Origin of the sequence: Amycolatopsis sp. NPDC051106 (genome assembly GCF_040682775.1) — a bacterium.
Lineage (GTDB): Bacteria > Actinomycetota > Actinomycetes > Mycobacteriales > Pseudonocardiaceae > Amycolatopsis.
Window position 1 is genome coordinate 1 of record NZ_JBFBBQ010000048.1, and the last position, 53,662, is coordinate 53,662.

At 71.6% G+C, this 53,662-nt stretch carries 57 protein-coding genes (1 of these 57 cut by a window edge); 28 read left to right on the forward strand and 29 right to left on the reverse strand.

The window, feature by feature from the left end; translation table 11 throughout:
- Nucleotides 1–87 precede the first annotated feature (87 nt).
- The 3 genes from AB0M83_RS30105 to AB0M83_RS30115 are packed head-to-tail and all read right to left on the reverse strand — an operon-like array spanning nucleotide 88 to nucleotide 3,173.
- Nucleotides 88–1,524, reverse strand: coding sequence for an alpha/beta hydrolase (locus tag AB0M83_RS30105; protein ID WP_364521843.1), 1,437 nt, complete (start codon nucleotides 1,522–1,524; stop codon nucleotides 88–90).
- A 30-nt stretch (nucleotides 1,525–1,554) separates the two neighbouring features.
- On the reverse strand, nucleotides 1,555–2,274 hold the full coding sequence (locus tag AB0M83_RS30110; RefSeq protein WP_364521845.1) for an ABC transporter permease: 720 nt from the start codon (nucleotides 2,272–2,274) through the stop codon (nucleotides 1,555–1,557).
- A 14-nt stretch (nucleotides 2,275–2,288) separates the two neighbouring features.
- Entirely contained in the window at nucleotides 2,289–3,173 is an 885-nt protein-coding gene (locus AB0M83_RS30115; RefSeq protein ID WP_364521847.1) for an ABC transporter ATP-binding protein, read from the reverse strand.
- A gap of 107 nt (nucleotides 3,174–3,280) precedes the next feature.
- Between AB0M83_RS30115 and AB0M83_RS30120 the strand changes: the two genes are divergently transcribed.
- Nucleotides 3,281–4,438, forward strand: coding sequence for a histidine kinase (locus AB0M83_RS30120; protein ID WP_364521849.1), 1,158 nt, complete (start codon nucleotides 3,281–3,283; stop codon nucleotides 4,436–4,438).
- On the forward strand, nucleotides 4,435–5,037 hold the full coding sequence (locus AB0M83_RS30125; RefSeq protein WP_364521851.1) for a response regulator transcription factor: 603 nt from the start codon (nucleotides 4,435–4,437) through the stop codon (nucleotides 5,035–5,037). Before AB0M83_RS30120 ends, AB0M83_RS30125 begins: the two co-directional genes overlap by 4 nt.
- Before the next feature lie 7 nt (nucleotides 5,038–5,044).
- Here the strand turns inward: AB0M83_RS30125 and AB0M83_RS30130 are convergent, their stop codons facing one another.
- The gene (locus tag AB0M83_RS30130; protein ID WP_364521852.1) at nucleotides 5,045–5,953 is read right to left on the reverse strand and encodes an SDR family NAD(P)-dependent oxidoreductase; all 909 of its coding nucleotides are present in this window, start codon (nucleotides 5,951–5,953) and stop codon (nucleotides 5,045–5,047) included.
- A 128-nt stretch (nucleotides 5,954–6,081) separates the two neighbouring features.
- Between AB0M83_RS30130 and AB0M83_RS30135 the strand changes: the two genes are divergently transcribed.
- From AB0M83_RS30135 to AB0M83_RS30150, 4 genes are read left to right on the forward strand one after another with little or no spacing between them, the layout of a single operon-like run.
- Nucleotides 6,082–6,753 (forward strand): TetR family transcriptional regulator, encoded by a 672-nt coding sequence (locus AB0M83_RS30135; protein WP_364521854.1) that lies wholly within the window; start codon nucleotides 6,082–6,084, stop codon nucleotides 6,751–6,753.
- A gap of 55 nt (nucleotides 6,754–6,808) precedes the next feature.
- Nucleotides 6,809–6,964 carry a CopG family transcriptional regulator gene (locus AB0M83_RS30140; protein ID WP_364521856.1) on the forward strand — a complete coding sequence of 52 codons (156 nt, stop codon included), beginning with the start codon at nucleotides 6,809–6,811 and terminating at the stop codon, nucleotides 6,962–6,964.
- Entirely contained in the window at nucleotides 6,964–7,305 is a 342-nt protein-coding gene (locus AB0M83_RS30145) for a VOC family protein (RefSeq protein WP_364521858.1), read from the forward strand. Before AB0M83_RS30140 ends, AB0M83_RS30145 begins: the two co-directional genes overlap by 1 nt.
- A complete protein-coding gene (locus tag AB0M83_RS30150) occupies nucleotides 7,302–8,534 on the forward strand; it encodes an MFS transporter (RefSeq protein WP_364521860.1) in 1,233 nt (410 codons plus the stop codon). The genes AB0M83_RS30145 and AB0M83_RS30150 overlap by 4 nt, the downstream gene beginning before the upstream one ends.
- Here the strand turns inward: AB0M83_RS30150 and AB0M83_RS30155 are convergent.
- Genes AB0M83_RS30155 through AB0M83_RS30165 form a run of 3 tightly spaced genes read right to left on the reverse strand, consistent with a single transcriptional unit; the run spans nucleotide 8,521 to nucleotide 10,231 of the window.
- On the reverse strand, nucleotides 8,521–9,612 hold the full coding sequence (locus AB0M83_RS30155) for a putative sulfate exporter family transporter (RefSeq protein WP_364521862.1): 1,092 nt from the start codon (nucleotides 9,610–9,612) through the stop codon (nucleotides 8,521–8,523). The genes AB0M83_RS30150 and AB0M83_RS30155 overlap by 14 nt on opposite strands.
- On the reverse strand, nucleotides 9,609–9,740 hold the full coding sequence (locus AB0M83_RS30160) for a hypothetical protein (RefSeq protein ID WP_364521864.1): 132 nt from the start codon (nucleotides 9,738–9,740) through the stop codon (nucleotides 9,609–9,611). Before AB0M83_RS30160 ends, AB0M83_RS30155 begins: the two co-directional genes overlap by 4 nt.
- A gap of 2 nt (nucleotides 9,741–9,742) precedes the next feature.
- Nucleotides 9,743–10,231: a carbonic anhydrase gene (locus AB0M83_RS30165; RefSeq protein ID WP_364521866.1), complete on the reverse strand. Its 489-nt coding sequence runs from the start codon at nucleotides 10,229–10,231 to the stop codon at nucleotides 9,743–9,745.
- On the opposite strand from AB0M83_RS30165, the gene AB0M83_RS30170 reads away from it, so the two are divergent.
- The 5 genes from AB0M83_RS30170 to AB0M83_RS30190 all read left to right on the forward strand — a co-directional run bounded on the left by AB0M83_RS30170 (nucleotide 10,221) and on the right by AB0M83_RS30190 (nucleotide 13,558).
- The gene (locus AB0M83_RS30170) at nucleotides 10,221–10,379 is read left to right on the forward strand and encodes a hypothetical protein (RefSeq protein ID WP_364521868.1); all 159 of its coding nucleotides are present in this window, start codon (nucleotides 10,221–10,223) and stop codon (nucleotides 10,377–10,379) included. The genes AB0M83_RS30165 and AB0M83_RS30170 overlap by 11 nt on opposite strands.
- 65 nt (nucleotides 10,380–10,444) lie before the next feature.
- Nucleotides 10,445–10,930, forward strand: coding sequence for a GNAT family N-acetyltransferase (locus AB0M83_RS30175; RefSeq protein WP_364521870.1), 486 nt, complete (start codon nucleotides 10,445–10,447; stop codon nucleotides 10,928–10,930).
- Nucleotides 10,927–11,850: an amino acid ABC transporter permease gene (locus AB0M83_RS30180; protein WP_364521872.1), complete on the forward strand. Its 924-nt coding sequence runs from the start codon at nucleotides 10,927–10,929 to the stop codon at nucleotides 11,848–11,850. The genes AB0M83_RS30175 and AB0M83_RS30180 overlap by 4 nt, the downstream gene beginning before the upstream one ends.
- The gene (locus AB0M83_RS30185) at nucleotides 11,847–12,614 is read left to right on the forward strand and encodes an amino acid ABC transporter ATP-binding protein (RefSeq protein ID WP_364521874.1); all 768 of its coding nucleotides are present in this window, start codon (nucleotides 11,847–11,849) and stop codon (nucleotides 12,612–12,614) included. The genes AB0M83_RS30180 and AB0M83_RS30185 overlap by 4 nt, the downstream gene beginning before the upstream one ends.
- Complete coding sequence (locus tag AB0M83_RS30190) at nucleotides 12,614–13,558, forward strand: ABC transporter substrate-binding protein (protein WP_364521875.1); 945 nt, start codon at nucleotides 12,614–12,616, stop codon at nucleotides 13,556–13,558. The genes AB0M83_RS30185 and AB0M83_RS30190 overlap by 1 nt, the downstream gene beginning before the upstream one ends.
- A gap of 13 nt (nucleotides 13,559–13,571) precedes the next feature.
- Here the strand turns inward: AB0M83_RS30190 and AB0M83_RS30195 are convergent, their stop codons facing one another.
- Nucleotides 13,572–14,507 carry a helix-turn-helix domain-containing protein gene (locus AB0M83_RS30195; protein WP_364521877.1) on the reverse strand — a complete coding sequence of 312 codons (936 nt, stop codon included), beginning with the start codon at nucleotides 14,505–14,507 and terminating at the stop codon, nucleotides 13,572–13,574.
- A 72-nt stretch (nucleotides 14,508–14,579) separates the two neighbouring features.
- On the opposite strand from AB0M83_RS30195, the gene AB0M83_RS30200 reads away from it, so the two are divergent.
- Together AB0M83_RS30200 and AB0M83_RS30205 are read left to right on the forward strand one after the other, a co-directional pair.
- Nucleotides 14,580–14,915 carry a cupin domain-containing protein gene (locus AB0M83_RS30200; RefSeq protein WP_364521879.1) on the forward strand — a complete coding sequence of 112 codons (336 nt, stop codon included), beginning with the start codon at nucleotides 14,580–14,582 and terminating at the stop codon, nucleotides 14,913–14,915.
- Nucleotides 14,916–15,024: 109 nt separating this feature from the next.
- Complete coding sequence (locus tag AB0M83_RS30205) at nucleotides 15,025–15,786, forward strand: hypothetical protein (protein ID WP_364521881.1); 762 nt, start codon at nucleotides 15,025–15,027, stop codon at nucleotides 15,784–15,786.
- A gap of 41 nt (nucleotides 15,787–15,827) precedes the next feature.
- Here AB0M83_RS30205 and AB0M83_RS30210 read toward each other — a convergent pair whose 3' ends face one another.
- Nucleotides 15,828–16,754: a LysR family transcriptional regulator gene (locus tag AB0M83_RS30210; protein WP_364521883.1), complete on the reverse strand. Its 927-nt coding sequence runs from the start codon at nucleotides 16,752–16,754 to the stop codon at nucleotides 15,828–15,830.
- A 70-nt stretch (nucleotides 16,755–16,824) separates the two neighbouring features.
- Between AB0M83_RS30210 and AB0M83_RS30215 the strand changes: the two genes are divergently transcribed.
- Complete coding sequence (locus AB0M83_RS30215; protein ID WP_364521885.1) at nucleotides 16,825–17,661, forward strand: SDR family NAD(P)-dependent oxidoreductase; 837 nt, start codon at nucleotides 16,825–16,827, stop codon at nucleotides 17,659–17,661.
- On the opposite strand, the gene AB0M83_RS30220 is transcribed toward AB0M83_RS30215, so the two are convergent.
- Entirely contained in the window at nucleotides 17,658–18,575 is a 918-nt protein-coding gene (locus AB0M83_RS30220; RefSeq protein ID WP_364521887.1) for an aldo/keto reductase, read from the reverse strand. The genes AB0M83_RS30215 and AB0M83_RS30220 overlap by 4 nt on opposite strands.
- 84 nt (nucleotides 18,576–18,659) lie before the next feature.
- On the opposite strand from AB0M83_RS30220, the gene AB0M83_RS30225 reads away from it, so the two are divergent.
- From AB0M83_RS30225 to AB0M83_RS30235, 3 genes are all read left to right on the forward strand, one after another.
- Complete coding sequence (locus tag AB0M83_RS30225) at nucleotides 18,660–19,244, forward strand: TetR family transcriptional regulator (protein WP_364521889.1); 585 nt, start codon at nucleotides 18,660–18,662, stop codon at nucleotides 19,242–19,244.
- A gap of 301 nt (nucleotides 19,245–19,545) precedes the next feature.
- Complete coding sequence (locus AB0M83_RS30230) at nucleotides 19,546–19,722, forward strand: hypothetical protein (RefSeq protein WP_364521891.1); 177 nt, start codon at nucleotides 19,546–19,548, stop codon at nucleotides 19,720–19,722.
- 26 nt (nucleotides 19,723–19,748) lie between these two features.
- Entirely contained in the window at nucleotides 19,749–21,527 is a 1,779-nt protein-coding gene (locus AB0M83_RS30235) for an HEXXH motif domain-containing protein (protein WP_364521893.1), read from the forward strand.
- Nucleotides 21,528–21,602: 75 nt separating this feature from the next.
- Here the strand turns inward: AB0M83_RS30235 and fxsT are convergent, their stop codons facing one another.
- The 6 genes from fxsT to AB0M83_RS30265 form a co-directional block, all read right to left on the reverse strand.
- Entirely contained in the window at nucleotides 21,603–25,784 is a 4,182-nt protein-coding gene (gene fxsT / locus AB0M83_RS30240) for an FxSxx-COOH system tetratricopeptide repeat protein (protein ID WP_364521895.1), read from the reverse strand.
- A gap of 3 nt (nucleotides 25,785–25,787) precedes the next feature.
- Complete coding sequence (locus AB0M83_RS30245; RefSeq protein WP_364521897.1) at nucleotides 25,788–26,804, reverse strand: MoxR family ATPase; 1,017 nt, start codon at nucleotides 26,802–26,804, stop codon at nucleotides 25,788–25,790.
- Nucleotides 26,801–28,282 (reverse strand): hypothetical protein, encoded by a 1,482-nt coding sequence (locus AB0M83_RS30250; RefSeq protein WP_364521899.1) that lies wholly within the window; start codon nucleotides 28,280–28,282, stop codon nucleotides 26,801–26,803. The genes AB0M83_RS30245 and AB0M83_RS30250 overlap by 4 nt, the downstream gene beginning before the upstream one ends.
- Nucleotides 28,283–28,424: 142 nt before the next feature.
- Nucleotides 28,425–28,676, reverse strand: coding sequence for a hypothetical protein (locus AB0M83_RS30255; RefSeq protein WP_364521901.1), 252 nt, complete (start codon nucleotides 28,674–28,676; stop codon nucleotides 28,425–28,427).
- A 10-nt stretch (nucleotides 28,677–28,686) separates the two neighbouring features.
- A complete protein-coding gene (gene katG, locus AB0M83_RS30260; protein WP_364521903.1) occupies nucleotides 28,687–30,957 on the reverse strand; it encodes a catalase/peroxidase HPI in 2,271 nt (756 codons plus the stop codon).
- A gap of 23 nt (nucleotides 30,958–30,980) precedes the next feature.
- On the reverse strand, nucleotides 30,981–31,406 hold the full coding sequence (locus AB0M83_RS30265; RefSeq protein ID WP_364521905.1) for a Fur family transcriptional regulator: 426 nt from the start codon (nucleotides 31,404–31,406) through the stop codon (nucleotides 30,981–30,983).
- A 304-nt stretch (nucleotides 31,407–31,710) separates the two neighbouring features.
- On the opposite strand from AB0M83_RS30265, the gene AB0M83_RS30270 reads away from it, so the two are divergent.
- The 3 genes from AB0M83_RS30270 (at nucleotide 31,711) to AB0M83_RS30280 (ending at nucleotide 33,902) form a co-directional block, all read left to right on the forward strand.
- Complete coding sequence (locus AB0M83_RS30270; protein WP_364521907.1) at nucleotides 31,711–32,154, forward strand: hypothetical protein; 444 nt, start codon at nucleotides 31,711–31,713, stop codon at nucleotides 32,152–32,154.
- A gap of 17 nt (nucleotides 32,155–32,171) precedes the next feature.
- Complete coding sequence (locus AB0M83_RS30275) at nucleotides 32,172–32,789, forward strand: hypothetical protein (protein WP_364521909.1); 618 nt, start codon at nucleotides 32,172–32,174, stop codon at nucleotides 32,787–32,789.
- 90 nt (nucleotides 32,790–32,879) lie between these two features.
- A complete protein-coding gene (locus AB0M83_RS30280) occupies nucleotides 32,880–33,902 on the forward strand; it encodes an LLM class flavin-dependent oxidoreductase (protein ID WP_364521911.1) in 1,023 nt (340 codons plus the stop codon).
- Between the two features lie 44 nt (nucleotides 33,903–33,946).
- On the opposite strand, the gene AB0M83_RS30285 is transcribed toward AB0M83_RS30280, so the two are convergent.
- Nucleotides 33,947–34,711: a polysaccharide lyase family 7 protein gene (locus AB0M83_RS30285; RefSeq protein WP_364521913.1), complete on the reverse strand. Its 765-nt coding sequence runs from the start codon at nucleotides 34,709–34,711 to the stop codon at nucleotides 33,947–33,949.
- Between the two features lie 250 nt (nucleotides 34,712–34,961).
- Between AB0M83_RS30285 and AB0M83_RS30290 the strand changes: the two genes are divergently transcribed.
- Nucleotides 34,962–35,753 carry a serine protease gene (locus AB0M83_RS30290; protein WP_364521915.1) on the forward strand — a complete coding sequence of 264 codons (792 nt, stop codon included), beginning with the start codon at nucleotides 34,962–34,964 and terminating at the stop codon, nucleotides 35,751–35,753.
- Nucleotides 35,754–35,775: 22 nt separating this feature from the next.
- On the opposite strand, the gene AB0M83_RS30295 is transcribed toward AB0M83_RS30290, so the two are convergent.
- Entirely contained in the window at nucleotides 35,776–37,194 is a 1,419-nt protein-coding gene (locus AB0M83_RS30295) for an alpha/beta hydrolase (RefSeq protein WP_364521917.1), read from the reverse strand.
- Between the two features lie 150 nt (nucleotides 37,195–37,344).
- Here AB0M83_RS30295 and AB0M83_RS30300 point away from each other — a divergent pair, with 150 nt between their 5' ends.
- Entirely contained in the window at nucleotides 37,345–39,636 is a 2,292-nt protein-coding gene (locus AB0M83_RS30300; RefSeq protein WP_364521919.1) for a glycoside hydrolase family 3 N-terminal domain-containing protein, read from the forward strand.
- Here AB0M83_RS30300 and AB0M83_RS30305 read toward each other — a convergent pair.
- Nucleotides 39,623–40,240 (reverse strand): methyltransferase domain-containing protein, encoded by a 618-nt coding sequence (locus tag AB0M83_RS30305; RefSeq protein ID WP_364521921.1) that lies wholly within the window; start codon nucleotides 40,238–40,240, stop codon nucleotides 39,623–39,625. The two genes, AB0M83_RS30300 and AB0M83_RS30305, sit on opposite strands and share 14 nt — an antisense overlap.
- Before the next feature lie 37 nt (nucleotides 40,241–40,277).
- On the opposite strand from AB0M83_RS30305, the gene AB0M83_RS30310 reads away from it, so the two are divergent.
- Nucleotides 40,278–40,706, forward strand: coding sequence for a MerR family transcriptional regulator (locus AB0M83_RS30310; RefSeq protein WP_364521923.1), 429 nt, complete (start codon nucleotides 40,278–40,280; stop codon nucleotides 40,704–40,706).
- 5 nt (nucleotides 40,707–40,711) lie between these two features.
- Here AB0M83_RS30310 and mftD read toward each other — a convergent pair whose 3' ends face one another.
- The 7 genes from mftD to mftA all read right to left on the reverse strand — a co-directional run bounded on the left by mftD (nucleotide 40,712) and on the right by mftA (nucleotide 46,571).
- Entirely contained in the window at nucleotides 40,712–41,905 is a 1,194-nt protein-coding gene (gene mftD / locus AB0M83_RS30315; RefSeq protein WP_364521925.1) for a pre-mycofactocin synthase MftD, read from the reverse strand.
- Nucleotides 41,902–43,320 carry a mycofactocin biosynthesis glycosyltransferase MftF gene (gene mftF / locus AB0M83_RS30320; RefSeq protein ID WP_364521927.1) on the reverse strand — a complete coding sequence of 473 codons (1,419 nt, stop codon included), beginning with the start codon at nucleotides 43,318–43,320 and terminating at the stop codon, nucleotides 41,902–41,904. The genes mftD and mftF overlap by 4 nt, the downstream gene beginning before the upstream one ends.
- A 256-nt stretch (nucleotides 43,321–43,576) precedes the next feature.
- A complete protein-coding gene (locus tag AB0M83_RS30325) occupies nucleotides 43,577–44,350 on the reverse strand; it encodes a mycofactocin-coupled SDR family oxidoreductase (protein WP_364521929.1) in 774 nt (257 codons plus the stop codon).
- Nucleotides 44,347–45,021, reverse strand: coding sequence for a mycofactocin biosynthesis peptidyl-dipeptidase MftE (gene mftE, locus AB0M83_RS30330; RefSeq protein ID WP_364521931.1), 675 nt, complete (start codon nucleotides 45,019–45,021; stop codon nucleotides 44,347–44,349). Before mftE ends, AB0M83_RS30325 begins: the two co-directional genes overlap by 4 nt.
- A 2-nt stretch (nucleotides 45,022–45,023) precedes the next feature.
- Nucleotides 45,024–46,190 carry a mycofactocin radical SAM maturase gene (mftC, locus tag AB0M83_RS30335; protein ID WP_364521933.1) on the reverse strand — a complete coding sequence of 389 codons (1,167 nt, stop codon included), beginning with the start codon at nucleotides 46,188–46,190 and terminating at the stop codon, nucleotides 45,024–45,026.
- Nucleotides 46,190–46,483 carry a mycofactocin biosynthesis chaperone MftB gene (gene mftB, locus AB0M83_RS30340; protein ID WP_364521935.1) on the reverse strand — a complete coding sequence of 98 codons (294 nt, stop codon included), beginning with the start codon at nucleotides 46,481–46,483 and terminating at the stop codon, nucleotides 46,190–46,192. Before mftB ends, mftC begins: the two co-directional genes overlap by 1 nt.
- A complete protein-coding gene (gene mftA, locus AB0M83_RS30345; protein ID WP_364521937.1) occupies nucleotides 46,473–46,571 on the reverse strand; it encodes a mycofactocin precursor MftA in 99 nt (32 codons plus the stop codon). Before mftA ends, mftB begins: the two co-directional genes overlap by 11 nt.
- 106 nt (nucleotides 46,572–46,677) lie before the next feature.
- On the opposite strand from mftA, the gene mftR reads away from it, so the two are divergent.
- Nucleotides 46,678–47,316 carry a mycofactocin system transcriptional regulator gene (gene mftR, locus AB0M83_RS30350; RefSeq protein WP_364521939.1) on the forward strand — a complete coding sequence of 213 codons (639 nt, stop codon included), beginning with the start codon at nucleotides 46,678–46,680 and terminating at the stop codon, nucleotides 47,314–47,316.
- 15 nt (nucleotides 47,317–47,331) lie between these two features.
- On the opposite strand, the gene AB0M83_RS30355 is transcribed toward mftR, so the two are convergent.
- Nucleotides 47,332–47,769 carry an SRPBCC domain-containing protein gene (locus AB0M83_RS30355; RefSeq protein ID WP_364521941.1) on the reverse strand — a complete coding sequence of 146 codons (438 nt, stop codon included), beginning with the start codon at nucleotides 47,767–47,769 and terminating at the stop codon, nucleotides 47,332–47,334.
- 57 nt (nucleotides 47,770–47,826) lie between these two features.
- Between AB0M83_RS30355 and AB0M83_RS30360 the strand changes: the two genes are divergently transcribed.
- The 4 genes from AB0M83_RS30360 (at nucleotide 47,827) to AB0M83_RS30375 (ending at nucleotide 52,181) form a co-directional block, all read left to right on the forward strand.
- Nucleotides 47,827–48,435 carry a TetR family transcriptional regulator gene (locus AB0M83_RS30360; protein ID WP_364521943.1) on the forward strand — a complete coding sequence of 203 codons (609 nt, stop codon included), beginning with the start codon at nucleotides 47,827–47,829 and terminating at the stop codon, nucleotides 48,433–48,435.
- A 134-nt stretch (nucleotides 48,436–48,569) separates the two neighbouring features.
- Complete coding sequence (locus AB0M83_RS30365) at nucleotides 48,570–48,890, forward strand: hypothetical protein (RefSeq protein ID WP_364521945.1); 321 nt, start codon at nucleotides 48,570–48,572, stop codon at nucleotides 48,888–48,890.
- A 91-nt stretch (nucleotides 48,891–48,981) separates the two neighbouring features.
- Entirely contained in the window at nucleotides 48,982–50,610 is a 1,629-nt protein-coding gene (locus AB0M83_RS30370; RefSeq protein ID WP_364521947.1) for a GMC family oxidoreductase N-terminal domain-containing protein, read from the forward strand.
- Nucleotides 50,607–52,181: a succinic semialdehyde dehydrogenase gene (locus tag AB0M83_RS30375; protein ID WP_364521949.1), complete on the forward strand. Its 1,575-nt coding sequence runs from the start codon at nucleotides 50,607–50,609 to the stop codon at nucleotides 52,179–52,181. Before AB0M83_RS30370 ends, AB0M83_RS30375 begins: the two co-directional genes overlap by 4 nt.
- Here the strand turns inward: AB0M83_RS30375 and AB0M83_RS30380 are convergent, their stop codons facing one another.
- Both AB0M83_RS30380 and AB0M83_RS30385 read right to left on the reverse strand, forming a co-directional pair.
- Entirely contained in the window at nucleotides 52,182–52,952 is a 771-nt protein-coding gene (locus tag AB0M83_RS30380; RefSeq protein WP_364521951.1) for an isocitrate lyase/phosphoenolpyruvate mutase family protein, read from the reverse strand.
- 35 nt (nucleotides 52,953–52,987) lie between these two features.
- On the reverse strand, nucleotides 52,988–53,662 hold the end of the coding sequence (locus AB0M83_RS30385; protein WP_364521953.1) for a phospholipase D family protein. It continues 780 nt past the right edge of the window; only the last 675 of its 1,455 coding nucleotides appear in the window; its start codon lies beyond the right edge, outside the window; the stop codon is at nucleotides 52,988–52,990.

The window sequence follows — 53,662 nt, forward strand, 5'->3', positions numbered from 1 at the left end:
AAACCCTCGGGTTCGCCGCGTACGGCATCGGGCTGCTGGCCAACCTGCTGTGGACGCCGCTCTTCTTCGAGGGCGGCGCGGCCGCCGTCAGTGGCTCTCGGCGGCGCAGGACAGGTCGTGCGCCGGGCGGGTACCCGTCGCCAGGAACTCCGTCACCGCGCTGTTCCCGCACTGGTTCGGCCCGAACAGGTAGGCGCCGTGCCCGCCCTGGTCGACGGTCACCATCCGGGCGCGGTCGCCGAACGCCGCGCGCAGCTTGCGGGCGTTCGCCAGCGGGGTGCCCGGGTCACGCTCGTTCTGCACCATCAGCACGTTCGCCGGGCCCCGGCCGGTGATCCGCACCTTCGGCTCGACCGGTGCCGACGGCCAGAACGCGCACGCCGCGATGTTCGCCGAGGCCGCGCCGAGCAGCGGGTACCGGATCCGGTCGACGGCGACGTCCACCTGGTAGCCCAGCACCGACCGCGGCCAGGCCGTGTCGCCGCAGAGCACGGCGAACCGGGCCGCGAAGAGGTTCTCCGCCGGTGCCGCGAGCGCGGCGGCCGGCTTCGGTGCCCGGCCCTGGTCCAGGGCCTGCCAGTTCTCGGCCAGCGGCGTCAGGTCGGTGGCGTACAGCCCCTCGAACGTGAAACCGCGGAAGAGCGACCCGGTGATTCCCCCGACCGGGGCCCGGTCCAGCCGCGCGGCCAGCTCGTGGAACTTGGCGGTCACCTGCGCCGGCGTGCGGCCGAGCCCGTACTCCGGGTGGGCCGCGGCGAACTTCGCGAAGTCCGGGAAGCGGTCCTCCATCCCGCGGCCGAAGCCGCGCATCGCGTCGATGTCGTAGCCGCCCGGCCCGAGGTTGCTGTCGAGCACGAACCGGTCGCTGCGCTCGGGGAACATCGTCGTGTACACCGCACCCAGGTACGTGCCGTACGACGCGCCCAGATAGGACACGGTGGGCTCGCCGAGCGCCTGGCGGATGCGGTCCATGTCCCGCGCGGTGTTCGCCGTCGTGACGTACGGCAGCATCGGCCCGGTCGCCGCCTCGGCGCACTGCCGGGCTTCCGTCTTCGCGTGCTCCGCCTGCTTCACGACGTCGGCCGGGCCGTTCGCGTACGGCAGGTTGCCGATCGCCATCTGCGCCGGGGTCAGGTCGCACGTCACCGGGGTGCTGTGCCCGACACCGCGCGGGTCGAAGCCGATCAGGTCGTACTCGTCGAGCACGCTCTGCGGCAGCTTCACCAGCTTGAGGATCTGCGGATAGTCCAAACCCGCGCCGCCGGGGCCACCCGGGTTCGTCAGCAGCACACCGCGCCGCTTCTCCGGGTTCTTGCTCGGGAGCCGCGAAACCGCGACGTCGATCTCGCGGCCGTCCGGGTTCCGGTAGTCCAGCGGAACCTTCAGCGTCGTGCATTCGAGGTCCGGCGTCGGGAAGGCCCCGGCCGGGCACGGGCCCCACGTCGGTTCGCTCGCGGACGCCGGTGGCGCCACGACGGTCGCGCCGAGCACGGCGACAGCCGCGGCCAGCAAGGTGGTGCGCATCGAAATTCCCCTCTCTCGTTCGCGCCGCGATCAGCGGCGCGGTTCCCAGCGGAAGAGCCGCGCGGCCAGGGCGACCGCGACGACGACCCAGGCCAGGGTCGGTCCGAAGAGGACCAGTGAGTCGGCGGCCGGCCGGCCGCCGTTCCAGGCGTCGAGCACCAGCTCGGTTGCCGAGCCGCCCGGGAGCAGGCGCTTGAGCAGCGTCAGGTCCCCGGTGCCGGTGATACCGACCCAGCCGCCCACGGCGATGACGCCGAGGCTCACCGGCAGGGTCGTCACCTGCGCGTGCTCGGGCGAGTTCGTCAGCCCGGCCGTCGCCAGCCCCAGCGCGAGCATCATGGCCACGGTCGCGACGACGGCCGCCACCAGCAGCAGCGGGTTCGCGGGCGGTCCCGCGACCGCGGCGAGCACGCCGAGGATGACGCCGATCTGGGCCACCGACAGCACGGTGATGGGCACCAGGAGCCCGCCGAGGATGCCGGCGTCGCCCGCCGCGGTCGAGCGCAGGCGCTTGAGGAACAGGTTCTGGCGGCGGGAGGCCAGCGTGGTCACCGACGTCGTGTAGAGCCCGATGCCCGCCACGAAGAACAGGGCCAGCGAAGCGATGTAGCCGAGGCTGCCCACCGCGGTGAACAGGTCGTGCCGGAAGACGAAGAACGCGCTGAGCGCGGCCGGCAGCACCAGGGCGGTGACCAGGACGAGGCGGTTCCGGAAGATCTGGATCAGCTCGCCGCGAGCGATCGTCCACATGGGAGGGTCCTCCTTCAGGAGTTGTCGATGGCGCGGAAGACGTCGTCGAGCCGCGTCGGCCCGGCACGCAGGTCCTGCAGGTCCACGGCGTGGTCCTGCGCCCACCCGAGCAGCGTGTGGAGGTCCTTCTGCAGGCCGAAGGTCTCGACGAGGAACTGGCCGTCGGCCTGGCGCGCGGCGTGCAGCGGCGGGGCGGGCGCGCGCGGGGGCAGGCCGAAGCGGATGGTGGCCGGCAGGGTCCGCGTCAGCTCGGCGACGGTCCCTTCCCGGTGGAACGCGCCCTGGTGCATCAACCCGATGCGGTCGGCGCGCTGCTGGGCCTCTTCGAGGTAGTGCGTGGTGAGCACGATGGTGGCGCCGCCCTCGCGCAGCCGGTCGACCGCGTCCCAGAGCGCGTCGCGGGACTGGATGTCCAGGCCGGTGGTGGGCTCGTCGAGGACGACCAGTTCGGGTGAGCCGTAGACGGCGGTGGCGAAGTCGAGCCGCCGCTTCTCGCCGCCCGAAAGCCGGCCGACCTTCGTCGCGGCCTTGCGGGTGAGGCCGACGACGCCGAGCACCCGCCCGACGTCGTCGGTGCGTTCGGTGAGCCGCCCGACCAGCCGCACGGTCTCCCGCACGGTCAGGTCCGGGGCGAATCCGCTTTCCTGCAGCATGATCCCCATCCGCGGCCGGACCGCGGCGCGGTCGCGGGGGTCCTTCCCGAACACCCGGACCGCTCCCGAGCCGGGCGCGCGGTGGCCTTCGATCGTTTCCAGGGTCGAGGTCTTCCCGGCGCCGTTCGTGCCGAGCAGTGCGTAGAGCTCCCCGCGGTCCACTCGGAACGACAGGTCCTTCACGGCGGCGAAGCCGTCGTAGGTGAGGTTCAGGCGGTCGACGTCGATGACGGGTGTCGTGGACATGCTCCGATTCCAGCGGGATCGGAGCCCGCGCGGCAGTGTGCTGACGTCACCCCGGCGTATGACGCAGTGTCACTGGTGGTGCCCGCGAAGCCGGATACGCTCGGTTCATGGAGGCACCGTCGATCGCGCGCAGGACGTCCTGGACCGGCGGGGCGGTCCAGGAACGGCTGCGCCGGCTCAACCTGATCACCACGGTGCCGCCGCTCGCCCTGGTCGGCGTGCTGCTGCTGGTGCTCACCGCCCGGACCTGGTGGCACGTCGTCATCCAGGTCGTGGGGCTGATCGCGGCCCTGGCCACGGCCGAACGCTGGACCGCGGGCGACTTCCTCCGCGTCGCGCGGCCCAGCCTGGTCGTCACCGCGGTGGTCTGGCTGGCCGGGGCGCTGACCGGCAACTCCTCCGCGTTCTACGGCCTGTCGCTCGTGGGGTCGTTCCTCATCCCGCCGCTGCCGCGCCACCGGATCGCGGCGATGGCCGGGCTGACCGTGCTGGTCGCCGTCCTGGGCGCGACGAACGTGCTCGTGTCCGACGATCGGATCGGTGCGCGGCTGATCCAGTTCGCCGCCGTCCCCGCGGCCTCGGTCTTCTTGTCGACCGCGTTCATGTTCGGCAGCCAGCGGTTGTACGACCTGGTCGCGGAGCTCGAGCAGTCGCGCGAACGGGAGGCGGAGCTGGCCGTGACCCGGGAGCGCGTGCGCTTCGCCGGCGACCTGCACGACATCCAGGGCCACACGCTGCACGTGGTGAAGCTGAAGGTCGCGCTCGCCGAGAAGCTGCTGGACACCGACCCGGACCGGGCGCGCGAGGAGCTGGGGGAGGTGCGCAGCCTGGTCGGCGACACCATCGTGCAGACCAAGGAGCTCGCCTACGCCCAGCGGCGGCTCAACCTCTCCGCCGAACTGGAGAACGCGAAGAACCTGTTCGAGGCGGCCGGAATCCACGTGCGCGTCGAGCGGGAGTCCGAAGTGGACGCCCGCGCGGGGGAGCTGCTCGGCCAGGTCCTGCGCGAGACGACGACCAACATCCTGCGCCACGCCCAGGCGCGGCAGGTGCGCATCACCCTTTCGAGCTCCGGGATCACCATCCTCAACGACGGCGCGGCCGAGGAGGGCCCGCCCGAGCTCAGCGGGCTCGCGGCGTTGCGGCACCGCCTGGTGGAGAACGGCGGTGAGCTGGTGGTGTCGCGGACGGACGGCCGGTTCCTGACGGCGGCGGCGTTTCGTTCGACGTCGCCGCCCTCGAAGATCCGAAAGGACGGTCGATGACCAGCGTGGTGCTCGCCGACGACGAAGCCCTGCTCCGCAAGGCGCTGGCCGCCCTGCTGCCGCTCGAGGGCGAGATCACCGTGCTCGCCGAGGCCGAAGACGGCGAAGCGGCGGTGGCCGCCACGCTGCGGCACCGCCCGGACGTGCTCGTCATCGACCTCGAGATGCCCGGGGTGGACGGCCTCGGCGCGGTCGCGCAGATCCGCCGTGCCCGGCCGGAGCAGGTGATCCTGATGCTGACCCGGCACGCCCGCCCCGGCGTGCTCCGGAAGGCGCTGAAGCTGGGCGTGCAGGGGTTCGTCAGCAAGTCGGCGGAGCCGGCGCACATCACGTCGGTGATCCGGACGCTGCACGCGGGCAAGCGCTGGATCGACCCGGACGTCTCGGCGCTCGCGGTCGTCGACGACTGCCCGCTGACCGACCGCGAGCTCGACGTCCTGCGCGCGACGCGGGAAGGCTTCTCGGTGGCCGACATCGCGGGGCAGCTGCACCTGGCGGAGGGCACGGTGCGGAACTACCTGTCCAACGCGATGCAGAAGACCCAGACCCGCACCCGCCACGAAGCGGCCCGCTACGCCCGGGAGCACGACTGGCTCTGACCGCGGGTCAGCCGACCGGGAACTTGACCGCCGTGAGCTCCTCCGAAACCGCCCACAGGCGCTGCTGGATCGCCGCGTCGTAGGACTGCGGGGTGGACGTCACCACCTGCGGGCGGCCGCGGTAGCCGCCCGGGCCGGCGGGACCGTAGTACTGGCCGCCGAGGGCCGCGGGGTCCGTCGCCGCCCGCAGGGTCGGGAGCGCGCCGCGCTCCGAGCTCTGGGTGAACAGCGGGGCCACCAGCGGGAAGAGCGCGCGGGCGATCGCCGGGGAGTTGCGCATCAGCTCCGTGCGGGCCACGCCGGGGTGGGCGGCGATCGACGTCGTCGTGCCGTGCGGGGCGAGGCGGCGCTGCAGTTCGTAGGCGAACATCAGGTTCGCGAGCTTGGCCTGCCCGTAGGCCGCCACGCGGTCGTAGGACTTCTCCCACTGCAGGTCGTCGAAGTGGATCGCGGCGCGGATGCGGTGGGCGATGCTCGCGACCGTCACCACCCGGGAGCCCTCGACCGGCAGCAGCAGGTCCAGCAGCAGGCCGGTGAACGCGAAGTGGCCGAGGTGGTTCGTGCCGAACTGCAGCTCGAACCCCTCCCGCGTGGTCTGCTTCGGCGGGTACATGACGCCCGCGTTGTTGATCAGCAGGTCGATCTTCGGCAGCGTCCCGTGCAGGTCGGCCGCGGCGGCCCGGACGGAGTCCAGCGAGCCCAGGTCCAGTTCCTGCACGGCGACGTCGGCGTTCGCGCCGAGCCGGGCGGCGGCCCGCTTGCCCTTTTCGACGTCGCGGACGGCCAGCACCACCGTCGCGCCGCGTTCGGCGAGCACCTTCGCGGTGTCGAACCCGAGGCCCGTGTTGGCCCCGGTGATGACGGCGACGCGCCCCTTCTGGCTGGGGACGTCGCGTTCGGTCCAGTTCTCGCCCATGGCGGTTCCTTCCGGTGGCGGCCCTTTCGGACCGACGGTCTGTTATGGCCGACGCTAAGGAACCGACGGTCTGTTGTCAAGAGACTGCCGGTCTTCAATTTCACGTGCCGGGCGTTACGCTGGGTGCCATGACGTTCCAGCGGGCCCGCAGCGCGGAGCAGCGGGAGGAGCGGCGCCGCACGATCCTCGACACGGCGCTGGCGATGCTCGACGAGATGCCGGTGGCCGACGTGACCCTCAACGAGCTCAGCAGGCGGGTCGGCCTCGCGAAGTCGAATGTGTTGCGCTACTTCGAATCCCGGGAGGCGGTCCTGCTCGAACTGCTCGACCGGGCACTGCGGGACTGGCTGGGCGACGTGGCGGACGAACTGGCCGCGGGCGTCGACCCGGCCGGGTCGGCGGGGGAGCGGGGCGAGCGGTTCGCGGCCGTCGTGGCCCACTCGCTGGCGCGACGCACCGTGTTGTGCGACCTCATCGGCGCGCAGGCGGGTGTCCTGGAACACAACGTGTCGGTGGACGTCGTCGTGCGGTTCAAGCGGTCCGCCCTCGCCGGGCTGGACTCGATGGCCGAGCTGGTCCGCCGTTACGTGCCGGAGGTCGGCGACGAGGCCGCGTCGGTGTGCCTGTTCGCGATGATCCTGACCGGCGGGCTGTGGACGCACTGCCGGCCGTCGCCGAGCGCGCTGGCCGCGTACGAGGTCGACCCGGCCCTGGCGGCGCTGCACCTGGACCTGGCTCCCGCGCTGCAGCACGGCTTGGCGCTGATGATCGCCGGCGCCACGGCGCGCACCAGCGGCTGACCGGCCCTCGAACGAGGTAAGGGATGCGGGCAAGCTCATTTGCTAGCATGTGGGCATGCCCTCCGTCACCAAGCGGCAGTTCAGCGTCTACCTGCCGGCCGAGCTCATCCGGCGGGTGAAGCATGCCTCCGTCGACGCCGACGAGTCCCTTTCGGCCTACGTCGAGCGCGTGCTCGAGGACCACCTGCGACGAAGCGAGGAACGCCCGTGATGCGAGTGCTGCCGATCCGCTACAGCGCGGACGTCGAAGCCATGACCCGGTTCTACGCGGTCCTCGGCCTGAGCGTCGGGCCGGTGTCGCGGCCCGGCGGGTGGGTCGAGCTGCCCGCCGGCGGTGGCACGCTGGCCGTCCACCGGGGAAACGACGTCGGCCGGTGCGAGCTGGCCTTCGAGACCGACGAACTCCTGGAAGACGTCGCCGAGCGGCTGCGCGAGGCCGGGTACGAGCCCGGGCCCGTCATCGACGAAGGCTTCGGGCGCTCGCTGCGCGTCCCGGACCCCGACGGCGTCTGGGTGCAGATCAACGCCTACGACCGCGACCTGTACACGTGAGCTTGCCGGTGCGGGAGTCGCGGCTCCTCGCCGGAGGCGTCGTCGCGCTCGAATTCTCGGCCGCCGTCACCAGTTTCGTCGCTTCCACGCTGCTGCCGGTCGTCGCCCGTGACCTCGACGCGGGGGACCGGCTCGGGCTCCTGATCGCCGGCTCGACCCTCGGGTTGTTCGTCGCGCTGCCACTGGCGAGCCGGGTCCTCGGCCGGCTGGGCACGCGGGGCACGCTCGCCGCCGGGATGCTCGCCTACGTCGGCGGGCTCGTTCTCGCGGCCACCGCCCGGAACGCGGAGGTGTTCGCCCTCGGCCAGCTCGGCACCGGGCTCGCCAGTGGCCTGCTCGCGGTCTTCGGGGTCAGTTCCGCGATCCGGCACCTCGACGAACGGCTGCGCCTGCGCGTGGTCGCGGCGTCGTCGGCGATGTGGATCCTGCCCGCCCTGGTCGGCCCGGCCGCGACGCTGGGCCTCGAACACCTCGTCGGGTGGCGCTGGACCCTGCTGGTGCCGGTGCCCTTCGTCCTCTTCGGACGGTTGCTCGTCGTGCGCGCCGTCCGCGACGACCCGCCCGCCGACGCCGCGCCGCGGCCGCTCGGCCGGACGTTGCTGGTGCCTCTGGGTGCGGCGGGAGTCGTGCTGAGCGAGGGGTGGTGGCCGCTCGCGGTCGCCGGCGCCGTGGTCGCCGCGGCCGGGATGGTCGCGATCCTGCCGGCGGGCACCGCCCGCCTCCGCCGCGGGACACCGGCCGCGCTCGCCGCGATGGTCCTGTTCGCGGTCGGCTACTTCGGTGCGGACAGCCTGATCACCGTCCTGCTGACGACGGGGTTCGGGATGAGCCTCGGCCAGGCCGCGATCGTCTTGAGCGCGGCCCCGCTGGCCTGGGCGGTGACGAGCCTGTTCGCGCGCCGCCTGCCCGCGACCGGCTTGGCCATGACGGCTCTCGGCACGGCCGTCCTGGCCGTCGGCGGCCCGTTTCCCGTGGTCCTCGCCGCCTGGACGGTGGCCGGGATCGGCGTCGGGCTCGCCTATCCCGGCCTGTACGTCCGGGCGAGCACCGTCGGCCCGACCGGGCTGACCGCGACGGAACTGGCCACGGCGGTGATCACGGCCGAGTGCGTCGGGCAGCTGCTGGGCCGCGCGATCGGCGGCACCTTGAGCTCGGCCGGCGCATTGTCCGCCTCCTACGCGGTGTTCGCGATCGCCCTGGCCGCGGCCGCCGCGGTCAGCCGAAGGTGACCCACTGGGACGTCAGCAGCACGAGCCCAAGTGAGCACGTCGCCACCACGACCAGCCCCAGCGCCGCGACCACCAGGGGCCGGAACCCGCTGCGGGCCATCTGCCGCAGGTCGAAGTTGAGGCCGACCCCGGCGAAGCACAGCAGGAACGCCCATTTCGACAGGTTGCCCAGGCTCGTCACCTCGGCCTTGGTGAACACGTGCGCGGTGGCCAGCGCGGACACGGCGAGGAAGCCGAGCACGAACTTGGGGAACGTGCGCCACACGAAGGCGGCGCGCTCCTTCGGTCCGCTCGCGACCGCTTTGCCGCCCCGGGTGGACCAGTAGGCCGCGTACCCGAGCACGACCAGCCCGATCAACGCGTTGCGGGTGCTCTTCACCGCGACGGCGACGTCCTGGGCGTGCGGGGAGTAGGCCGCGCCGGTCGCCGTCGTCTCCGCGGTGTTGTCCACCGCCAGGCCCGCCCACAGCCCGAACTGCGTGTCGGACAGGTTCAGGGCGTGCCCGATCAGCGGGAAGGTGAAGAGCGCGACCGCGCCGAGCGCGAGGATCGCGGCGATGGCGTACCCGGAGTCCTCGTCGTCGGCGTCGATGGACCCGCGGCCCGCGATGATCGCCGAGACGCCGCAGATCGACGTGCCGATCGCCAGCAGGGACGACAGCTTCCCGCCGAGCCCGAAGAGCTTGCCCACCAGGAGGATCACCGTCGTGGCCACGGCCATGTCGATCAGGATCAGGCCGAGGCTCAGGCCGCCGAGCTTGAGCAGGTCGCCCAGTACGAACCGGGCGCCGAGCAGCACGATGCCGATCTTCAGCCAGAACTCGTAGGTCGCCACGCCCGGCCGGAACAGCGCCGGGACGCCGATCGTGTTCCGGATGACCAGCCCGAGGATGATCGCCCACAGCACGTATTCGAGGTCGGGCAGCGCGGTGCCGGTCGCCTTGCCGAGGGCGCGCACCTCGTTCTGCGCCAGCGTGCCCACGATCCCGACGACGGCGAGCAGCAGCAGTCCGGGCACGTAGCGCAGGACCGGGAGCGTCGTCGGTCCACCGCTCCGGGTGGTCGTGCCGGTGCTCATTTGACGAGGAAGGTGATCGTCGGCAGCAGGCCGAACGCGGCCAGCAGCACCAGCACGGCGGCCACCGCGACCGCGGCCCAGTCCGCGCTGATCCGCGGCGCCGGCTTCGGTTCCGGCTCGGCACCCATGTTCAGAGCACCTCGTTCAGCTTGCCGGTCGCGACGTCGAAGACGAAGCCACGAATGGAGTCCTTCTTCGGCACGAACGGGCTGTTCTTGATCCGCGCGATCGACTGGCGAACGTCCTCGTCGAGGTCGCTGAACGCTTCGGCGGCCCACGCGGGCTTGACGCCGACGTCTTCCTGGATCGACTTCTTGAAGCCGTCGTCGGTGAAGGTGAGCATGCCGCAGTCGGTGTGGTGGATGAGGATGATCTCCTCGGTGCCCAGCAGCCGCTGGCTGATGGCCAGCGAGCGGATCTCGTCTTCGGTGACCACGCCGCCGGCGTTGCGGATCACGTGGGCTTCGCCTTCGTTCAGGCCGAGGACGCCGTAGACGTTGATGCGCGCGTCCATGCAGGCGAGCACGGCGACGTGCTTGGCGGGCGGCAGCGGGAGCGGCCCGGTGAACCGCGCGGCGTAGCCGGCGTTGTTGGCCAGGAGCTCGTCGGTGACCGACATGGTGATCCTTCCGGCGGAGAAGCGGGTGCGCCGAGTGGACCGCTCCCCGCACCCGAAAGCAATCGTGCCCAGGAACTGGGACGCGGGTGCGGTCCAGGATCCGGGATCCGGCCCCGGCGCGTTGACCGCGCTCGGCCCGGCTTCCTAGAGTCGACGACGTCAGCGGAAGGCGCACGCGCTTTTCTCCCTTTCTTTTCCGGAGCAGGTACTCCCATGCCCGAATCCGTCTGGGTCGCCCAGTCTGATCCGCGGGTCCGGCCATTGCTCGCCGACCTGGCCCGCGAATATTCGACGCGTTACCACCGCGTCCTCAACGACGTCCACTTCGAACTCCGCGAATACCCCGCCGAGCGGTTCGTGGCCCCGGAAGGCGGATTGCTGCTGCTCGTGCGGGACGGCCACGCCGTCGCGGGCGGGGCTTTCCAGCGCTACGACGAGGAGACCGCCGAGCTCAAGCGGATCTGGACCCACCGCGCGCACCGCGGCCGGGGGCTCGCCCGCCGGGTCGTCGCCGAACTGGAGGCCGAAGCCGTGCGCCGCGGGTACCGCCGGATCTTCCTCACCACCGGCCCGAACCAGCCCGAAGCCCGCGGTCTCTACCTGGCGACCGGCTACACGCCGCACTTCGACGTCGACGCCGTACAGACGACTCGGCTGTCGTTCTCGAAAGCGCTTCCCGCTCCGGTCGGTGCGAGATGACCAGCGACCTCGGGACACGGCCCGCCCCCGCCGCGACCCCGGAGGAGTCGCTCCGGATCGTGCCCGCGAGGCACCCCGCGACCTGGGTGGCCGCCGCCGTCGTGGCGGTACTGGTCGCGATGGCGGGCCACGCGCTGGTCACCAACAAGGCGTTCGACTGGCCGACGTTCAGCCGGTTCGTCTTCCAGAAATCGATCTTGGAAGCCGTCGCGCTGACGCTGGAACTGACGTTGTTCGGCGTCGTCGCCGGATTCCTGCTGGGTACGATCCTCGCGTTGATGCGCATTTCCCGGAATCCGCTCCTGCGTGCGGTGAGCTGGACGTACACGTGGATTTTCCGGTCGGTCCCGCTCATTCTCCAGCTGCTCTTCTGGTATAACCTCGCGATCCTGTACAACGAGATTTCCTTCGGCGTCCCGTTCGGGCCGTCATTCGTCTCGGTCGGGACGATGAGCCTGATCCCGCCGTTCCTCGCCGCCGGCCTCGGGCTCGCCCTGCACCAGGGCGCCTACGCCGCGGAGATCGTCCGAGCCGGGTTCCTTTCGGTGGACGCCGGGCAGCGCGAAGCCGCCGCGGCGCTGGGCATCCCGGCCGGCCGGCAGTTCCGCCGGATCGTGCTGCCGCAGGCGATGCGCACCATCGTGCCGACCGCGGCCAACGAGATCATCGGCCTGCTGAAGGCGACGTCCCAGGTGTACGTGATGGCGCTGCCGGAGCTCTTCTACCAGGTCCAGGTGATCTACACGCGCAGCGGCCGGGTGATCCCGCTGCTGCTGGTGGCCACGTTCTGGTATCTCGCGCTGACGACCGTGCTGTCGGTGGGGCAGTTCTACGTCGAGCGGTACTACGCCCGCGGCGCGCTCCGCACGCTGCCGCCCACCCCGTTGCAGCGCCTGCGTTCGGTCTGGAGGAGAGCATGAGCGCGGACTTCATGGTGGACGTCCGGGGCGTGCACAAGAGTTTCGGCGCGTTGACCGTTCTCGACGGCGTCGATCTCCAGGTGCGCCACGGAGAAGTGACCGTCCTGCTGGGACCGTCCGGCTCCGGGAAGTCGACATTGCTGCGCCTGATCAACCACCTCGAGCGCGCCGACCGCGGTTTCATCAGCGTCGGCGGCGAGCTCATGGGTTACCGCCGGGCCGGGGACCGCCTGCACGAGCTCAAGGAACGGGAGATCCTCGAGCAGCGCACCAGGATCGGGTTCGTCTTCCAGAGCTTCAACCTGTTCGGGCACCTGACGGTCCTGGAGAACGTCGTCGAGGCGCCGATCTCCGCGCAACGCCGTCCGCGCGCCGAAGCCGAGGTCCGCGCCCGGGAGCTCCTGACCCGGGTCGGGCTGGAAGACAAGGCGTCCGAGTACCCGCGCCGCCTTTCCGGCGGCCAGCAGCAGCGCGTCGCGATCGCGCGGGCGCTGGCCCTCGAACCGGACGTCCTGCTCTTCGACGAGCCCACGTCGGCCCTCGACCCCGAGCTCGTCGGCGAGGTCCTCGCCGTCCTCCGGGACCTCGCGAAGTCGGGGACGACGATGGTCGTCGTCACCCACGAACTGGGCTTCGCCCGGGAAGTCGCCGACACCGTCGTCTTCCTCGACGCCGGCCGCGTCGTCGAACAGGGCTCGCCCGAAGCCGTCCTCGACCACCCCCAGCACGCCCGCACGCGGGCCTTCGTGGAGAAAGTCCTTTGATGAAACCACTGAAAGTACGTGTCTTCCTGCTCGCTTCGGTCTTCGCGCTGACCGCGTGCGGCAGCCCCGAAGCGGCCACCGGAACCGCGGCCCAGCCCGGCGGCGTCAACATCACCGCGAACCAGAACCGCGTCCGGGCGCAGAAGGTCGACGCGATCGCCGCGCTCGTCCCGGCCGGGATCCGGACGCGCGGCTCGCTGGTCGTCGGGACCACCGGCAACGGCACCCCGCCGCTGTCGTTCCGCGCGGACGACGACAAGACGGTCATCGGCGTCGAGCCCGACCTGGCGCAGCTGGTCGCCGACGTGCTCGGGCTGAAGCTCGACCTGCGGGCGTCGTCGTGGGAGAACCTGTTCCTGTCGGTGGAGAACCGGCAGTTCGACGCCGGGTTCTCGAACATCACGGTGACCGAGGAACGCAAGGACAAGTACGACTTCGCGACCTACCGCAAGGACACGATCGCGTTCGAGGTCCGCGCCGAGAAGAACCTCGCCGTGCGGGAGGCGAAGGACATCGCCGGGCTCACCGTGGGCGTCGGCGCGGGGACCAACCAGGAGCAGATCCTGCTGCGCTGGGACCAGCAGAACAAGACAGCCGGCCTGGCCCCGGTGAAGTTCCAGTACTACCAGGCGACCTCCGACTACTACCTCGCGCTGCAGTCCGGCCGCATCGACGCCTACGTCGGCCCGAACCCGACGTCGGCCTACCACGTGGCGGTGGAGGGCAAGACGAAGATCGTGGGCACGGTCTCCGGCGGCGGCACGATCCCGGCCGACATCGCGGCGATGACCAAGAAGGACGACGGCCTGGTGAAGGCGCTGCAGCAGGCACTGGACACCGTGATCAAGAACGGCCGGTACGCCGAGGTGCTCAAGCGCTGGAACCTGACGTCGGAGGCGTTGCCGGCGTCGGAGGTCAACCCGCGGGGGCTGCCGCGCAAGTGAACGGGCGCCTGGGTCAGGGGGTACGGAACGCCCGGCGGTAGGCGCCCGGAGTCGTTCCCACCTGCGCGCGGAACCGGCGCCGCAGGTTGACCGCCGACGTCAGGCCGACGCGGGCGGCGATGGCCTCCACCGGCAGGTCCGTCTCCTCCAGCAGCGTGCGGGCCTCTGTCACCCGGCGCGCCAGCAGCCACGCGCCGGGGCTCGTGCCGAGCTGGCCGGCGAAGCGCCGGGCCAGCGTGCGGGGCGAAACACCGGCGTGCGCCGCCAGGTCCGCCACCGACAACGGCGTCCCGAGCCGGTCGCCCGCCCAGGCGAGGAGCCCGTCCAGGGCGTCCGGCGGCGGGGGCGGCGGGGCGAACTGCACCTGGCCGCCTTCGCGGTGGGGCGGCATCACCATGTGCCGCGCGACCAGCGCGGCGTGCGCGGCGCCGTGGTCCTTCCGGACGAGGTGCAGGCACAGGTCGATCCCCGCGCCGGCCCCGGCGCTCGTGGCGACGTCGCCGTGGTCGACGTACAGCACGTCCGGCTCCACGCGCACCCGCGGGAACTCGCGCCGCAGCTGCTCGGCGCGGCCCCAGTGGGTCGTCGCGGACCGGCCGTCCAGCAGGCCCGTGCGGGCGAGCGCGAACACCCCGGAGCAGATGGTGACGAGCCGGGCGCCCCGCGCGTGGGCCCGCAGCAGCGCGCGGCGGACGCGCGCGGGCAGCGGCGCCTCCACCGGTGCCCAGCCGGGGATGATCACGGTGTCGGCGGAGTCCAGCGCCGCCAGCCCGCGCGAGACGGACATCGCGTACCCGGCCGTCGTCGGCACCGGGCCTGGCGTCTCCGCGCAGACCTCGAACTCGTAGTGCCGCGGCACCCCGGCCCGCGGCGTGCCGAAGACCTCGGCGGCGCAGCCGAGCTCGAACGTCGACTGCACCGGCCGCACCAGGGCCACCACGCGATGCATGGCAAGAAAGTACCCCAAGGTGTCTTCCCGGACACTGGTCCGGCCTCGGCCCGAGCGGGCACCGTGGCGGTCATGCACCCCGAGATCCTCGACCAGGACGGCTACACCTGGTCCACCGTCAAGGAAGCACCCGTCCGCGAACTCTTCCCCGGCATCCGCCTGCGTCCACTGTGGACCGGACCCACCGGCGCGCACGCGAACGTCCTGGAGATGGACGCCGGCACGTCGTGGCCGCGCAAGGACGTCCACGAACCCGGCCCGGAGGAGGTCTACGTCGTCGCGGGCACGTTCAACGACGGCGCGCGCGACCACCCGGCGGGCACGTTCCTGCACGCGCCGGCCGGGACGTGGCACGTGCCCGCGAGCGCCACCGGATGCACCCTGTTCCTCTTCTACCCGGAGGGCTGAACGCCCCGGCGCCGGTCCTTCGGCCTGGCGGCTCTGGTGCGGAGCGATCCACTGCGGTACAACCGGAGGCGTGGCCGAGCGCGTACGGCGCCCCGACCAGCATGCCGCGGTGGAACGGGATGTGCTGGTGCGGTACCTCGACGCGTGGACGGCGAAGGCGCTGCGCTCCCAGCGCGGCGGCACGTACGTCGAGTGCGGCGGGTTCGCGGCCGACGCGCTCCGGGTCTTCGGCGAGTTCTCCGACCGGCTCGACGGGCACCACCTGGAGCTGGTGGTCGTCGGTTCGGCCGTGCCGGAAGGAGTGCTGGCGGGCCTCACCGTGCGGGTCGCCGACGATCCCCGTGACCTCGGGGTCACCGGGCCGGTGCTGACCCATTTGGACGGTCCCGGGGCGTGGCCGCTGGTCGCGCCGATGGCCCGCGGCAAGGGGCACGAGGTCGTGGTCACCGCGCCGGCGGGGGATCACGGCGACCACGGCTGCGCGATCGAACTGGTCGCCGAAGACGGCGAAGCGCGCGTGCTCGTGTTCGTCACGGCGGACGAGAAGCACCTCGCGACGTTCAAAAGCGAGCTGTGGGCGGTGGACGAGTTCGCGGGCATCCGCTACCGCGACCCGCGTGACGCCGAGGGGATCCTGGTCGACATCTCGCTTACGCCGCAGCTGCTGCCGTTGCGGCGGGCCCTGCTGGCGGAACTGACGCGGCGGGGGAGCCGGACGGTCGCGGAGCTGCAGCGGTTCACGCTGCTGGAGACGATCTACCGCCCGGAGGACGCGATCGGGGCACTGACGTCGGCAGTGACGGCGGGGGAGGTCACGCGGGATCCGGAGAAGGGCCGGCTGACGCCGCGGACCGTGGTCGGCCTCCCGTAGCCGGTCGTGAGGGGGAAACAGGGTTGGAACACTGTTCCCGCTCACGACGGCCGCGGCGGGGAGTCGGTCTCGAGGGCGGCTTCGCGCAGGGCCGCGGCGACCCGGGCCGCCGCGTCGGACAGGGGGCGCGGGAGGTGGGCGAGCAGGACCCGGCGTTGCTCACCGGGACCACCGCGGACGGCCAGCACGCGCACCCCGGCCGGCACGACGGCGCCGAGTGACCCGGGCACCGTCGTGATGCCGCAGCCGGCGGCGACGAGGTGCAGTTTCGCGAGCCAGTCGCGGGCGGTGTGGGCGATCTCGGGCCGTTCGTCCAGGCCGGGCCACACCCCCAGCACACGGTCGTCGCCCGAACCCGCGATCCAGCGTTGCCCGCGCAGGTCGGCCACGTCGACGTACTCCCGGCGGGCGAGCGAATGGCTCGCCGGGACGGCCACCCGCAGGCTGCGCTCGGCCAGGGTGTGCAGGACCAACGCCGGGGTTTCGGTGTCCGGTGGGCGGAACGGCGGCGCCGAGGCCACCAGCGCGAGATCGAGGGTGCCGGCGCGCAGCGCGCGGACCAGCGCGGGCGTGCCGCCTTCCCGGCTGAGCACGGTGATCGCCGGGTGCGTGCGCCGCAGGGCGGTCAGCGCCCGGGGCAGCAGGTCGGCCCCGGCGGTGGGGAACCAGCCCAGCCGGACCGTGCCCTGCTCGCCGGGCAGCCCGGCCAGCTCGCGCGCGGTGGCGTCGAGCTGGTCGAGGACACCGGCGGCGCGGCGCACCACGATCTGCCCGGCCGAGGTGAGCCGCACGCCGTCGTGGCGCCGTTCGAGCAACGGCGTTCCCGCCGCGCGCTCCAGCGACGCGATCTGCCGGGAGACCGCGGACTGCGTGTAGCCGAGCGCGGTGGCCGCGGCGGTGAGCGTGCCGCGCTCGGCCACCTCGCGGAACACCCGCAGCGCGGTCAGGGAAGCGTCGGCGATGGTCATGACGTACACGCATACCAGGTCTGCGGATCTTTCGCTTTTCGCATGGCCGAGCCGGATCTAGCTTGGAGTCGTGAACACGACCCCGAAAGTCGCTCTCGTCACCGGTGCCACCCAGGGCCTCGGCCTCGCCCTGGTCGAAGGTCTCGCGGCCCGGCTGTCCACAGCGGACACCGTCTACCTGACCGGCCGCGACGCCGGGCGCGTCACCCAGGCCGTCGAAGCCGTGCCGGCCGGCGGCGCCGAGGTCCGCGGTGAGGTCCTCGACGTCGCCGAGCCCGATGCGCCCGGCCGCCTCGCCGCGAAGCTGGCCGATCGGCACGGCGGCGTCGACATCGTGCTCGGCAACGCCGTCATGCGCGTCGGGCCCGACGACGACCCGCGCGCGATCGCACGCGACTACGCCGAGGTCAACAACTTCGGCACCACCCGGCTGCTGCGCGCTTTCGCGCCGATGCTGCGCGACGGTGGCCGGTTCCTCGTCGTGGCCAGCTCGTTCGGGACGCTGAACCACCTGGCGCCCGCGCTGCACGACCGGTTCGACGGACTGTCCTCATTGGACGAAGTGGACCAGCAGGTCGCCGCCTGGCGCGACGCGGTCGAGGACGGCAGCGCCCGCGCCGGCGACTGGCCGGGCTTCGTCAACATCCCGTCCAAGATCGGCCAGGTCGCGGCGGTGCGCACCCTCGCCGCCCGACGCCGTGAGGGCGACCTGGCGCGCGGCATCCTGCTCGCCGCCGTCTGCCCCGGGATGATGAACACGCCGACGTCCGCCCTGTGGTGGGACGTCAGTGCCGCGCCGAGCCCGGCGCAAGCGGCGGATCCCTTGCTGGACCTCGTGTTCCGGCCCGTCGATCCCGCTCAGTACGGCGAGCTGGTCCGCCACGGCGCCGTCCTGCCCTGGCGCTAGCCGAGCGTGGCGTCCAGCGAGCGCGACAGGACCGCGTCCAGGGCGGCCAGCGTCCCGCCGTCGAGCACGAGGTGGCCGGCGGCGATGTTGGCCTCCAGGTGGTCCGCACTCGCGGTGCCGGGGATGAGGTGGACGTTCGGGGCGTGGTGCAGCAGCCACGCCAGGCCGATCTGCGCCGGCGTGTGGCCGAGTTCGCGGGCGGCCGCCTGCACCGCGGGCTCGTCGGTCACCTTCGGCAGGCTCGGGAAGGCGCCGCCGAGCGGGAAGAACGGGACCCAGGCGATGTCGTGCTCGAGGCAGAGCGCGAGCATGTCCTCGTCTTCGCGGCCGACGAGGCTGTAGGCGTTCTGCACGCACGCGATGCCGGCCGGGAGCGCCCGGCGCAGGATGTCGAGGGTGACGCTGCTGAGGCCGATCGCGCCGATCTTGCCCTCGTCGCGCAGGGCGGTCATCACCGCGAGCTGGTCGTCGAGGCCGACGAGCTGGTCGCCCTCGGCCACCACGCCGGGCCGGCGGTCCGCGCGGCGCAGGTTCACCAGCGGGATGCGGTCGAGGCCGAGGGCCCGCAGGTTGTCCTCGACGCTGGCCCGCAGCTCCTCGGGCTTTTGCGCCAGGCGCAGCGGGATCGGGCCGCCGGGGTCGGGGTCGGCCCCGACCTTGCTGGCGATCAGGACGTCGTCCTCGGGCCGGACGGCCTCGCGGACGACGTCGTTGACGAAGCCGTTGCCGTAGAACTGCGCGGTGTCGACGTGGTCGACGCCGAGGTCGAAGGCCCGGCGCAGCAGCGCGACGGCCGCGGCGCGGTCGCCGTGGAGGCGTTCGAGCTGCATCGCCCCGTACCCGACGCGGGAGACGGTCCGGCCGGCGAGCGCGCCGGCGCCACCCGGTCGCGGGGCACTTTCGGTGGAAGGCATGGGTAGTCCCGTCCTCGTGCGATGATGGTGAAGCGGAGGAACCTCCGCTAAGCCGACCGTAGCACAACCGGAGGTACCTCCGCTTTGACTCCGCCCGAACCTGACCGCCCGGTCCGCTCCGACGCGCGCCGCAACCGGGAAAAGCTCGTCGCGGTCGCGCGGGCGGCCTTCGCGACCGCCGACGGCACCGTCGCGCTGGAGGCGATCGCCCGCGAGGCCGGCGTCGGGATCGGCACGCTCTACCGCCACTTCCCGACCCGCGAGGCGCTCGTCGAGGCCGTCTACGCGGCCGAGCTGGACGACGTCACCGCGAGTGCCCCGGCGCTGCTCGAACAGCTCCCGCCGGAGGCCGCGCTCCGCGCGTGGATGGACCGCTACGCGGCTTTCGTGGAGACGAAGCGCGGAATGGCCGACGTCCTGCGCGCGAGCATGGCGTCCGGCCGCATCGCAACCCCGGCAACGCGCCGCCGCATCACCGCGGCGATCGGCGCGATCCTCGACGCGGGAGCCCGCGCGGGCACGCTGCGCGCGGGCGTCGACCCGGAAGACGTGACCCTGATGCTGCTCGGCGTGTTCCTGTCCACTTCGGCCGTCCAGGACGCGGAGCGGGTCGGCCGGATGCTCGACCTGATCCTCGACGCCGTGCGCCCGGTGCCCGGCACGCCTTGACCCGGCACAGCCGCGCACCCGGCTTTCTCCGCCTTTCCGGAAACGCGCCGAAGACGGCATTCACGGTGAAGCTGACGGACGGCGGGCCATCCCGAGCCCGCCGCCCTTCCGCGGGGAAGCCCCTCGGTAGCACGTTCCGCGGAAATCGGCGGGCGATCAGTCGCCCGAACGGGGTTGCGGAAACGCACAGTATCCGGACCGGCGGGATTGATCCGCCATGCGGACCCTCACAAATCCCGTTTCGTGTTGCATGATGATTACTCCCCCGATCGTGGGGGCGTGTCGTGAGGGAGGACCTGACATGGGACAGGCTCGGGGCGAAGTCACCACGAGGATGGTCGATCTGAGCACGTTCCCCTTGGCCGAACTGCGCGGGAGTGACGACCCGGCGCTCCTCCGATCACTGCGGCAGCTCGCCGGCCGCGCCGAGTGCAGCCGGACCGGGGTGCTCCAGAACCAGGCACCGGACGCACGCTGAGCAGGGTTTAGGGAACCTGCGACCCGATGCTGGACACCCACCGGGTGTCACTGACGAACCTCGACGCGATGGCCGCGGGGCGGAGTGACGCTGCCGTCGTCGCGCAGCTCGGGCAAGCCGACCGCAGCCGGCGGCTGACGTTGCTGCGCGCGGTCCTCGACAGTGCGGCCGAGCTGAAGCCCGCGATGTCCCCGCTGCCGCCGCTCGACGAGGCGTGGGCGTTGCTGATCGAGGCGCAGCACTGTGATCCCGCCGCGACCGACCGCGTCCTCGCGCACCCCCACACCGGCCTGTGGGCGGCGAACGTCCTGCAGCGGCTGGCCGGTGGCGGGCTCGGCGACCCGCCGCTGTGGGCCGATCTCGGGGGCCTGCACCGGCTCGCCACCGCCGCGGCGATCCGCGCCGGGCACGACTTCCGCTCCCGGGTTCCGGTGTGGCGCGGCCGGCTCATGCTGCCCACCCTCGGGCTCGCCGACGTCCGCAGCCGCCGGGAATGGGATTTCGCGCAGGTGCACGCCGAACGCGGCCACGTCCTCGTGCGGGGCCCGGCCGGCAGCGTGCAGCTGCCCGACGACAGTTCCGCCGACGGCCCGGGCTGGTCCGCCCTGCGCACCGTCCGCGCCGGTGACGGCGAGTTCGTCCTCGACGACCTCGACCCGTACCGCGAGTTCGACGGGCCCGTCCCGCCGCAGCGCCTCGACGCCGGCGAAGTGACGCGATGGGCGGAAATCCTGGGCGACACCTGGCAGCTGCTGACCGAGCACCACCCCGCGATCGCGGCCGAGCTGACCGCGGGGCTCACCACCCTCGTGCCGAGAGCGGCGATCGACCGGTTCACCCCCTACAGCGCGTCCCACAACGACGTCTTCGGTTCAGTGGTGCTGTCGCGCCCACCGGACGCGACGACGTTCGCGGCCACCCTGGTGCACGAGTTCCAGCACAACAAGCTCGGCGTCCTGCTGGTCCTCGTCGATCTGCTCGATCCCGCCGGGGACAACGACTCCCCGCGCCTCTACGCACCGTGGCGCGATGATCCGCGGCCGGCCGTCGGTCTGCTCCACGGCGCGTATTCCTTCCTGGGCGTGACCGCGTTCTACCGCGGGCACTACCCCGTCGAAAAAGGATTGGCGGCGAGGGCCGCGCAGTTCGAGTTCGCCTACCGGCGCGAGCAGACGGCCCACGCCGTGCGCACCTTGCTCGCGGAATCGGTCCCGTCGGCACTGGGGCGCCGGTTCCTGACGATCGCGGGGGAGCGGCTGCGCGAGTGGGGCACCGAGCCGCTGCCGGACGACATCGGGCACGCGGCCGGGCGGGCCACGCTCGATCACCGCCTGACCTGGCGGCTGCGGCACCTGCGGGTCGCGGACCGGGTCGTGGCGGAGCTGGCCGAGGCCTGGCTGCGGAACCGGCCGTGCCCGCCCGTCCCGGCGGTGCCGCCGGCTTTGGTGCCCGCACCGGGTTCCGCCGGGCACGCCCGGCTCACGCTCACCAGGACCTGGCTGACCGACCCGGACCTGTACGACGTCTACCGCGCCGAACCGGAGCTGGCGATGGCCGAGATCAGCGGGATGTCCGCCGCGGACCTGGCCCTCGTCGACGGCGACACCGTGACCGCGGCCGACCGCTACCGGCGGCGGCTCACGACCACTCCCGGCTCGACGGCCACGTGGGCCGGGTTCGCCTTGGCGACCCGGCACCCGGTGCTGCTGAGCCGTCCGGAACTCGTGCGGGCGGTGCACCGGGAAGTCCTGCGGCAGCGCGGGGTCGCGCCGGACCCCGACCGGCTCGCCCGCTGGCTCGGCTGACCCGCGACGGAAAAAGCCCCCGGTCGAGGGAATGGATTCCCTCGACCGGAGGCCCGTGTGTCCGGTGGCCCGGTGCTAGATCTGCATCGGGTCGATGTCGCAGTTGGCGCGGTGGTTGAACTGCGCGTCCGCGGTCGCCGGGTGCTCCGAGCCGAGGACCTGGCGCAGCCGCTGGACCGCGTTCAGCTGGAGACCGTCCGCTTCTTCGCCGCGGCCGAGCCCCCGCAGGTCGAGTGCCTGGTTGACCAGCAGCGCCAACGTCGACGGGTGGTCCGCGCCGAGCACCCGCTCGGAACGTTCGAGCGTCGCCTGATCGAGTGCGTAAGCGCCTTCGTAGTCACCCGATTCGGCGAGGTCGCTCGCGTGGTTCGTCGCGCAGACCAACGTGAACGGGTGGTCCGCACCGAGCGCTTCGGTCATGTCGGCCAGTGCTCGTTCGCCCAGTTCGCGTGCCTGCTCGACGGAACCGAGCAGGCGCAGCGTGACCGCGAGGTTGGTCGCGGCGGCCACGCTGAACGGGTGCTTTTCGCCCCAGCTCGCTTCGTAGAGGCCCTTGACGTGGTCGCCGAGCCGCCGCGCCTCGGCGAGGTTGCCGTCCTGGCGGTGCTCGATCGACAGGTCCATCGTCGCCGACATCGCGTCGGGGTGGGATTCCCCGTACTTGGTGACCAGCCCGTCGGTGGCCTCCATGGCCAGGGTGAGCGCCTTCTTGTCGCGGTGCAGACCCGCTTTGCGGTAGGCGATCGCGAGGTTCTTGATGGCCGCGAGGGTCATCGGGTGCCGGCCGCCCAGCTGCGAGCGCATCCGGCGGACGGTGTCCTCCTGCTCGGTGCGCGCCCGCAGGTAGTCGCCCGTCTCGCGCAGGTCGACCGACCAGTTGTCCAGGGTCAGCAACGTGTGCCGGTGGTCCGCGCCCAGGACGGTCTGCTTGCGCTGCGCCGTCCGCTCGTCGAGGTCGCGGGCGGCGGCGAAGTCGCCGACCAGCCGCAGGCTGAGCGCGTAGTTGTTGGCCGCGGCGAGCGTGTCCGGGTCTTCGTCACCGAAGCGGTCCAAAGCACTCAGGTAGGCGAACTCGTTCATCTGGCGCGCCCGCTCGAAGTCACCTTTGGCGCGCAGATCCGAGGCGACGCCGTGCATGGTGAGCAGCGTTTCCTCGTGCGTTTCGCCCAGGGTTTCCTGCATCAGCGCCAAGGTCCGCTCCGCGACGGTGCGGCCCTCTTCGAACCGGCCGAGCGCGCGCAGCATGCGTCCCCACCACCGCGAGACGACGAGCGTGTCGGGGTGTTTTTCGCCGAGCTTCTCGTTCCAGAACTGCGCGTAGTCCTGGGCCATTTCGAGGGCACCCGCGGGGTCGCCGAACGCGAAGAGGTAGTTGACCGCGTTGATCGCCATCCGGCGCACCCAGCGGTCGGTGCAGTTGCGGGCGTCGACGGCCCGGATGTGCGGGAGCAGTTCGGCGTAGCGCGACCAGTAGTCCACCGAGTCGGGCTGCTTGGGGTCGCGGTTGGCGAGCAGCAGGTGGGCGGTGTGGCGCACCCGCTCCTGGTCGTCCGGCCCGAGTTTGTTGCGCAGCACCAGCTGGACGAGGCGGTGCAGCTGCAACGTGTCGCTGCGGTGGTCGATCTTGGCGAGGCTGTAGCGGTTGATCTCGCGGATCGCGCGGCCCAGCTGGATGGGGTCGCCCAGGGTCTGCTCGAGCGCCTCGGAAGTCGGGACGTTGCGGACCCCGCTGAACATCGCGCGCGGAATGGGCTCCGGCGAGAAGAAGGCACACACTTCGAGCAGTTCCAGCGCGCCGGGGTTCTCGTCGCGCAGCCTGTCCAGCGAAACGTTCCACGCGGCTTCGACCGCGACGTCGTAGTCCGCCGGCGGCCGGGACTGGAGGAGTTCGGTGCGCTTGTTCTCGAACAGTTCCAGGTACTCGTCGGTCGCCATGCCGGTTTCGGCGCGCCAGGCCGCGGCCTGTTCGACGGCCAGCGGCAGGTCGCCCAGCACGGTGGCCAGCCGGTCGGCGTCCTCGTCGGCGAGGTCGCGGTTGCGCCGCTGGAGCAGTTCCCGGCTTTCCGAGCGCCGGAAGACGTCCACCTCGACCGCCTGCGAAACTTCGGACCACTGCGGGTTCCGGGACGTGACGAGGATGTGGCCCTCACCGCGCCGCGGCCAGAACCGGCGGACGTCCTCGGGCCGGTCGGCGTTGTCGAACACCAGCAGCCAGCGGCGATAGGGTTCGCCGCCGCCCAGTGCCTCCAGCACGGCGGGCACCGCGGTGTCCACCGACTGCTCCACCGGAAGATCGAGCCGCTTCGCCAGTTTTACCAGCGACGCCTGGATTTCCGAAGGGTTCTCCGAGGGAATCCACCAGATCAGGTCGTATTCTTCGGCGTGCCGGTAGACGTATTCGACCGCGATCTGGGATTTGCCGATGCCGCCCATCCCGTGCAGCGCACCGGGCAGTACGGCCGTACGGGTCGATTTGGAGAGTTCACCGTGCAACGCGCGCAGGATGTCTCCGCGCCCGATGAAGTTGACGTTGCGCAGCGGAACGCCGCCCCAGACGGCGGGCTGCTGGCCGGAGTGGCGGACCTCAGTGCCCGCCTCCGAACTCGTGGTGGTCACTGAAATCCCTCGAGGCTTGATCGGTTCAGCTTGCGAATCGGATGCGGCGGACCTTACATCACCGTCAATCGCGCGCGGCGCGAGGTCGTTACGGGTGTTTCGGAACCGGTCCAAGGCTTCACCCAATCGGTTCGCCCTCCGGGTGTACGGTCCTGAGAGGGCTCTCAAAGTGTCACGCTGAACAGTCAACAAGGGTTCAGTGTGCGACGTAACCGCCGGTAGGTTTACTTCATCGGGCCTGCTCAGCACATCGCGCAGATTCGCCACCACCGGTTCTCGCGGGCCCAGGACGTCCTGGACCACCCGTTGGACCCGGGCGGTGTCCGCGCGCGACACCAGAGCCAGCAACCGCCGCCGCAGTCCCGGCGCGAAGTCGTACTCCACCGGGCTTCCGCCGTCCGGGTCCGGGGGGACCCGGTGCAGCAACCGGCTCAGCAGGATTTCCGCCAGGTGAGCGGGCCGCGCCTGGTGCATCAGGGTTCCGTGCACCGCCTGCATCACACGCAGGGTGAGCGGTGCCGCGGCCAGCAACCCGGCCAATCGGATCGCGGGCGAAGTGCCCGTGGCGAGGAACTTTTCCAGCCTTTCGGTGGGTGAAGGTGGTTCCTCAGTATGCTCCGCGTCATCCGCGATGTCTTCGTTCATAGGGGGGACCAGTACGGGGAGCCGCACGCCGGGAGTACCGGAGACCAGTTCGGCCCAGCGGCGCACGTGCCGGGGTTCCAGTTCCAGCACCGGGATCGGGTTCGCGGTGCCGGGGCGGACACCGCGCAAGGTCTGTGACACCACGCTCACGCCTGTCCAGCTCCAGCGTTCGGCAGGCAGGAGGTGGAAGAGCGTCACCGGGCAGGTTTTGGCCCACAGCGACAGGACCTCGAACATCGACCCGCTGCGCCACGCGGGGCCGACGCCGTCGCTGAGCACCACGATGACGCGCCGCCCGGTGGGGTCGGCCAATTGCGCCGGCTCGCAGCCGGTGCCCGGTGCGGTTTCCACGGACCGCACGACGGAATCGTCGGTGTCCACCGAAACCGTCTTGACGTCGGAAAACGCGCCCTGCCTTTCCAGCAGGGCGCGAAAGGCGCGGGAAGTGCGTTCCCAGAGCACCATGGAAGAACCGCGGTCGACGACCAGCACGACCTCGAACGGGTGACCGCGAGAGGGCCGGTGCACCGGTAGCCAGACCTTGGTTTCCGCCGCGGCGATCGCGGTCTCTTCCTCGTCCAGTTCGGTTCGGTGCTTCAGGCGGACGACGCGGTTCAGCGGCCGCAGCGCCTTCGCCAGTCCCTGGGGCAGGCTCGGCGGAACCACCCGGGTCGGCGGGGTCGCCAAGGGTTTCGGCCGCGCGCGCGGCCGGACCGGGACCGGTTCGAGGGGGAGCGGGGGCGGTTCCGGGTGCTCCGGCGGCCGCGCCGGGTCCGGGCGGACCGGCGGCGGGTGCTCGGCGCGGAACTCCGGTGGCGGCTCGGGTTCCGGTTCCGGCTCGGGTGGGGCTGGTGGCGGGCGTTCGGGACGCGGCCGTGGTTCCGTTTCCGCGCGCGGCGGTTCGCTCGCCGCGATGCGGGCGGCGAGCCAGACCGCGTCGGCGATCTCGTTCGCGCTGAGCGCCTCGGTGGCGAGGCGGTCGACCGGGTCGGCCATTCCTCAGTCCGTTCCCCGGACGTTGAGCCGCCGCCACAGGGTGTCGCGCAGGACCTCCCAGTTCGCGTCGTGCTGGTGCGCGCCCGAGGTCGTCAGGTGCAGGGCGTTGAGCAGCTGGTCGTTGGCGAGGCCGCCTTCCTGCCCGCTGCTGGTGAGGAACTCGTGGATGAGGTCGTCGCTGCGCGGCGGGACGTCGCGGAAGTGCGCGGCCACCATGCTCACCAGCTCTTCGAAGCCGGGCTGCGGCATGTCGAGCCGCAGGCAGCGGCGCAGGAACGCGGGCGGGAAGTCCCGTTCGCCGTTGCTCGTCACGACCACGACCGGGAAGGCACGGCACTGGACGTGGCCTTCGCGCACGGTCGCCCGGCCGCCGCGGTCGTGCGTGAAGACGGTGACCTCGGGCTGGCCGGCGGCGATCCGGGTCAGCGGCTGGATTTCGAAGTCGCCGTCCTCGAACACCGACAGCAGGTCGTTGGGCAGGTCGATGTCCGACTTGTCGAGCTCGTCGATCAGGAGCACGCGCGGCCGGTCGTAGGGGAGCAGAGCGGTGCCGAGCGGGCCGAGGCGGACGAACCCGCCGATGTCCGCGCCCTCCTCGGTCGCCGCGGCCTGGACGCGGCCGATGGCGTCGTAGGTCCACATCCCGTCGCGGGACACGGTGCGGCTGCTGATCGGCCAGCGCAGCACGGGGCCGAGTCCCAGCTCCCGCGCGATCTTGTAGGCCAGGCTGGACTTCCCGGTACCGGGGTTGCCGGTGACCAGCAGTGGGCGCCGCAGGTACAAGGCGGCGTTGACGGTCAGGACCTCTTCGAGCGTCGCGTCCCGCGACGAGGCGACGGCCGGCACCCCGAGCCGGCGGACGAACTCGGCGTCGGTCACCGGCGGGACGGGCAGCGCCGGCCCGCCGTCGAAGGTGCGCCAGCTGGGCGCGGCGGGCAGCTCGGGAGCGTCCTCACCGGCCGGCGGCGGCAGCCCGTGACCGCGGTAGACGCACCATGGCGGGATCTCGGCACCGCTCATCGGGCGGGCACCTCCTCGATCGGGGCCGCGGGGGGATCCTGCGGCTCGACGGGTCTGTCCGGGTCGTCCCAGAGGAGCGAAACCCGGCTGCCCACGTGGGAATCGGGCCGGGCCGCCTGCCGGGCCCGGCTGCGCAGCAGGCGCAGGTGTTCGACGAGCTCGGGCAGGAAGTCGCGCAGGGACTTGATCTCCGCCTCGAACGCCGAGCGCGCGGCTTCGGTGCGGTGCCAGATCATCACCGGGATCCCGGTCCGGACGCCGACCAGCACCTCGCCGGGGTCCGCGCCGTCCGGCACCGAACGCAGCACGAGCGACACGACCTTCTTCTGCTCGGCCAGTTTCGCGTCGAGCGCGGTCAGGTGCCGCCGCTTCGCGCCGTCGCTCCACAGCCAGTGCTCTTCGGGTGTCGTCAGCCCGGCGGGCACCTTCTTGAGCAGGTCCCACCGCCGTCGCCATTCGCGGTGCCAGCGGGGCGAGCGCGCGCGGTCGAGGCTGCGGACGACCACCTGGTAGTGCAGCCCCAGCGGACGCGGCAGCGAACTGCCCTCCTCCAGGTCCCACTGGTCCACGGGCAGGTTCAGCAGCTCGTACGGGAGCAGGAACTCGATCCGGATCGCGGAGGCGTCCCTGGCCCAGCCGGTCTCGGCCGCGGTGACCAGGTCGGCGACGTGCGCGCGGACGGCGTCGAGGTCGCCGGTGAACGGCTCGCTGCGCCGGGGCCGCCAGCCGGTCGGATCGTTGTGCCGCCAGTGCACGACGACGAGCCGGCCGGCGTCGAGCAGGTCCGGTTCGATGCGGACCACGAGGTAGGCGACGACCTCCTCCGGCGTGGCGGGTTCGGTGGCCTGAGCCAGCCGGACGGCCAGGATCTGCTCGGTCACGCCCAGCCGCGCGGCCTGCCGGTCGTTCCAGTCGCGCAGACCTTCGGCACGCTGGTCGCCGGCCGCGGCCGCGAGGTACTCGACGAACAGCAGCAGCGGCGGAATCCCGTCCGGCTGCGCGTTCATCCGTTCGAGCGTCGCCAGTGCGTCCGCCGGCCGGTGGTCGGCCGAGGTCAGCTCGGCCGCGGGCCCGGCGGCGGCACGCACGAGTTCGGCCAGCCGGCTGCTGGGGTTCTCGCCGAGCAGGTTCAGCAGTTCCCGCCGGTCGTACTCGGTGACCAGATCGAGAGTGGCCATGTCTTCGACGGCGGCCCGCGCCCGTTGCACGGGGATGGACCCGGGCTCCATCTGTTCGACGGCATCGACGAAGGCCGCGAGCGCCCGCGGGTGCTGCCGCCGGCAGGCCTGCACGATGCCGATCAGGCTCGCCCGGGTGGTCGGCAGATCCTCGACGACGAGCGGCATGCCGAGGTGGTCGGCCAGCAGTTCGAGACAGAGGCGCCGGCTGCCGGAATCGCGCAGGCACGGGATCTGCTCCAGGCAGTCGATGAGGAACGCGAGGGAACTCGGGTACTCAGAGCCGCTCCACGACGTCACCCCGCCCCCTCCCGCACCCTCCGGAAGTAACGGAATATCCCAGTAGTACCGGCGGGGACAACCGCTGAGGTGCTATCTCAACCGGACGGCCTATTGCAAGCGGCCGGACGGAGCCGGGGTTCTGGCGCTTCGTGACTGCTCTTCACGAGACGGCCGCGGCCGAGCGGAGCCGCGTCTGAGTGTCTTCCATCCACCGCAGTACGTCCGACCAGTGATCCACATCGTCGACGGTGATGGGGTTCTTCGCGTCGATCCGTTCCGGATCCCGGTCGGCTTCGTGCGCGATTCGGTTGCCCCGTTCGACAGTGCCGACCTGCAGCCGTTCGAGGTACCGGCGGATCTCCGCGAAAAGAACGGGCCCGGCCGATCCCGAAGGATCAGCCGGGCCCGTCACCGAACCGGAATCAGACCAGGTCGAACCGGTCCAGCTCCATGACCTTCGTCCACGCCGCCACGAAGTCCGACACGAACTTCTCGCGCGCGTCGTCGCTTGCGTACACCTCGGACAGTGCCCGCAGCTGGGAGTTCGACCCGAACACCAGGTCGACCGCCGTTGCGGTCCACTTCAGCTTGTCCGTGCTCGCGTCGAGGATCTCGTACACGTTCTCCTCGGACTCCGATGCCTTCCAGCGCGTCCCCGGGGAAAGCAGGTTGGCGAAGAAGTCGTTCGTGAGCACGCCCGGGCGGTCGGTGAAGACGCCGTGCTGCGTGGTGCCCGTGTCCAGCGCGCGCAGCCCGCCGACCAGGACCGTCATCTCCGGGGCCGTCAGGTTGAGCATGTACGCGCGCTCGACCAGGAGCGTCTCCGGCTGGAGCTTCTCGCCCGCCCGCAGGTAGTTGCGGAACCCGTCGGCGCGCGGCTCGAGCACCTTGAACGAGTCCGTGTCCGTCTGCTCCTGGGTCGCGTCCGTGCGGCCCGGGTGGAACGGCACGGTCGTCTCGACGCCGGCGTCGCGCGCCGCCTTCTCGACCGCCGCCGAGCCCGCCAGGACGATCAGGTCCGCCAGCGAGATCTGCGCGCCGCCCGCCTCGTTGAACTCGCGCTGGATGCCCTCGAGCTTCGACAGGACCGTCGCGAGCTGCTCCGGCTGGTTGACCTCCCAGTTCCGCTGCGGCTCGAGGCGGATGCGGGCACCGTTCGCGCCACCGCGCTTGTCGGTGGAGCGGAAGCTCGCGGCCGACGCCCACGCGGTCGACACCAGCTGGGACACCGAAAGACCGGACTCCAGCACCTTCGCCTTGAGAGCGGCGATGTCGGCGTCACCGACGAGCTCGCCCTCGACGGCCGGCACCGGGTCCTGCCACAGCTGCGGCTCGGCGACCCACGGGCCGAGGAAGCGGCTGACCGGGCCCATGTCGCGGTGCAGCAGCTTGTACCACGCCTTGGCGAACGCCAGCGCGAACTCGTCCGGGTTCTCCAGGAACCGGCGCGAGATCGGGCCGTAGACCGGGTCGAAGCGCAGCGACAGGTCCGTCGTCAGCATCGTCGGCTTGTGCTTCTTGGTGGGGTCGTACGGGTCCGGGATGATCTCCGGGGCGTCCTTGGCGACGTACTGCTTGGCGCCGCCGGGGCTCGTGGTGAGCTCCCATTCGTAGCCGAACAGGATCTCGAAGAAGCGGTTGCTCCACTCCGTCGGCTTGTCGGTCCACGTCACCTCGAGGCCACTGGTGATCGTGTCCGGGCCCTTGCCGCTGCCGTGGGTGCTCAGCCAGCCGAGGCCCTGGGCCTCCAGGTCCGCGCCCTCGGGCTCCGGGCCGACGTGGTCGTCGGCGACACCGGCGCCGTGGGTCTTGCCGAAGGTGTGGCCACCGGCGATGAGGGCGACGGTCTCCTCGTCGTTCATCGCCATCCGGGCGAAGGTCTCCCGGATGAAGTGCGCCGCCGCCTCGAAGTCCGCGCTGCCGCGGGGACCCTCGGGGTTGACGTAGATGAGGCCCATCTCGGTCGCGCCGACCTCGGGCGCCATCTCCGCGTCGCTGACGTAGCGCTCGTCACCCAGCCAGTCGTCCTCGGGGCCCCAGAAGATCTCCTCCGGCTCCCAGGTGTCGACGCGGCCGAAACCGAAGCCGAAGGTCTTGAAGCCCATCGACTCCAGCGCGACGTTGCCGGCCAGCACCAGCAGGTCGGCCCACGAGATCTTCTGGCCGTACTTCTGCTTGACCGGCCACAGCAGGCGGCGCGCCTTGTCGAGGTTGGCGTTGTCCGGCCAGCTGTTGAGCGGGGCGAACCGCTGGCCGCCGTCACCGGCGCCGCCGCGGCCGTCGTGGATGCGGTAGGTGCCCGCGGCGTGCCAGCTCATCCGGATCATCAGGCCGCCGTAGTGGCCGAAGTCGGCCGGCCACCAGTCCTGCGAGGTCGTGAGCACCTCGGTGATGTCCCGCTTGAGGGCCTCGACGTCGAGCTTCGCGAACTCCTTGGCGTAGGCGAAGTTCTCGCCGAGCGGGTTGCTCTTCGACGAGTGGGCGTGCAGCACCGTCAGGTCGAGCTGGTTGGGCCACCAGTCCTTGTTGGTGCGCGGACGGCCACCCGTCTTCGGCTGCGGCGAATCGATCGCCGGGTTCTCGCTCTCGCTGCCGTGCGAGGTCACCGAGTCGTGCGCGACCGGGCAGCCGGCCGCCGCCTTCTTGTCCACACCCTGTGCGCTCGAGGGGGTGCTGTCCTGGGTGTTGCTCATCTACTTCCTTCCGGAGCCGGCGTTCATTCGGGAGTTCGGGCGGCCGCGCAGTCGGGGCAGGTGCCCCAGTACACGACCTCCGCCTGGTCGATCACGAAACCGTGGTCGTCCGAGGCGGTCAGGCACGGGGTGTGGCCGACGGCGCAGTCGACGTCCGCGATCGCACCGCAGGTGCGGCACACGACGTGGTGGTGGTTGTCCCCGACCCGGGACTCGTACCGCGCGGTCGCGCCCGCGGGTTGGATGCGCCGCACCAGGCCGGTGTCGGTGAGCGCCCGCAGGACGTCGTAGATCGTCTGGTGCGACACCGTCGGGTGCTCGGCCCGCACCAGTTCGATCACCGTCTCGGTGTCGACGTGCGGGTGGTCCCGCAACGCGGTGAGCACGGCCAGCCTCGGCCGCGTCACCCGCAACGAGACCGCCCGCAGCTGCGCCTCGAAGTCGGTCATCACAGGGCCCACCCTAGGGGGCTTCTCTGGAATGAGTCAAGTTACGGCGGGGGGAATTTTCATGATCGTGTCACCGAGGGTGACGAGATCGACGGCTCCCGTCACTGGGACGGCGTACTGTACCGCGCCGCCGACTGGTCCGCACGCCGGTGCCGGGGCCCGTGAGGGAATGGGGCAGACCCCGGTGCCCCGACGGGCACCGCGCGCGCCATTCCGCCCGGGTCGTCGTACTTTCGAAAGAAGAAGATCTTTTCCGTTTTCGCAGAAAGGAACCACAACGGTGGGCAAATGGACCAGAACGGCCATGACGACGACGGCCGCGGCGGCGAGCATGAGCCTTTTCGGCGCTCTTCCGGCGGCTGCCGCCGACGGCACCCGGCACTGCGTGCTGAACTCGGAAACCGGGGTGGAGAAATGCGCGACGGGAACCCAGCGTTCGGCACTGGTCGCGCAGGAAGCCGGCCAGGTCGTGCAGGGCACCTTCTTCGACGGGCCCGACTACACGGGGAACTCGCTGACGATCACCGGACCCGAACTGTGCAAGAAGGACGGCTGGGTCAACTGGCAGTTCGACCTCGGCGACGACTGGAAGAACAAGATCAGTTCCGTGCAGCCGTGGGGTGACTGCTGGGTCTGGCTCTACCCGGAGCCGAACCTCGGCGGCGACCGCGACGGCCCGTTCAAGGAGAACACCGGCAACGTCGGGTCCTTCATGGACGACCGCACCCAGTCCATCGGTTTCAGCTGAGCGAAGGAGTGATCACCATGACGGGCAAGCGCACCGCGTGGACGGCGGCGGGCCTCGGCCTGCTGACCGCCGCCGGCCTCGTCCTCACCGCGCCCGGCGCGTCGGCCGACGGCGGGCCCACCGCACGGGAACTGCTCGACAAGTGCGGCAACGGCACGGACTCGTGCGTGTTCCACCCGGCCGGTCCGCCGGAGGAGCACACCGGGGCCGGGCACCAGGTCGGCGAAGCGGCCTTCAACTGCACCGGCGACCTGCAGCGCAGCACGGTGAACTGGTCCGACACGACGGGCGAGTCGAACAGTTTCGGAGTATCCCTTTCGGCCGAATACGGATTCTCGGAAGTGTTCAAGGTTTCGATCGAAACTTCGTACCAGCACACCTGGGAGTCTTCGCACACCGAAGGACAGGCGACGAACGTCGACGTCCGGCCCGGGGAAAAGGGCTGGGTGGAACGCGCGCCGAAGATGCAGAAAGTGCACGGCACCTACGAAATGCATTTCCCGGACCGGTTCTACGACCACTACATCTGGTACCAGGACTTCGACGCGGACGGCCCGGTGCCCGGCTCGACCGGGGACATCACGCAGCACACCGCGCCGATGACCGACCAGGAGCGCGCCGAGCACTGCGGCTGAGCTCCCCGGCCGCCGCCGCGCGAGGGGTGCGGCGGCGGCCGGTTCGCGCGCGCCGGGAATCATTTCCCGCCGCCGGACGCTGGGAGAGGTGTGAAGAAGATCGGTTTCCTCTCGTTCGGCCACTGGTCGGCGAGCCCGCACTCCGAGACCCGGTCCGCCGCGGACTTCCTGCACCAGTCGATCGACCTGGCGGTCGCGGCCGAGGAGCTCGGCGTCGACGGCGCGTACTTCCGCGTGCACCACTTCGCGCGGCAGGCGGCGAGCCCGTTCCCGCTGCTCTCGGCGATCGGGGCGCGCACGTCGAAGATCGAGATCGGCACCGGCGTGATCGACATGCGCTACGAGAACCCGCTGTACATGATCGAGGACGCGGGAGCCGCCGACCTCATCTCCGGCGGCCGGCTCCAGCTCGGCATCAGCCGGGGATCCCCCGAGCAGGTGATCGAGGGCTGGCGCTACTTCGGGTACGCCCCCGCCGACGGGGAGACCGACGCCGACATGGCCCGGCAGCACACCGAGGTCTTCCTCAAGCTGCTCGACGGCGAGGGCTTCGCGCAGCCGAACCCGCGGCCGATGTTCGCCAACCCGCCGGGGCTGCTGCGGCTCGAACCGCACTCCGAGGGCCTGCGGGACCGCATCTGGTGGGGTTCGAGCTCGAACGCGACCAGCGTCTGGGCCGCGAAGCTGGGGATGAACCTGCAGAGCTCGACGCTCAAGGACGACGAGACGGGCGAGCCGCTGCACGTCCAGCAGCGCAAGCAGATCGAGGCCTACCGGGAGGCGTGGCAGGAGGCCGGCCACGCCCGCGAGCCGCGCGTGTCGGTCAGCCGCAGCATCTTCGCGCTGACGAACGACCGTGACCGCGCCTACTTCGGCGGCGACCGCAACTCGCGCGACCAGGTCGGCATGATCGACGAGAACACCCGCGCGATCTTCGGCCGCTCGTACGCGGCCGAGCCGGACGAGCTGGTGCGGGAGCTCAAGGAGGACGAGGCGGTCCAGGCCGCGGACACCCTCCTGCTGACCATCCCGAACCAGCTCGGCGTCGACTACAACGTGCACGTGCTCGAGAGCATCCTCACCCACGTGGCCCCGGAGCTCGGCTGGCGCTGACGCCCACCCGGCCCGGTGCCGTCGGGGCACCGGGCCGGTGGCGGTCAGCCGTGCGAAACCGTCAGGCCGTAGAACGCGACGCGCGCGCCCTTGGTCGTGCTGTCCGACGAGGACTGGTTGTACGAGCCCGCCTTGAAGTACTGCTTGTACGCCTTGAACGACGACGGGATCGAGTAGTGGGTGGTGCTGCCGTTGACCGTCAGGTCGATGGTGTTGCCGCCCGAGATGCCGATCGTGTACGTCCAGGTCTTGCCGATCGACACGTGCCCGACGGTGTGGGCCGTCTGGCCGCCGTCGGGGGAGTTCTCCGTGCCCAGGACGATGTCGCCGCTGGAGCGGTAGTACAGCTCCAGCAACGGTTTGGTCGACGAGCCGCCCGTGCCGAGGTGGACCTGGCCCACGCACACGTTCGACGTCACCGACACCACGCGCAGCGTCGCGCTCAGCTTGTGCGACCCGCTCAGCGACCAGTTCGCGGCCGAGCCGTCGCGGTTCATCTCGCGCAGCTCGGACCGCGCGTAGTTCGAGTTCGGGGTGGTGACGCCCTTCTCCGGCGCCCAGAAGGTCATCGCGCCGTCGCGGGTGTCGGTGTAGAAGTAGCTGTCCTGGAAGCCGTTCGGGCCCTTGAGCCGGGACGACGAGATCGTGGTCGGCGAGCCGGGGGAGCCGACCGGCTCCTGCAGCTGCCAGATTCCCAGGTCGAAGTTGCCGCCCGGGGCGACGGACGGGTCGGCCGCCCGCGCGGGGAGGGCGGCGCCGGCGAGCAGGGCCGGGACCGCCAGCAGGACGAGCAGGGAACGCACGCGCATCGAGGATGTCCTTTCACGGGATAAATGGTCTGGACAACTCGGCGGCGTGAGAAAACGTTAAGACGGCGTTGGCAGGTTGTCAAGGATTGACGGCGCTACCGTGCAAGCTGCCGGCTCGCCACCTGTGTCGGACAAAAACCAACCATCGTCGTCATATGGTCAGGAAGCGACTTTCGTAGCTAACCGCGACCACGGCTGGTCTGGTCTGCTCCCGGGTACCACCTCCACAGGTCCCCGAAGGGAGATGTTCATGCAGGTAGATGGACGTTCCGTGGTCCGGCGGGCCGCGACGGTCCTCGCCGCGGCCGGAGCCCTCGCCGTCGTCGTCGCACCCGGTGCGTCGGCCGGTGATCCGCGGATCGTGGGCGGCACGCCGACCACGATCGAAGAGTTCCCGGCCACCGTGATCTTCAACGTCAACGGCGCGCAGCACTGCGCCGGCACCCTGGTCGCGAAGAACAAGGTGCTGACCGCCGCGCACTGCACCGACGGCGTCGAGGCGGCGCAGATGGAGATCATCGGCGGGCAGACGAAGTTCGGCGACACCTCCGGGACGAAGGCCGGCGTGAGCGACGTCTGGCAGAACCCGGACTTCACCGTGAACGGGATGCAGCACGACAACGCCGTGCTGACGCTCGACAAGGAACTGCCGTACGAACCGGCCACGCTGGTGCAGTCGGCCGGCGACGCCGCCTACCAGGCGGGCAAGGACGTCACGGTGGTCGGCTGGGGCACGACGTCCGAGGGCGGCGACGTCTCCGACACGCTGCTCGAGGTGACGGTCCCGGTGGTGGACAACGACACCTGCGCGGAGAAGTACAGCGCGGGCAGCACGACCTACGACAAGGCGTCGATGTTCTGCGCGGGCGTGCCCGAAGGCGGCAAGGACTCCTGCCAAGGCGACTCGGGCGGTCCCGCCTACGTCGACGGCAAGCTCGCCGGCATCGTCTCGTGGGGCGAAGGCTGCGCCCGCAAGGACTTCCCGGGCGTGTACACCAATGTCGGCAACGACTACCCGGTGATCAGCTCGCACCTGGGCTGAGCCAGGACCGGGCGGTGGTGGCTCAGGCCGGACAGCCGAAGTCGTGGTGGGGTGTCTTCAGCGTCAGCAGGTAGCCGTCCACCGCCGCCCGGGTGCACGCGGTGCGCCGGTAGGCCCCGTGCCCCGAGCCTTCGTAGGTCAGCAGCGTGGTGTTCGCCGGCGCCTGGCGGTGGACGTTCACCGCCCAGGCATAGGGCGTCGACGGGTCGTAGCGGCTGCTGAGCAGCAGGATCCGCGGTGCTCGCGAGATGTCCAGCCGGTGCGGCGGGTTCGCGGGCGGGCCGTCGACGCCGAGGCACGCGGTGGCTTCGTCGTGGCCGATGGTGCTGCCACGCATGATCGGCGACCGGTGCAGCTCTTCGGCGTGCATCGCCGAGTACTGCGCGAAGTTCCGCATCCGCAGGTCGAAGTCCTGGCAGACGACGGCCAGGCGGATCGACGGGTAGTTGGGCGTGAACTCGGCCCGCATCGGGGAACTGCCCGCCGCGGTATCGGCGATCACCTGACCCACGTCGTCCCAGTCCGGGATGCGCATGTCGTCGTACACCCGGTCGCGCAGCCAGTTGTGCGGGAACGGCATCCCGTCGGCGGCGGTCTGCGCCCGGCGCCAGGTCGCGAGGATGTCCTGGCCGTGCAGTGCGCAGGTCTCCGTCCGGTCGCACCACGCGGTGAACTGCCCGAACAACTCGTCCACGGCGGCGGCCCGGTCGCCGACGAAGTGCGTGAGATCCACGCTGTGGTCGATGACGCCGTCCAGCACCATCGCACGGACGTGGCCGCCGTACCGCTCGGCGTACTGCTGGCCGAGCAGCGTGCCGTAGGAGGTGCCGTGGAAGCTGATCTTCTCCTCGCCGAGCGCGCGGCGGACCGCGTCCAGGTCACGGGCGTTGGCGGCGGTGTCGGCGTGGTCGAAGATCGGCCGGTTCCGGGCACGGCAGTCCGCGACCACCTGCCGGTTGTGCGCGCGCAGCGCGTCGAACTGCGCCCGGTCGGCGGGTTCGTCGGCGCGCTCGTCGGGCGGGTCGGCGCAGTCGATGAACCCGCTGTTGCCGGTGCCGCGCAGGTCGAAGCCCACGACGTCGAACCGGTCCCGCAGCTCCGGGCCGAAGTAGCCGGGGGACAGCGCGATCTCCGCGCCGGACGAGCCGGGGCCACCGGCGTCGGCCAGCAGGACGCCGAGGCGGTGGGCGGGGTCGGTGGCGCGGTGCCGGGCGACCGCGAGGCCGATCGACGGCCCGTGCGGCCGGTCCCAGTCGAGCGGCACCCGGAGCGTGCCGCACTCCCCGTCGGGAACGCCGGGGTTGTCCGGGTCGTCCGGACAGGTCGTCCAGGCGATGGGGGACGGCGACCAAGTCGTGTCCGCGAGCGCGGGGGTCGCGCCGGTCAGCAGGACGGTGCTGGTCAGGAAAGCGCTTGCCAGGACAGCTCCGAACGCCCGCACGGCGCCCCCTCCACGTGTCGGTCCGGAACCGACCGTAGGGCGCCCGGGGCCGGACCACAAGCGTTCGCGGGAAGGAAAAACCCACCGTTCGGCGGGAGTGGATCGTGCTTATGCTGACGGCCCTCGTTCTCTCGCGAAAGGGTCCCCGCCATGGCACAGCCCGAGAGTCACCCCGAGAGCCACCCCGAGAACCACGCAGTCGCTTCGCCGTCCGCCGACGGCGTCAACCGGCGGAGCCTGCTCGCCGGAGTCGGCGGTCTCCTCGCCGCCGGGGGAGTCGCTTCGGCGCTCGCCCCGCCCGCCGCGGCGGATCCCGCCGCCCGGCCCGAACGGAACCCGCGGGTCGAGGACCTGCTCAGGAAGATGACCCTCGCCGAGAAGCTGGGTCAGCTCCAGCTGGTCGGGACCGAAGACCTCGCCCGGACGTCGCTCGCGACGGGACAGCTGGGCGGGGTGTTCTCCGTGGTCGGTGCCGCGAAGCTGAACGCCCTGCAGAAGATCGCCGTCGAGCAGACGCGGTTGCGCATCCCGCTCATCTTCGGGCTCGACGTGATCCACGGCTACACCACGAACTTCCCGATCCCGCTGGCGCAGGGCGCGAGCTTCGACCCCGGCGTGCCGGCCGCCGACGCGACGGTTTCGGCGAAGGAAGCCCGGCGCAGCGGCATCCACTGGACCTACGCGCCGATGATGGACGTCACCCACGAGCCGCGCTGGGGGCGCATCGCCGAAGGGAACGGCGAAGATCCTTACCTGGTCGGTCAAATGGCCGTGGCGAAGGTCCGCGGCTACCAGGGCGGCGACTACTCGTCGCCGGACCGGCTCGCCGCGTGCGCCAAGCACTTCGTCGCCTACGGCGGCGCGGAAGGCGGCCGCGACTACAACACCGTCGACGTCTCGCTGCAGCGCCTGCACAACCTCTACCTGCCGCCGTTCAAGGCGAGCGTCGAGGCCGGTGTGGCGACGGTGATGGCCAGCTTCAACACCATCAGCGGCGTCCCCGCGCACGGCAACGGGTACGTCCTGCTCGACGTCCTCAAGGGCGCGTACGGCTTCCGCGGGTTCGTCGTCAGCGACTACACCGGCATCGAAGAGCTGATCAACCACGGCCTTGCCGGCGACGGCGCCGACGCGGCGGCCGCCGCGCTGCCGGCCGGGGTGGACATGGAGATGGTCAGCACCAACTACGTCAAGTTCGGGGAACAGCTGCTGGCCCAGCGGCGGATCACGCGCGACCAGATCGACGACGCCGTCCGCCGGATCCTGCTGGTCAAGGTGAAGCTGGGCCTCTTCGAACGCCCGTACGTCGACGAGGCCGGCGAGGTGAAGGCGCCGTCGCCGGCCGCGCTCGCCGCGTCACGGCAGGCCGCCGGGCGGTGCATGGTCCTGCTCAAGAACGACGGGCCGGTGCTGCCGCTGGCCAAGTCGGTCGGCTCGGTGGCCGTGGTCGGCCCGCTGGGCACGGCGACCTACGACCTCAACGGCACCTGGTCGGGCCTGGGCACCGGCGCGGGCACGACCCCGCCGGTGACGGTGGTCGACGGGATCAAGGCCGCCGCGCCCGGGGCCACGGTGACCTACACCGCGGGCTGCACGGTCGACGGGACCGACACCAGTGGGTTCGCCGCCGCGCAGCAGGCCGCCCGCGCGGCCGACGTCACCGTTGTCGTGGTCGGCGAAACCGCCGCCATGAGCGGCGAAGCGGCCGCGCGCAGCAACATCGACCTCCCCGGCGTGCAGCAGCAGCTGGTGGCGGCGATCAAGGAGACCGGGAAGCCGTTCGTGGTGGTGCTGGTGAACGGCCGGCCGCTGACGATCTCCTCCCTGCACGACAACGCGCCCGCGATCCTCGAGGCGTGGGCGCCGGGCGTGCAGGGCGGGCACGCGGTCGCGGACGCCCTGTTCGGCACGGTCAACCCGGGCGGCAAGCTGCCGGTGAGCTTCCCGCGCGCGGTCGGCCAGATCCCGATCTACTACAACCACGAGAACACGGGACGGCCCGCCGATCCGGCCAACAAGTACACGTCGAAGTACCTCGACCTGGAGACCGGCCCGCTCTACGAGTTCGGCTTCGGCCTGTCGTACACGACGTTCCGGGTCGACAGCCTGCGGCTTTCGGACACGCGGATGTCGCTGCGCGGCGGCCGGATCCAGGTGAGCGCCCGGGTGACCAACACGGGCGGGCGCGCGGGCGACGAGGTCGTCCAGCTGTACCTGCGTGATCCGGTGGCCACCATCGTGCAGCCCGTCCGGCGGCTGCGCGGGTTCCAGCGGGTGACCCTGGACGCGGGTGCTGCGAAGACGGTGTCGTTCACCCTGACCCCGGACGACGTCGGCTTCTACGACAACGCCGCGAAGTTCCGCGTCGAGCCGGGGAAGATCGAGGTCTACGTGGGCACCAGCTCGGCGGCCACGCTGTCCGCGAGCTTCACCGTGGGGTGACGCCGAGGACGCAGGCGACCGGCGGATCGAGGTCGAGGGTCTCCACCCGCAGGCCGGTGAACCCCGCCTTCGTCAGCAGGTCCCGCAGTTCGCCCGCGGCCCTGGTCGTGGTGTCCCGGTTCGCGCCGGGGCACCGCGGCTGGGACGCGAGCGCGATGCGCCCGCCGGGGCGCAGCCGGCCCCGCAGCTCGCGCAGCCGCTGCGGGGGATCGGGCCAGAAGCCCGAGGAGTTCACGGCGAGGACCGCGTCGAGCGGTTCGCCGAACGACGGCAGCCGGTCGACCGAGGCGTGGATCAGCTCGATCCGGTCGGCCGCGGCTCGCGTGCGCCGGCTCGCGCGCTCGACCATGACCGCGGAGTGGTCGATGCCGTAGACGCGGCCCCGGGTGGCGCGGGCGGCCAGTTCACCGAGGGCGATCCCGGGGCCGAAGCCCACTTCGAGCACCCGGTCGTCCGGCTGGACGTCCAGCAGTTCCACCACCCAGACGTTGCGCCGCCGGTTCGAACTCCGGTGGGCCATCACCCACCCGGCCACCCGGCCGCCGATGCCGCGCGGGTGGTGGAACTGCCCGATCATCCGCCGCTTGAGCCGTGTCATCACCATGCCGCGAGTCAACGGCTTCAAGTACGCTCGAAGTCAAATGCCCGAGGAGCTGCTGACGATCGGCGAGCTGGCCGCCCGCACCGGCGTGGCCACTTCCGCGCTGCGCTACTGGGAGGAGCAGGGCCTCCTGCCGGCACCCGAGCGGGTCGCGGGCCAGCGGCGTTACCCGCCTTCGGCCGTCGAGCTGGTCGGCGAGATCCTGATCTTCCGGGACGTCGGGTTCACCCTGCGCGAACTGAAGACCCTCATGGATCTGCGCACGTCGGCCGCGGAGGGCTGGCGCGAGCTGCACGAACGCAAGCTCGCCGAGCTCGACCGGCGCATCGCCCGGGCCCAGGCCGCGCGCACGGCGATCGCGCACGGCCTGGCGTGCCCGCGCGAGGACGTCCACGAGTGCCCGAACTTCCGCCGCGGAGTCGCGGCGCGCTTGGCGGGTGCCTCCTTGGAAGAGGCCCACTCGCACTGACGCGGCTACCGGACCGGGGCCGGGGTGCCGGTGCCCAGGGCGCGGGTGAACGTGTCCGGGATCCGGACGTCGTCGCGGCTCAGGTCGTGCACGCTGCGGTGGCCCAGCGCCAGCAGCGTCGAGTCGATGCCGTTGCGCAGGACGTCGAGCACGTTCTCGACGCCTGCCTGGCCGTTCGCCGCCAGGCCCCACAGGTACGCGCGGCCGATGAGGACGGCCCGGGCGCCGAGGGCGAGGGCCTTGACGACGTCGCTACCGCGCCGGATCCCGCCGTCGAGCAGGACTTCCACCTGGCCGCCGACCGCGTCGGCGATCGCCGGGAGCGCCCGGATCGTGGCCGGCGTGCCGTCGAGGTTGTTTCCGCCGTGGTTCGACACGGAGAGCGCGCTGACCCCCGCGTCGACCGCGCGCCGGGCCTCGTCGACACGGATGACGCCCTTGAGGAGGAACGGCCCGTCCCACTGCGAGCGCAGCCAGGCCACGTCGTCCCACGACGGCGGCGCGGTCTGCATCCACTGGCCGTACGCCCCGAAGAACGTGGGGACCGGCGCCCCGGGTTCGGCCATGTTCGGCACGCTGAGGTCGGGCAGGCGGCGGGTGCGCGCGTAGTCCAGCAGCCACCGCGGGCGGGCCAGGCCTTCCGGCGCGAAGCGCAGCAGCTCGCGGAAGGTGAGCTTTTCGGGGATGTGCGGGCTGCCCCAGTCGCGGCTGTGGGAGAACGACCAGTCGAGCGTGAGGATGAGCCCCGCGGCACCGGCGCGCCGGGCGCGGTCCAGCCGGGCGAGGATGTCGTCGCGGCCGCCGGTCCAGTAAACCTGGAAGAACGTGTCCGGGTTGGCGGCGACGACGTCTTCGATCGGCTTGCTGGCGAAGGAGCTCAGGCCCATCGCGGTGCCGCGCGCGGCGGCGGCGCGGGCGACGGCGACCTCGCCGTCCGGGTGCACCGCCTGCACGCCGGTGGGGGAGATGACCACCGGCAGCGCGATCTCCCGGCCGAGCACGGAGGTGGCGAGCGTGCGTTCGCCCGACATCCCGGCGGTGCGCGGCGCGAACGTCAGCTCGTCGAACGCGTCGAGGTTGTCCTTGAGCGTCAGGCCTTTCTCGGAGCCGGCGATCAGGGCCGAGTAGACGGACGCGGGCAGGCGCTTCTTCGCACGCCGCTGGGCTTCGGCGATCGATTCGAACCAGGCGTTGGTCATCGGTTTTCCTTACGGTCGACGCGCAGGGGGCGCCAGGCGATCTCGGGCAGGACCGGCGCGGCGGTCCGGTGGGTCAGGCAGCCGGCCCAGACGCCGGCGCCGTAGGCGATGTCGTCGGCGAGGGCGCCGGCGGTGTAGCGGACGGGGTCCAGAGCGGGCCGGTCGGCGAACCACCGGGTCAACGGCGGGCCGAGCAGCAGCGACGCGACGGCGGCGCGGCGTCCCCACCCGCGCGGCACCAGGAGCGCGGCCAGCGCCGGCGCGGCGAACTGCGTCCCGTAGCGGCCGGCGCCGAGCCAGGTCTGGTGGACGGCGGTGCCCATCGCGCGGACCACGCCTTCGGTGGGGATGTCGTGGTCTTCCAGGGTTTTCCGCATGGTCAGGACGGCGCCGGCGAAGCCTGCGGACGCGAGCAGGGGCCGCCGGGCGAGCAGCGCGGCGACGGTCAGAGCCGGCCACGGGTGCAGCACGAGCGGCGCGAGGTTCCCGGGGTGGCGCCGCGCGAGCGGGGCGGCGGAGGTGCCGTACCGCGCGCGGCGGCCGAGGAGCTCGCGCCAGGTCGCGGGTTCCTGGTGGCCGACGTGGACATCGGGGGCGTACCGGACCCGGTGGCCCGCGGCGTCCAGCCGCCAGACGAGGTCGACGTCCTCGCCGACCCGCAGGTCCGGATCGAACCCGCCGATCTCCGTCAGGGCGGACCGGCGCGCGACGAGGGCGGCGGTGGGCACGTACGAGATCCGGGTCCGGGGCGCGACCCGCGCGGGCCGGTCACCGAGGTCGAGGCCGCTGGTCGCTTGGGTGTACCACCCGTTCGTTTCGGGAGCCAGGGCGCGCACGCGAGGCGCGATCGCGGCGAGGAGGGGGTCGGCGAAGTGGGCGGCGAGCCGGTCCGCCCAGTTTCCGGTGGCGACGCAGTCACTGTCCACAAAGGCCACGAGTTCGGTGGAGACGTGGTGGAGCGCGGTGTTCCGCGCGGCACCGGGCCCGCGATTGACGTCGTGACGCACGAGGTCCGCCCCGTGCGCGGCAGCGACGGAGGCAATGGCAGCGGGATCTTCCGACCCGTCGTCGACGACGAGCACGGGGTGGGTGCCGCCGAGCGAGGCCAGACAGCGGGCGAGGGGGCCGGGCCGGTCGAGGACCGGGATGACGACGGTGAGGTCCGGAGGTTCGGCCGGTTCGGGAGGCACGGGCTGGGCGAAGCCGGCGTCGGTGAGCCGCCGGGCGAGCGCACCGGTGGCTGCGTCGTCGACGGGGCTGTGGGCGAGTGCTCGCCAGACTCGTTGGCCGGCCGCGGTGAGGCGGAGGACGCGGGCGGGCGAGCCGCCGAACCAGAGATCATCGCGGAGCCGCTTGACGTCGGGATCGAGGACGACCCGGAAGCCGGCGGGCAGGGGAGTGGGCGCAGGGGTCATCGGGCCGCCCCTCCGACGAGCGCGGCGCCGGTCGGCAGGTTGTCGCGCACGGATTGGGTGCTCGGATCGGGGCCGGTCGGGAAGCTGTCGGGTGAGGCGGCGGTGAGTGGCATGCCGCTTGGGGGCCGGAGGCCCGGGGCGGGCTCGGCTGGGGCGGCGCTGTTCGGCGAAGCGCCGCGCAGCGGTCGGACGCGCGAGCCGGGTCCGGCCAGGAAGCTGCCGTGAGCGCCCGCCGATAGGTTGCCACGCGGGGGAGTCACAAGGCCAGCCCTCCGTCCACCGGCACCACCGCGCCGGTCGTCGCGCCGCTGTCGGGTTCGGCCAAGAACGCCAGTACCCGCGCGACCTCCGCCGGCTCCAGCAACCTCCCCACCGGTTGCTGCGCGGCGAAATCCGACGCCCCGGACAACCCGTACAGCCGGGCGCTCTCGGCGAGGATCGGGGTGTCGGTCGAGCCGGGGCTGACCGCGTTGGCCGTCACCCCGGTGCCGCCCAGCTCCGCGCCCAGCGCCCTTACCAGGCCGGCCACCCCCGCTTTTGCCGCGCAGTAGGCCGCGAGCATCGGCAAACCGCGCGTCGCGGCGGCGGACGCGACCGCGAGGAACCGGCCCGATCTCGGCTCCGGGCGGCGCAGCAGCGCCGGGATCGCCACCCGGGCCAGGTTGACCACCCCGCGCATGTCCACGTCGAGCACCGCGTCCTCCTGCTCCGGCGGGACCTCCCACAACGGCACGCCCCCGGCGATCACCCCCGCCGCCGCGATCGCCACGTCGAGGCCGCCCCACCGCCGTTCCGCTTCCGCCACCGCGGCCGCGAGCGCCGCTGGATCCCGGACGTCGGCGACGAACGGCTCCGCGCCCGTCCGCGAGGCGACCGCCGTCAGCTCCGCCTTGCTCCCCAGCGCGTACGGCAGCGCCGGGTCGTCCGCGGCGACGTCGACCGCGAGCACGGCGTAGCCCTGACCGGCCAGGTGCGTCACCGTCGCGGCCCCGATCCCGCGCGCCGCGCCGGTGACGAGCGCGGTCCTCATCGCCAACCGTCCACATGGGACACCAACTGAGCGGTCAGCTCGTCCAGCAACGCATTCCCCTCCGAAGCCGTCGCGGCGGTCGGGTCGCCGAGCACGCCGGTGCGGCTCACCGCGCGCACCCCGCCCTCCCGCAGCAGCGGCAGCACCTCGCCGAGCGGACGCCGATCGCCCGCCACGGCCTGGTCCATCCGTACGACGGAGGGCTGCAAAGCCAGCTGCAGCGCGGTTTCCGGACGCCCGGCGTGCGGGTCGCCCGCCCACCGGGGCTGGAACACCGACACGTCGCGTGACTCCGCCCGCAGCCGCGCGACCGCCCGGGCGACCGGTTCCGCGTTGCCGCCGTGCGCGGAGACGAACAGCAGCCGCGTGAACGTCTCCGCGGCGGACCGGCCCAGCTCCAGCAGGAGCAGCTCGGTCGCGGCCTGGCCGATCGAGAGCGTCCCGGCGAACCCGGCGTGCTCGCCGCTGGACCCGAACGCCACGGCGGGCGCCACCAGGACGTCCGGGCGCTTGTCCGAGAGCCGGTCGCACAGTGCGAGCGCGATGTCGGTGTCGGTCGAGAGCGGCAGGTGCGGGCCGTGCTGCTCGGTCGCGCCGACCGGCACGGCGAGGGTCGCGCCGGCCGCCGCGCGCTCGGCCACGTCCGGCCAGGACAGCTCCGCGAGCCGCACGGTCAGCGCCTGAACCCGGCGAGTGGGTTCTCGTCGCAGGCCCGGTCCGGCGGCCGGCGCATCCCGATGGTGACCGGGACCGGCCGCCGCCGGTGGGAGTGGTCGAGCGACGGCTTCGGGACGCTCGTGACGCCCGCGAGGGCCAGTTCGCCGTGGCCCCGCACGCATTCCGGGTCCGGGCCGTCGAGCGGCAGGCCGGTGAAGAACTTCGCGGCCATGCACCCGCCGCGGCAGGCGTCGAACGCCGAACACGACTCGCACGCGCCGCCACTCTGCGGCGAACGCAGCGACGTGAACAGCTCCGATTCCCGCCAGACCGAAGTGAACCCACCACCGCCGCGGACGTTGCCGGCGAGGAAGGTGTCGTGGATGGCGAACGGGCACGCGTAGACGTCGCCGACCGGATCGACCAGGCAGACCACGCGCCCGGCGCCGCACAGGTTCAGCCCGGGCAGGTCGCCCTCGCCGTAGCCCGCGAGGTGGAAGAACGAGTCCCCGGTCAGCACGTTCTCGCCGTGCGCGACCAGCCAGTCGTACAGTGCGCGCTGCTGGGCGGCGGTCGGGTGCAGCTCGTCCCAGGTGTCGGCGCCGCGGCCGGACGGGCGCAGCCGCGTGATCCGCAGCTGGGCGCCGTAGCGGTCGGCGATGGCCTTGAACTCGCCGAGCTGGCCGACGTTGTGGCGGGTCATCACCACGGAGATCTTGAAGTTCTCGAAGCCGGCGTCGGCGAGGTGGCGCATCGCGCGGATCGCGGTGTCGTACGAGCCGGGGCCGCGGACGTGGTCGTTGACCTCGGCGGTGGCGCCGTCGAGGGAGATCTGGACGTCGACGTAGTCGCTGCCGGCCAGCCGGCGCGCCACCTCGGGCGTGATCTTGACGCCGTTGGTGGAGAACTTCACGCCGACGTGGTGCTCGGTCGCGTAGTCGACGAGCTCCCAGAAGTCCGGGCGGACCGTGGGTTCGCCGCCGCCGATGTTGACGTAGAAGACCTGCATGCGCTCGAACTCGTCGATCAGCGCCTTGCACTCCACTGTGGACAGCTCGCGCGGGTCCCGCCGTCCCGAGGAGGAAAGGCAGTGCACGCAGGAAAGGTTGCAGGCGTAGGTGAGTTCCCAGGTGAGGCAGATGGGGGCGTCGAGCCCGTACTGGAACTCGTCCACGAGGGACATCAGCGACTCCTCGGCTCGATCATGCGCGACGCGGCGAGGGCGGCCAGGGCCGCGCGGTACCTCGGCAGCTCCCCGGCTCCGACGCCGGCTTCGGCGCAGGCCGTCCGCGCGTCGGGCTGCTCGGCGAGGCCTCGGACGACGGTCAGGAGGGTCGGGCTCTTCAGGAAGGAAAGCCGGCGGGTCCCGAAGTGGTACAGCAGGGCGCCGAACCGCTCGGGTCGGATCGAGACCCGGTCGTCGAGGCGCCACGCGCCGTCCAGGTCGAAGCCCGCCGGCGAGTCCTCAGTAGACACCGCACATGCCGTCGATCGAGACCTCTTCGACCAGCAGTTCCTCGGTCAGGACCTCTTCGGTCCCGGCGGTGGTTTCGTTCTCGCTCATCCTGACTCCTTCGGCAGAGATGATTTTCGGCACTCGGTGACGAATAGAGGGGAGGGTAATGTCACCCCGTGTCGATAATCAAGACTCGCGAGGGAACGGCACCCGGATGACCGATGACGTGCTCGCCCGGCCCGCGAACCGCCGGGGCCGCCCGCCGGGCACCAGCGCCCGGGAGCTCGAGCTCGCGGCGCTGCGGCTGTTCACCGAGCAGGGCTTCCACGAGACGACGGTCGACCAGATCGCCGCGGCGGCCGGCGTCAGCAGGCGGACGTTCTTCCGCTACTACGACGCCAAGGCGGACGTGCTCTGGAACGAGTTCGACACCGAGGTCGAGACGATCCGGTCGCTGCTCGCCGGATCGCCCCCCGACCTGCCGGTGTTCGACGCGGTCCGCCGCGCGGTGCTCGAGGCCAACCACTACCGCGCGGACGACGTGCCGGAGCTGCGCCGCCGCATGACGCTGCTGAGCACGGTGCCCGACCTGGCCGCGAGCGCCGCGGTGCACTACGACGCGTGGGAGCGCGCGGTGAGCGCGTTCGTCGCCCGCCGGTCCGGGCAGCCGGAGGAGTCGCTCTACCCGCTGGTGGTGGGCCGCGCGGTACTGGCGGCCTGCCGCGCGGCTTACGACCGGTGGTCCGCGCGTGCGGACGCCGACTTGACGGTGTACCTGGACGCGGCGCTGCGGGCGCTCGCGGCCGGGCTCACCGACGACGTGCTGGGGATGGAGCCGGACCCGGTGCCGTAGTGAGGGCGGTCACCTTCACCAGTCGCCGGCGGCGAGGACTTCGGGGAAGCCTTCGGTGAGCATGCGGCGGCGGACGCGGTGCAGCAGGCGGGCCATGAAGAACCCGCCCGCGCCGCGGAATCCCGTGTGGCGGTAAGCAAGGCGGGTGCCCGCCTCGGTCTCGGTCAGGTGGCACGTCACCGTGCTGGGCGGGTCGGTTTCCTGGTTGCGCCAGCTGAAGCTCAGGAGTTCGGGCTCGTCGGCCGCGAGGATCTCGCAGCGGACGATGCCGTCCCAGCCCGGGACCGGCCGGCCGATGAAGCGAAACTGCCTGCCGACTTCCGGTGCGAACCCTTCGGGTCTGCCGCCGCGGCCGGTCGACGTCCAGCGTGGGACCAGGGCCGGGTCGGTGAGGGCGCGCCAGACCCGGGGGCGGGGCTGCGGGTACTCGCGGACGATCTCGAACTCGCTCATCGGTCACTCCATTCGTTACAGTCACTATAAACAGTACTCCTGCTGTACGATGTCGTGGTGCTGAAACCCGAGACGCTGCGCGAGCGGCGGAAGCGCGAACTGCGGCAGCAGCTGTCGGACACGGCGACCGTGATGTTCCTGGAGCGCGGGTTCGACGCGGTCCGCGTCGCCGACGTCGCGCGCGCGTGCGGGGTCACCGAAAAGACGGTCTTCAACCACTTCGGCAGCAAGGAAGCACTCCTGGCCGACCGCTGGGACACCCAGGTGGACGCGCTGAGCGCCCGGCTCGCCGACACCGCGCCCCTGGAGGCGGCGCTCGAGGTGCTCGGCGAGGAACTCGACTTCCTGCTCGCGTCGGCGCGCCGGCACGGCTGGGAGGAGGTCCGCCGGTTCGGCGAGCTGATCCGCACGACCCCGGCACTGGTGGCCCACCACCGCGCGGCCCGCGACCGCCTGACGGAGGCGGCGGTCGAGGCGCTGGCGAAGCGGGCCGGCACGGCGCCCGACGACCCGATCGTCCGCATCACGGCGGCGGCGGTCACGGGACTGTGGAACGTGTACGCGCTCAGCCTGCAGCGGCACCAGTCGAAGGGCGCGGCCCGGGCGGCGCGGCAGGTCCGTGCGGACCTCGCCCGGGCGGCGGACACCCTGAGGCACGGTCTCTGAGCGGTACGGCGCCGCCGGATGGCCGCCCGGCCTGCGCGCAGCGGCGGATCCTGACGCGATTTCAGCCCCGGATCGCTTGTCGCCCGATGGAGTGACCGCCTACAGTTTTTCCTCCGGTTCCGCGGGGAGGAAACATGCACGCCAGACGCCGGTCGATCCGGTTCAGCGGCACGGAAGTCACCATCAGTGCGGCCCTCAAGGACGGCCTGTTCGGCAACGACCGCAAGCACACCTTCAGCGTCACCAAGATCAAGGACATCACCAATGCCGAACCCGGGTTCTCGCGCCCCGGACGGCTGACGTTCGTCGTCGAAGGTGCCTCCACCGAAGTCGTGAAGAATCCCGCGAGCGGCGGCGACCAGGTGGACATGAACACGTTCTGTTACAACAGCGTGGACGCCGGGCAGGTCCGCAAGCTCGTCGCGGAGATCAAGAAGGCCATGGGCGGGTCCTAGGCGTACCCGTTGCGCTCCGAGGCGGCGAAGCTATACCGTGAGCAAACTAGAACAGGTTATAGTTTGAGGCGGGCCGGATCGAGGAGCGGACATGGCGAAGAAGGCGCCGCGCGGCGACGAAGCCGACTACGTCGTCGTCGGGTCGGGGAGCTCGGGGGCGGCGATCGCGGGCCGGCTGGCGCAGTCCGGGGCCAGCGTGATCGTCCTCGAGGCCGGGAAGAGCGACGAGCGGCTGCTGATCAAGAAGCCGGGCCTGGTCGGCCCGATGCACGCCGTGCCGCAGCTCAAGAAGCCCTTCGACTGGGGCTTCTACGGCATCCCGCAGAAACACGTTCTCGATCGCCGGATGCCGGTGCCGCGGGGCAAGGTCGTCGGCGGCTCCAGCTCCATCAACGGCATGGTCTACGTCCGCGGCAACCGCGCCAACTTCGACTCCTGGGCCGCCGAAGGAAACACCGGCTGGGACGCCGACAGCGTCAACGCCGCGTACAAGCGGATGGAGGACTTCGAGGACGGCGAGAACGCGTTCCGCGGCGCGGGCGGCCCGATTCGCGTCACCCGCAACAAGATCCCGCAGGAAGGCTCGCTGCAGTTCATCGAGGCCACCTCCGACGCGCTCGGCTGCAAGATCCTCGACGACTACAACGCCGAGTCCCAAGAGGGCGTCAGCCGGATGCAGCAGAACGCCGCCGACGGACTGCGCTACAGCGCCTCCCGCGGCTACCTCCACCACCTCGCGCCGCCGACGCTCGAGCTGCAGTCCGGCGTGCTGGTGAAGAAGGTCCTCTTCGAGAACGGCCGCGCCATCGGCGTCGAGGTCGCCGACGGCCGGGGGAGCCGCGTCGTCCGCGCCGGCAAGGAGGTCATCCTCTCGGCCGGGTTCGCCGGCTCCGCGCAGCTGCTCATGCTGTCCGGCATCGGTCACGCCGAGCACCTCGAGGAGCACGGCATCGCCGTCCGCGCCGACCTGCCCGTCGGCGACAACATGCACGACCACATGTTCCACGCGCTGACGTTCCACGTGTCGTCCAGCAAGAACAAGGGCGCGGCGTCGTACTTCGCCCGCGGCCTGGCGCGTGAGCTGCTGAAGCCCGGCACCACGTTCCTGGCCAACTCCGTTTTCGAGGCGGTCGCCTTCCTCCGGACCTCCCAGGCCGACGCCGTCCCCGACCTCCAGCTGCACCTCCTGCCGTGGGCGTACGTCTCGCCCAACCAGGACGCGCCGATCCGCCACGACGTCGACAAGCGCCCGGCGCTCACGGTGCTGTCCACGTTGATCTACCCGAAGAGCCGCGGCACGCTGCGGCTCGCCTCGGCCGATCCCACGGCCGCCCCGCTGATCGACTTCCAGTACCTCTCCGACCCGGCCGACCTCGAAGTGCTCGCCGAAGGCTCGGAGATGGTCCGCGAGATCTTCGCGTCGAAGGCGTTCAAGGGCGCGGTCAAGGAGGAGATCCACCCGGGGACGAACCTGCGCGGCCAGGAGCTGCGCGACGCGATCCTCAACCGCGCGACGTCGGTCTACCACGGCGTCGGCACCTGCCGGATGGGCGTCGACGAGCTCGCCGTCGTCGGCCCCGACCTCAAGGTGCGCGGCGTCGAGGGCCTGCGGGTCTGCGACGCCTCGATCATGCCGTCGATCACCGGCGGCAACACCAACGCGCCCGCCATCATGATCGGTGAGATGGGCGCGCACCTCGTCCTCGGGAGCGGATCGTGACCGTGACTCCGCTGCAGCTCACCCGCCCGGCCTCGGTGACCGACGCCTTCCTGCGGCAGCTGGTCGCCCGCGTGCCGGGTTCGGCCGGCGAGACCTGGAAGCTCACCGAGGTCTACACCGGCGAGACGCTCGTCGAGCTGCCACAGTCGACGCCGGCCGACATCGAGCAAGCGTTCGCCACCGCCCGTGCGGCCCAGCGGAAGTGGGCCGCCACCCCGCTCAAGCAGCGCCTGGCGGTCTTCAAGCGGGCACACGCGCTCTTCGTCGACCGCGCGCGGGCCGTCGCCGACCTCATCCAGGTCGAGAGCGGCAAGAACCGGCGGATGGCGATCGAAGAGACCTGCGACCCCGCCATGGTGATGAGCCACTACCTGCGGCGGGCGGCCAAGCTGCTGGCGCCGGTCAAGCGCGGCGGCCCCGTGCCACTGCTGACGACGTCGACCGAAGTCCGGCAGCCCAAGGGGGTCGTCGGCATCATCGCGCCGTGGAACTTCCCGTTCGCCACCGGCATTTCCGACGCGATCCCGGCGCTGATGGCCGGCAACGCCGTCGTCCTGAAACCGGACAACAAGACGGCACTGTCCCCGCTCTACGGCATCGAGATGCTGGAAGAGGCCGGGCTGCCGGAGGGCCTGTTCCAGGTCGTCTGCGGCGAAGGTCCGGACGTCGGGCCGACGCTCATCGACCAGGCCGACTACGTGATGTTCACCGGCTCCACGGCCACCGGGCGGGTGATCGGCGAGCGGGCCGGACGCAACCTCATCGGCTGCTGCCTCGAGTTGGGCGGTAAGAACCCGATGATCGTGCTCGACGACGCCGACCTCGCGGAAGCCGTGCGGGGCGCGATCTTCGGCGCGTTCGGCAACACCGGCCAGATCTGCATGCACATCGAGCGGATCTACCTGCCGGAGTCCCGCTACGACGAGTTCAAGGACGCCTTCGTGGCGGCCACACGCGCGTTGGACGTCCGCGCGGCCTACGACTTCGGGCCCGACATGGGCTCGCTCGTCTCGCCCGACCACCTGAGCCGCGTCAAGGAGCACGTCGACGACGCGGTCGCGAAGGGCGCGACCGTGCTGTGCGGCGGCAAGCCGCGCCCCGACCTCGGGCCGGCGTTCTTCGAGCCGACGATCCTCGAAGGCGTCACGAAGGACATGGTCTGCGGGATCACCGAAACCTTCGGGCCGGTGATCGCGCTGCACAAGTACCGGACGGTCGACGAAGCCGTCGAACTGGCCAACGACACCGACTACGGCCTCAACGCGTCGGTCTGGAGCCGTGACATCGGCGCCGCGCGCGCGGTGGCGGCCCGCCTGGAGTCCGGCAACGTCAACATCAACGACATCCTCGCGACCGCGTTCGCCGCCAAGGGGACGCCGTCCGGCGGCGTGAAGAGCTCCGGGGTCGGCGCCCGCCACGGCGACCAGGGCCTGCTCAAGTACACCGACGGGCAGAACCTGGCCGTGCTGAAGAAGCAGGTGATGGGCCCGCGGCCCGGACAGGGCTACGAGAAGTACGTCGAAAGCATGCTGTCCGGGCTCAAGCTCATGCGGAAGCTGCGGATCCGCTGATCAGTTGAGCTTGCGGGTGTCGGCGGGCAGGCCGCCGCCGGCGTAGACGTCTTCGGCGAGCTTGGCCAGCGCGGTCAGGGCGACGTTCTGGCTCCACGGTCCGTAGGACACGCGCGAGACGCCGAGCTCCTGCGCGCGCTTCAGCGGGATCGAGCCGGGGATGCCGATGAGGTTGACCTTGCGCTCGCCCAGCTCTTCGACGAGCCGCGCGACCTGGTTCTCGTCGAGCTTGCCGGGCACGAAGAAGTTGGCCGCCCCCGCGTCGAGGTAGGCGCGGCCGCGGGTGATCGCCTCGGCCAGCGCGGTCTCGGGGTCGGTCTTGAGGAAGGCGTCGGTGCGGGCGTTGAGCACGAAGTCGACGCCGGCCTTCTGCGCGGCCGCGACGGCGGCTTCGACCGCCTTCACGGCTTCGCCCAGCGGCTTCATCTGGTCTTCGAGGTTGGCGCCGACCGCGCCGACGTCGATCGCGCGGGCGATGGTGCCGCCGGGGTCGCCGTAGCCGGCTTCGAGGTCGGCGGTGACGGGCAGGTCGCCCGCCGTCCGCACGATCAGCGCGACCTCGGCGATCATCTCGTCGCGCGGGATCTTCTCGCCGTCGGGGTAGCCGCGCGAGGCAGCGATGCCGTGGCTCGGCGTGGCAAGGGCCTGCGTGCCGGGCGTCTCGGCGACGACCTTGGCGGTGATGGCGTCCCAGACGTTGACGACGAGCAGCAGCTCGGGCGCGGCGTGCAGCTCCTGCAGCCGGGTGGCCTTTTCGGCGGTGGAAGTCATGCCGCCCAATCTAGAGCGGGCGGCCGATCTTCGCTTCAGCCGTCGACGAGGAGTCCACGCAGTGGTCCCTGCAGCCGCCCCGCCCGCCGGGAGACGCCCGGCAGCAGCACCAGCCGGTGGGTGCGTCGCTCACCGTGGCGTTCCCGCTCGGCCTGCTCCTCGGCCACCGGCCGCCAGAGGTGGTCGACGACGTCCGCCGGGTCGCCGTCCACCTCGGCCACCTCCCGGCCGAGGTGCTCGGCCCACAGGCGCAGCCGCGTCGCGCGCACGACGTCGGGGTCGTCGGTCGCGATGTTGACCTCGGTGTCGTTGAACAGCGAGTGCTCGTTGAGGTTCGCCGACCCGACGGTCAGCCACTCGTCGTCCACGATGCCGAGCTTCGCGTGCACGTAGACGGGGGAGGAGGCGTCCCCGTCGTGCGCGCTGATCGTCGTCGCGAGCAGGCGGCGGTTGCCGTCGTCGGCGTCGAGGAGCCGGCCCAGCTGGCCGCGGGTGGTGTCGGAGCCGTTGCTCGGCTTGCGGGGCAGCAGCAGGACCACGCGGAAACGGTCGTCCGGCGGGTTCCGCAGCTTGTCGAGCAGCACTTCGGCGATCTCGGGCGACCAGAGGAACTGGTTCTCCAGGTAGACCAGCCGCCGCGCGGACCGCAACGCCCGCAGGTACCCGTCGAGGATCGTGAACTCGCCCTTCGGGGCGAAGTCGTAGGTGTT

Excerpts from the sequence above, each read along its gene's own strand:
- AB0M83_RS30200 (WP_364521879.1), top strand. The coding sequence starts at position 14,580 with ATGCACCCCGAGATCCTCGACCAGGACGGCTACACCTGGTCCACCGTC.
- AB0M83_RS30265 (WP_364521905.1), bottom strand. The coding sequence starts at position 31,406 with ATGACCGACTTCGAGGCGCAGCTGCGGGCGGTCTCGTTGCGGGTGACG.
- AB0M83_RS30120 (WP_364521849.1), top strand. The coding sequence starts at position 3,281 with ATGGAGGCACCGTCGATCGCGCGCAGGACGTCCTGGACCGGCGGGGCG.
- AB0M83_RS30230 (WP_364521891.1), top strand. The coding sequence starts at position 19,546 with ATGGGACAGGCTCGGGGCGAAGTCACCACGAGGATGGTCGATCTGAGC.
- AB0M83_RS30190 (WP_364521875.1), top strand. The coding sequence starts at position 12,614 with ATGAAACCACTGAAAGTACGTGTCTTCCTGCTCGCTTCGGTCTTCGCG.
- fxsT (WP_364521895.1), bottom strand. The coding sequence starts at position 25,784 with ATGGCCGACCCGGTCGACCGCCTCGCCACCGAGGCGCTCAGCGCGAAC.
- AB0M83_RS30165 (WP_364521866.1), bottom strand. The coding sequence starts at position 10,231 with ATGTCGGTCACCGACGAGCTCCTGGCCAACAACGCCGGCTACGCCGCG.
- AB0M83_RS30220 (WP_364521887.1), bottom strand. The coding sequence starts at position 18,575 with ATGCCTTCCACCGAAAGTGCCCCGCGACCGGGTGGCGCCGGCGCGCTC.
- AB0M83_RS30145 (WP_364521858.1), top strand. The coding sequence starts at position 6,964 with ATGCGAGTGCTGCCGATCCGCTACAGCGCGGACGTCGAAGCCATGACC.
- AB0M83_RS30310 (WP_364521923.1), top strand. The coding sequence starts at position 40,278 with ATGCCCGAGGAGCTGCTGACGATCGGCGAGCTGGCCGCCCGCACCGGC.
- AB0M83_RS30180 (WP_364521872.1), top strand. The coding sequence starts at position 10,927 with ATGACCAGCGACCTCGGGACACGGCCCGCCCCCGCCGCGACCCCGGAG.
- mftF (WP_364521927.1), bottom strand. The coding sequence starts at position 43,320 with ATGACCCCTGCGCCCACTCCCCTGCCCGCCGGCTTCCGGGTCGTCCTC.
- AB0M83_RS30140 (WP_364521856.1), top strand. The coding sequence starts at position 6,809 with ATGCCCTCCGTCACCAAGCGGCAGTTCAGCGTCTACCTGCCGGCCGAG.
- AB0M83_RS30185 (WP_364521874.1), top strand. The coding sequence starts at position 11,847 with ATGAGCGCGGACTTCATGGTGGACGTCCGGGGCGTGCACAAGAGTTTC.
- mftC (WP_364521933.1), bottom strand. The coding sequence starts at position 46,190 with ATGTCCCTCGTGGACGAGTTCCAGTACGGGCTCGACGCCCCCATCTGC.
- AB0M83_RS30135 (WP_364521854.1), top strand. The coding sequence starts at position 6,082 with ATGACGTTCCAGCGGGCCCGCAGCGCGGAGCAGCGGGAGGAGCGGCGC.
- AB0M83_RS30210 (WP_364521883.1), bottom strand. The coding sequence starts at position 16,754 with ATGACCATCGCCGACGCTTCCCTGACCGCGCTGCGGGTGTTCCGCGAG.
- AB0M83_RS30380 (WP_364521951.1), bottom strand. The coding sequence starts at position 52,952 with ATGACTTCCACCGCCGAAAAGGCCACCCGGCTGCAGGAGCTGCACGCC.
- AB0M83_RS30305 (WP_364521921.1), bottom strand. The coding sequence starts at position 40,240 with ATGGTGATGACACGGCTCAAGCGGCGGATGATCGGGCAGTTCCACCAC.
- AB0M83_RS30325 (WP_364521929.1), bottom strand. The coding sequence starts at position 44,350 with ATGAGGACCGCGCTCGTCACCGGCGCGGCGCGCGGGATCGGGGCCGCG.
- AB0M83_RS30155 (WP_364521862.1), bottom strand. The coding sequence starts at position 9,612 with ATGAGCACCGGCACGACCACCCGGAGCGGTGGACCGACGACGCTCCCG.
- AB0M83_RS30300 (WP_364521919.1), top strand. The coding sequence starts at position 37,345 with ATGGCACAGCCCGAGAGTCACCCCGAGAGCCACCCCGAGAACCACGCA.
- AB0M83_RS30110 (WP_364521845.1), bottom strand. The coding sequence starts at position 2,274 with ATGTGGACGATCGCTCGCGGCGAGCTGATCCAGATCTTCCGGAACCGC.
- AB0M83_RS30355 (WP_364521941.1), bottom strand. The coding sequence starts at position 47,769 with ATGAGCGAGTTCGAGATCGTCCGCGAGTACCCGCAGCCCCGCCCCCGG.
- AB0M83_RS30105 (WP_364521843.1), bottom strand. The coding sequence starts at position 1,524 with ATGCGCACCACCTTGCTGGCCGCGGCTGTCGCCGTGCTCGGCGCGACC.
- AB0M83_RS30160 (WP_364521864.1), bottom strand. The coding sequence starts at position 9,740 with ATGGGTGCCGAGCCGGAACCGAAGCCGGCGCCGCGGATCAGCGCGGAC.
- AB0M83_RS30245 (WP_364521897.1), bottom strand. The coding sequence starts at position 26,804 with ATGAGCGGTGCCGAGATCCCGCCATGGTGCGTCTACCGCGGTCACGGG.
- AB0M83_RS30290 (WP_364521915.1), top strand. The coding sequence starts at position 34,962 with ATGCAGGTAGATGGACGTTCCGTGGTCCGGCGGGCCGCGACGGTCCTC.
- AB0M83_RS30115 (WP_364521847.1), bottom strand. The coding sequence starts at position 3,173 with ATGTCCACGACACCCGTCATCGACGTCGACCGCCTGAACCTCACCTAC.
- AB0M83_RS30235 (WP_364521893.1), top strand. The coding sequence starts at position 19,749 with ATGCTGGACACCCACCGGGTGTCACTGACGAACCTCGACGCGATGGCC.
- mftD (WP_364521925.1), bottom strand. The coding sequence starts at position 41,905 with ATGACCAACGCCTGGTTCGAATCGATCGCCGAAGCCCAGCGGCGTGCG.
- katG (WP_364521903.1), bottom strand. The coding sequence starts at position 30,957 with ATGAGCAACACCCAGGACAGCACCCCCTCGAGCGCACAGGGTGTGGAC.
- AB0M83_RS30370 (WP_364521947.1), top strand. The coding sequence starts at position 48,982 with ATGGCGAAGAAGGCGCCGCGCGGCGACGAAGCCGACTACGTCGTCGTC.
- AB0M83_RS30175 (WP_364521870.1), top strand. The coding sequence starts at position 10,445 with ATGCCCGAATCCGTCTGGGTCGCCCAGTCTGATCCGCGGGTCCGGCCA.
- AB0M83_RS30365 (WP_364521945.1), top strand. The coding sequence starts at position 48,570 with ATGCACGCCAGACGCCGGTCGATCCGGTTCAGCGGCACGGAAGTCACC.
- AB0M83_RS30130 (WP_364521852.1), bottom strand. The coding sequence starts at position 5,953 with ATGGGCGAGAACTGGACCGAACGCGACGTCCCCAGCCAGAAGGGGCGC.
- mftR (WP_364521939.1), top strand. The coding sequence starts at position 46,678 with ATGACCGATGACGTGCTCGCCCGGCCCGCGAACCGCCGGGGCCGCCCG.
- AB0M83_RS30195 (WP_364521877.1), bottom strand. The coding sequence starts at position 14,507 with ATGCATCGCGTGGTGGCCCTGGTGCGGCCGGTGCAGTCGACGTTCGAG.
- AB0M83_RS30285 (WP_364521913.1), bottom strand. The coding sequence starts at position 34,711 with ATGCGCGTGCGTTCCCTGCTCGTCCTGCTGGCGGTCCCGGCCCTGCTC.
- mftA (WP_364521937.1), bottom strand. The coding sequence starts at position 46,571 with ATGAGCGAGAACGAAACCACCGCCGGGACCGAAGAGGTCCTGACCGAG.
- AB0M83_RS30125 (WP_364521851.1), top strand. The coding sequence starts at position 4,435 with ATGACCAGCGTGGTGCTCGCCGACGACGAAGCCCTGCTCCGCAAGGCG.
- AB0M83_RS30270 (WP_364521907.1), top strand. The coding sequence starts at position 31,711 with ATGACGACGACGGCCGCGGCGGCGAGCATGAGCCTTTTCGGCGCTCTT.
- AB0M83_RS30275 (WP_364521909.1), top strand. The coding sequence starts at position 32,172 with ATGACGGGCAAGCGCACCGCGTGGACGGCGGCGGGCCTCGGCCTGCTG.